Genomic DNA, 56,589 nt, shown 5'->3' with positions numbered 1-56,589 from the left:
CAGGATTTCGACGACGCGCGGGGCCGGCGGCGCGGGCGCCGCGGGTGGTGCGGGCGCGGGCACTTCGACCGGAGGAGGCGCGGGTGCCTGGGGTTCGGGTTCGTATTCGGGTTCGGGTTCGGGGTCGGGAGCGTACGGTTCGGAGGCCGGCGGGATGATGATGAAGGGTTGCTGCTGTGTCGGCTGCTGCTGCGTCGGCTCCGGCTGTTGCGGGGGTGGCGGGTTGAGGATGTCGTAGGGGTTGCGGGAGGGCTGCTGCGGCGCGGCCGGTACGACCGGCGAAGGGTTCGGCGCGGCTGTCCCGATCTGCTCGGGCGGGGTGTCGGCCAGGGCTCCGTCCATGGTCTGTTTCCAGATATCGGAGGGCAGCCCGGAACCGTAGATGCGGCCGCCGCCGGCGGTGACGATCGGGAGGTTCGCGTCGGTGCCGACCCAGACCGCGGTGGACAGCGACGGTGTGAAACCGACCATCCAGGCGTCCTTGTTCTGACCGGTATCGCCCAGCTGGGTGGTCCCCGTCTTCGCGGCGGAGGGACGGCCGTTGAGCGCGTGGCCGTTGGAATACGAGGCGATGGGCAGCATGGCCGTGGCGGTCTGCGCGGCGATGGTCTGCGGTATCCGTTGCTCCGACGGCGGCGGCTGGGCGCCGGTGCGCTGCCCCGGATCGCCACTGCGGTCCAGCAGGACGCGGCCGTCCCCGCGCACCACGCGTTGCACGAAGTACGGCTGGTGGTATCGGCCCGCACCGGCGATGGTGGCGTAGGCCGAGGCCATATCGATGGGCCGCACCAGATAGGTGCCGAGCACGATGGAGGGCATGGGCGGGGCACCCAGTTCGGTGAGCGACTGTCCCGGGACGCCGGGGATGTCCTGCGGGATCCCGGCCTGGTGAGCGGCGTCGGCGATCGCCTGGGGACCGTTGTTCATGGCGAGGGTGAGCCGGTAGAAGCTGGTGTTGAGCGAGCGTTTGAAGGCCTCGCTCACACTGCACACACCACAGGACTCGTTCTCCACATTGCGCACCAGCACCCCGTTGACGTCCACCGGGGCGCTGTCGAATGCCCGCGACAGCGGGATGCCCTGCTGTAGCGCCGCGAGCACCGCGAAGGTCTTGAACGCCGATCCGGTCTGCAAGGGGGCCTGGGCGAAGTCGTATCCGATACCGTCGGCGCCGCCGTAGTACGCCCGGACCGCGCCGGACCGCGGATCGATGGAGGTCACCGCGGTCCGCAGCTCCGGCGGCTGGCCGTCGAGAGCCCCGGCCGCCGCGGCTGTCGCGGCCTGCTGGGCTTTCGCGTCGATGGTCGTGGTGATCTGCAGGGCGCCGGTGTTCAGCTCCTGATCGGAGATGCCGGCGTCGGCCAGTTCACGCAGCACCTGGGCCTTGATATGCCCTTCCGGGCCGCGGGTGGTGTTGGCGTCCTCGGGGGCGGGCGGCGGGATCGTCGGCGGGAAGACGATCGCGTCGCGCTCTCCCGGGGCGAGCGCGTCCATCTCGACCATTCCGTTGAGGACGTAATTCCAGCGTTGCAACAGCTGGGGCAGCCGGGTCTGCGGGTCCAGCCCGGAGGGTGAGCGGATGAGCGCGGCCAGGACCGCGCCCTCGGCGACGGTCAGCTCGGGCACCGGTTTGCCGAAGTAGGCCTGGGCGGCGGCGGCGATCCCGTAGGCGCCGCGACCGAAGTAGATGGTGTTGAGGTAGGCGCCGAGGATATCGTCCTTGCTCCACTCCTTGGCCATCTTCGAGGAGATGATCAGCTCGTGCATCTTACGGCTGACCGTTCGCTCGGAGCCCAGGAAAGCGTTTTTCACGTACTGCTGGGTGATGGTGGAACCGCCGCCCGCGTTCGCCCGGCCCAGCACATTGTCGCGGACGGCGCGCAGCAGACCGGACGCCGAGAAACCCGGGTTGTCGTAGAAGTTGCGGTCCTCCGCGGAGAGGACCGCCTCACGGACGTGCCGGGGCACATCCGACAGCGGTACAGGGGTGCGGTTGCCTTCGGGTGGCACGACCTTGGCCAGCACGGTGGAACCGTCGGAGGCCGTGATGGTGGCCGTCTGGTCGATCGGTACCGTCCCGGCGGCCGGGATCTCCGCACTCCAATACACCAGGCCGACCAGCAGCGTCGGGATGGCGACCAGGATGGTGAACAGCCACAGCGCCAGGTGCCGGATCCGCTGGCCGCGGGTCCGGTGTGGGCGGATACGGCCGGGTGGCCGGGGCGGACGGGGACGCGGCCCGGAATCGTGATCGTCGAGCTCTTTCCAACCGGCTATCGAGGGGTACTGCGGTGGCTGGGGAGTGTTGCGGCCACGTCGAGAACGGAACGAGCTCACGATCATCTCCTCTCGGAGCGTCGGAAAAACTCAGGCGCACCACCGCCAGATCTCAGGATACCCAGAGATCAGCTTTTCACCCCGCCCGCCGTGAGTCCGGAAATGATCCGCCGCTGGAACACCAGTACCAGGATCACCAGCGGCACGGTCACCAGCGTGCCCGCCGCCATGATCGCGCCGTAGGGCGGGACCAGGGGGTTGTTCCCGGAGAACCGGGCGATGGCCACCGTCACCGGCTCGGTCTCGCTGCCGGAGAGCACCCGGGCGAGCAGGTATTCGTTGACCGCCGCGATGAAGGCCAGGATCGCGGTGGTGAACACGGCCGGCGCGGCCAGCGGCAGCATCACCAACCGGAACGCCTGCACCTTGGTGGCGCCGTCGATCCGGGCCGCCTCCTCGAGTTCCCACGGCAGTTCGGCGAAGAAGGAAGCCAGGATGTACACGGTCAGCGGCAGCACGAAGGAGATATTCGGCAGGATGAGCGCCTGGTACTCGCCGATCCAGCCGATTTCGGTGAACAGCTGGAACAGCGGGGTCACCAGCACGACCACCGGGAACATCGACGCGCTCAGGATCACTCCGGACACCAGGTAGCGGCCCTTGAAGGTGAGCCGGGCCAGCGCGTAGGCGGCCATGACCCCGATGACCAGGGCGATCGCGGTGCTGGCCGCGCCGATGATCACGCTGTTGAGCAGCGCGTGGGCGAAATTGTTACCCCGGCTGGTGTCGAAGGCGTCCCGGAAGTTGTCCAGGGTGACGTGCGTGGGCCACGGCGTGGGATCGAAGGTGTGGTCGGGATCGCGGAAGGCGGTCACCGCCATCCAGTAGAACGGGCCCAGTCCCCACAGGAGCACGATCAGGGCACCTACGTAGATCCGGGCCGAGCCGAGCCGGCGCGGCCACGACGCCGCGGGTCGGGCGGTACCGATTTGCTGAGTTGTCACCGCGGCCATCACGCCTTCCGCTGTTCTTCCTGCGTCCGCACCGCGTTCGCACCCAATACCTTCACCAGGACGAACGCCGCCGCGAAGATCAACAGGAAGGTGATCGTCGACAATGCGGCCGCGCTGTTGGGTCCCTGTCGTGTCTGTTCGACGACCAGGATCGACAGCGTCCGGGTGGCCGGGAGATTGTTGGTCATGATGGCGGGCAGGTCGTACATGCGCAGCGCGTCCATGGTGCGGAAGAGCACCGCGACCAGCAGCGCCGGTTTGAGCAGCGGCATGGTGATCTGGGTGAAGCGCTGCCAGGCCGAGGCGCCGTCCACCCGGGCCGCCTCGTAGACGTCGTCGGGGATGATCTGCAGGCCGGCCAGCAGCAGCAGCGCCACGAACGGCGCCGTCTTCCACACATCGGCGGCGATCACCGCGAAACGGGCCGGCCACGCGTCGGAGGTCCACAGGATCTCGGTGCCGAACACGGTGTTGACCACGCCGTCGTACTGGAACATGAACTCCCAGAGCCGGGCCGTCACCGCGGTGGGGATCGCCCACGGGATCAGCACCGCCGCGCGCAGCAGCGCCCGGCCCTTGAAGGTTTTGCCCATGACGATGGCCATACCGAGCCCGATCGCCACCTCCAGCGTCACCGTGACGACCGCGAAGAACAGCGTGACGCCGACGGCTCCCCAGAACTCGGCACCCAGATTGCCGGTGGGGCATTCGGTGACGCCGCCGGTGGTGACCTGGCATTGGCCGAGGATCCAGTGGAGGTAGTTGTAGAAGGTGCTCTCGCCGCTCGCGACGAAACGACCGGTCGTCTCGTCGAGCCGGTCGTCGTAGGTGAACGACATCCACAGCGCCCGCAGCACCGGATAACCGATCACCACGGTGAGCGCTATCAGCACCGGCGCGACGAACAGCCACGCCCGGCCCGACATACGGACTTCGTCGCGAAGCCTGGTGGCCGTCCCGCGATCATTGTTCGCGTTCGCGGGCTTTACTGTACGGACCGACGCCTGCGCGTCCGTTCCGGAAGGATCCGACACCGTTACTCTCTCCTACGGGCTCGCCGGGTCCGGTTGAACCTCTACGATCCGGCCGTCTCGATGCCCTTCTGCATGCCGATGATCGCGTCGTTCACGGACTTTGTTCCGGTCAGGGCAGCATATGCGTTGTCCTGAATGGCTTTGGACACCGCCGGATAGAACGGTGTGACCGGTCGGGGCACCGCGCTGGCGATGGAATCCTTCAAGGCGGGCAGGTACGGCATCTTGGCGATGAGCGCCGGATCGTCGTAGATCGAGGCCCGCACCGACGGCAGTGCGCCGGAGGCGATGATGTGCTGGGCTTCCTCGCTGATCAGGAACTTCAGGAAATCCAGTGCCGTGGCCTTGTTCTCGGAGTAGGCGCTGATCGCGGCGTTGTAGCCACCGAGGGTGGAGGCGCCGATGCCGGTGTCGCCGGGCAGCGGCGCGACCCCGAACTTGTCCTTGACCGCCGAGGCCTCCGAGGAGGCGTCACCGTAGGTGGAGGGCCAGCTGCGCAGGAACATGAGCTTGCCCTGGGTGAACGCGGCACCGCTGGTCGGTTCCTGGAAGGTGATGGCTTCGCGGGGGATATCGCCGACCCGGAAGGCGTCGACCAGCTGCTCGAGCCCGGCCCGCGACTCCGGGCTGTTGACCGTCGGGGTGCGGCCGTCGGTGCCGACGAAGGTCCCGCCGAACGCGTTGATGACCTCGGCGGTATTCACCGTCAGGCCCTCGTAGGGCGCGAACTGGCCCGCGTAGCAGCCGATCTGATTATCCCGCGCCAGCGGACAGCTGGCACGCATCTCGGCCCAGGTGACCGGGGCGTTGGGGACCAGGTCCTTACGGTAGAACAGCAGGCCGCCGTTGGTGTTGCGGGGTGCGGCGTACAGGGTGCCGTTGTAGGTGGCACTGGCCACCGGCGGCGAGAGCAGCGGCGAGGTGTCGATGGCGAACTGGCCCTCCAGGGGCTGGATCCAGCCCTTGGCCGCGAACTCCGCGGTCCACGGCACGTCCAGGGCGACCACGTCGTAGTCGGCCGATTTCGCGCGCATGTGCTCGACCAGGTCGTCGTACTGGGCCGTGGCGTCGTTGGACTGTTCCTTGAAGGTGACCTGCTCGTCGGGGTGGGTGGCGTTCCAGCGGTCGATGACCTGCTTGACCGCACCGGTCTCGGTGGTGTCCTTACCCTCGACGTAGGTGATCGGGCCGCGTCCGTCCTGGTTCATGCCGAGCTGTTCATCGGTGTCGCTGGTGTTGCAGGCGGTGGCAAAGGTCACGGTCAGCAGCGCGATCGGCCATAGGACGAGCGCGGCACGTAGAGACGGCACCTTCGTGAAAGCCATCGCGGAACTCCAGGGTCGACACAGTGAGCGGCAGCACAACGCAACATACATGGTGTGCACGCTCGGTGTCGGATACTCCCGTATCGAAGTGAGCCGAAGCTCGCGGGCCCGCGCTCGTCCGCGACTCCGCCGGGACGGGCGCGAAGGCCGGCCGGTCGGCGGCGTCGCGGATATAACGACTGGTAGGCGTACCTCCGCATCGGCTCCGGCCGTCCGACCGGCTCGGTCCGGCCGTGCCGGGGCGGGCGTAGCTCCGTCCTCGCTCCGGCCGCGGGCGGACGATGGTGACGCCCCGGCCGCGCGGGGGCGGATGTACCTCCGTCTTCCTCCGGCCGAGAGCTCGGCATGGACGGGTTCGGCCCGGCTGCGCCGATTGCGGCGTACCTCCGCCGTTGTTCGGCCGTACGCCGGGTTCTGCCCGCCCTGGATCGGCCGTACCTCCGCCTTCGCTGTGATCGGTTGCGGGCGGGGGACCGCCGCTGCCCGGCCGCGCCGATTAAGCTGATGCCCGATGTCCTCCGCCAGCGCAGTCTCCGATCGCCTGCTCACCAGGATCGGCGGCCTGCTGCGCAAAGCCGAGTCCACCGACAACGAGCACGAGGCGGAGGCGTTCCTGGCGGCGGCGCAGCGGCTGGCGACCCGGTCCTCGATCGACCTGGCGGTGGCGCGCGCGCACACCCGGGATCGGGAACAGCCCACCGCGCTGATCCAGCGGATGATCCCGATCGGTGAGCCGGGCCGCAAAGGTCTGCGCACCTACGTGCAGCTGTTCGTGGCCATCGCGGCAGCCAATGACGTGCGCTGTGATGTGGCCCGCACCTCGACCCAGGTCTACGCCTATGGGTTCGCGGCCGATATCGCCGTCTGTGAAGCGCTCTACTCGAGTCTGCTGGTGCAGATGGTGCGGGCGTCGGGCCGGTACCTCGAGTCCGGCGACCATCGGACCGCGACCATGGAGAAGGTCGTCAACGAACGCCGGGCCGGGCGCCGCGTGCGCCGGGTGGTCCGGGTCCCGGTGGCGGGGGTGACGGCCCGGCTGAATTTCCAGCTGGCCTTCGCCGAGCGCATCGGGATCCGGCTGGCCGAGGCCAGGGCGGAGGTCGAACGGTCGGCGACCGCCCGCGATACCCGGGCCGTGGAGCCGGGCGCGGCGGACCGGGCGGCGCAGACGGCGCTGGCCCTGCGCGGCAAGGAGCTCGAACTCTCCGATTTCTACGCCCGTAACTCCGAGGCCCGCGGCACCTGGCGCGGACCACGCGCCTCCACCGGTTACGCTCCGGACGCCCGGCGGGCGGGGGACCGGGCCGGGCGGGCGGCCAGGCTCGGGCCGGCGCGGGAACTGGACGGGGCCCGCGGGCAGCTCCCGGAGTAGCCGGCCGTGCGGGATACACAGCGGGGCAGGGTGTACGACGCCGAGCAGCTGGTGCGATCGATCTTCGACCGGGCGGCGGAATTCGGGCAGCGCACCGTCGAAGTGCACGGCTCGCAGGTGACCTTGCCGGTGGAGCGGAAATTCGCTTCGGTGGATTCGGTGCAGCAGTACTGCGACCGGGTACTCGCCCTCGGCTGGGTCGCGGCCACCTGGGAGCGGGCCGGTGTGCCGATCCGGGTGCGCGCTCGCGCCGGAAATGTGGCTGCCCATTACGAATCCGGGAATGCGGTGCTGGCGGTACCTCTGCGCGCGGAGTCCTCGGCGCGCGGGCGGACCGCGTGGGCGCTGCGGGAGCTGGTGGTGCTGCACGAATTGGCGCACCATCTCGAATCCCGGCCCGCGGGGGTGGCCGCCCACGGGCCCGAATTCTGCACGAGATACGTGGAATTGGCCGACGGGGTGATCGGCCCGGAAGCGGGGCTGTTGTTGCGCCTGACCTTCCACGACGCGGGTGTGCGGTTGGGTTGAGCCGCGGTCGCGGCCGGGTCAGGCCCCGGCCCGGAGCACCGTGCGGAAGAAGGTCCGGATGTCCTCGGCGAGCAGTTCGGGGACCTCCATGGCGGCGAAGTGACCGCCCCGGTCGAACTCCGACCAGTGCCTGATGTCGTAGAGCCGTTCGGCCAGCGGCCGCACCGACTGGGTGATGTCGTGGGCGAAGACCGCCACCCCGAGCGGAACCGGGCACGGTGTCGTCCCCCGGGTCGTTTCGCGGGTCAGGCGGGCCGACGACGCCGCGGTGGCGGTCAGCCAGTACAGCGAGACATCGGTGAGCATCCGTTCATCGGCGACCGGGGTGCGTGGGTCGGTCCACTGCGCGAAGCGCTCCGCGATCCAGGCCAGCTGGCCGACCGGTGAATCGGTCAGCGCGTAGCCGATGGTCTGCGGGGTGGTGGCCTGCAATGCCTGATACGGGGGCCGGTTCGCCATCAGGTGCTGCACCTTGGCCAGCCGCGCCCGATCGGTTTCGGACAGTTCCAGGCCGGCGGCGGGGTCCGGCCGGGTCGGCAGATAGTTGACGTGCACTCCGACCACGTGTTCGGGTGCGAGCGCGCCGAGCGCCTGGGAGATACCGGAACCGAAATCGCCGCCCTGCGCGCCGTAGCGTTCGTATCCGAGGCGACGCATCAGTTCGGCCCAGGCTCCCGCGACCCGGGTGGCGTCCCAGCCGCGTTCGTGGGTGGGACCGGAGAAACCGAAGCCCGGAATGGACGGGATCACGAGATGGAAATCTCGCGAGAGCGGTTCGATCACGTCGAGGAATTCCAGGAACGAACCGGGCCAGCCGTGGGTGAGGATCAGCGGCAGGGCATCCGGCTCCGCCGACCGGATATGGACGAAGTGAATGTTCTGTCCGTCGATTTCGGTGGTGAAGTGCGGGAGTTCGTTGAGTTCGGCCTCGTGGGCGCGCCAGTCGTAGCCGGTGCGCCAATATTCGGCCAGTTCCCGCAGCCGGCCCAGTGGGAAGCCGTAATCGGTCCCGGCATCGGTGATCTCGTTGGGCCAGCGGGTGCGGGCGAGCCGGTCGGCCAGGTCGTCGAGGTCGGCTCGCGGGATGTCGATGGTGAACGGGGTGATGGCAGTCGTGGGCACGGCGGTCTCCTGAGCGGTGGCGGATCGGGTGGGGAGGCGCACCCGACCGCGGTGAGGTCGGTCGCGGCCGGACCGGCGCATTGCGTGAGAACGCCCGGACGGCTGCTTTTGTTGGTAGAGCCAACGGTAGCAAACGTTGGTGAGTCCAACAAGTTCTTCGACGAGAACCGGCGCGGAGGCAGCGCCGAAGCCGCGAAATCGCAGGGAGAAATGACCAACCACCATGGAACCGGCCGCGGCAACGACGAGTGTGCGAATGTGTCGGGTCGCGGTGACGGGCAACTCGGACGTCGACGATCGCGCCGACCACAGCGCCGACGGGGTCGCCGGATCACGGCCGGGTGGGGTCGCGACCCGACTGCCGCCGACGCCGGTTCGATCAGTCTCGGTAGATCGCGACGTAAGCGTTCGTGGCGGCTCCGATACTCATAGGGCCCAGGCACGAGGCTGTGCCCTGACCGGACGGGCCGAACGATCCGCTCCACGACCCCTGGTAGGGGCCGATGGCCATGAGCGGGAAGGCATTCGGCACGCCGTGCAGGCCGAAACACTCGACGATGAGCGCGTACTCCCGCCCGGCGGGGGCGTCGCCGTCGTGGCACCGGGCCGTCGCGCCGACCAGGTCCCGCGTGACGGTGCAGTCCTGCGGCGCGGCGTGGGCCGTACCGGCGCCGAGTACCGCGGCGAAGCCGGCGGCCGAGGCGGCGGCAACGGCGATCCGTGCGGTGACGCTTATCGTCCTTCTCATTTCGCCAATCCCCTCGTCCAGCAAGTTTTACTGTTGCTTGACCATCGATCGCCCACCGGATGCCGTTACGGGAAGCTCACTCCTCGGTGTGCCGCGCTTCCAGCAACCGGCGCAGGCGGGCGATCCACCATTCGGTACGTGCCGGATCCGGGTGGCGGTATTTCTCCAGCAGGCCGGGATCCGGTTCGGGGGCGGCGCGGGGGACGGGGAGGAAACCGTCCACCGGACGCAAGGATCGGGCGACGACATCGCCTTCGAACAGATCGACCGTGCCGAGACCGCAGGCATGGTCGAGTTCCGGGAGAGCGCCGGCCAGGGCCAGCTGCGCGGCCAGCCCGACGCTGGTCTCCAGGGCCGAGGAGATGACGCACGGTAGCCCCGCGGCCTCCGCGACGCGCAGGGCCCGCCGTACACCACCGAGCGGGGTGCATTTGAGGACCGCGATATCGGCCGCACCGGCCACCGCGACCCGCAGCGGGTCCTCGGCGCGGCGGATGGATTCGTCGGCGGCGACGGGGACCTCGACCCGGCGGCGTACGGCGGCGAGCTCCTCGACCGTGCGGCACGGTTGCTCGACGTATTCCAGACCGCCTGCGGCCCGGTCCATCTCGCGGATGTGCCGGACGGCGGTGGCGACATCCCAGACGGCGTTGGCATCGACGCGGATCGCGCCGCCCGGACCGAGTGCCGACCGCACGGCTTCCACCCGGGCCAGATCCTCCCGCAGCGATTCGGGATGGTCGGCGACCTTCACCTTGGCCGTGCGGCAACCGGAGCCGGCGACCAGCTCGAATGCCCGCTCCGCGCTCACGGCGGGAACCGTGCAGTTGACCGGGATCCGGTCCCGTACGGGTTCCGGCCAGCCCGCGGTCACCTGCTCGAGAGCGGTGTCCAGCCAGTGCGCGGCTTCGTGGTCGGCGTATTCGGTGAACGGGCAGAATTCACCCCAGCCACGAGGGCCGCGCAGCAGCACCCCTTCGCGCACGGTGATCCCGCGGAACTTCGACCGCAGCGGGATCGCGTAGACGTGCACCTCGTCGATCCGGGGCAGTTCACTCACCGGAACCACACTAGGCCAGGTCACACGGTGGGCAACCACAGCCGGGGTGGTACCGGGCGGGTCGGGGCACTCAGGTGAACGGGAGGCGGCGATCCGGCGCGTGTGCCCGGATGCGGAGTGCGCCGGCGAATCCGGTGTGGTTCGGCCGCCCGCCGCAACTGCCGGTGCGCAGGATCGTCGCGAGGCATGGCCCTCGCGCGGCATCGGAACCGCGCGACCGGCGTATCGCAACGGGTGGGGCGCGGTTCCGATGCCCGCCTGTCCGGCACGGTCCGTGGAACGCCGAGCCGCAAGGGCGGGAGCCGACCTGTGTCCCCGGGGACTCAGAGCCGTTCGAGGATCGTGGCGTTGGCCAGGCCGCCCGCCTCGCACATGGTCTGCAGGCCGTAGCGGGCGCCGCGGTCCAGCATGGCGTGGACGAGGGTGGTCATCAACCGGGCGCCGGAGGCGCCCAGCGGGTGGCCGAGCGCGATCGCGCCGCCGTTCACATTGACGCGATCCGGGTCGGCGCCGGTGTCGTGTGCCCAGGCCGCCACCACGGACGCGAACGCTTCGTTGATCTCGACGAGGTCGATATCGGCGAGGGTGAGCCCGGCCCGGTCCAGGACCTTGCGGGTGGCCGGGATGACCGCGGTCAGCATGAGCAGCGGATCGTCTCCGGCCACCGCGAAACTGTGTAGCCGCGCCAGTGGGCGCAGGCCGAGGGCGCGGGCCCGTTCGCTGGTGGTGATGAGCACGGCGGCGCTGCCGTCGCTGATCTGACTCGCCGTCGCCGCGGTGATGTTCCAGCCGATCTGCGGGAACCGTTCCGCCATGGCCGGGTCGTAGTAGGCGGGTTTCAGCCCGGCCAGGGTGTCGAGGGTGGAGCCGGTGCGGATCCCCTCGTCGGTGTCGAGGCCTGCCAGCGGGGCGAGTTCGGCGGCGAACTGCCCGTTCTTGGTGGCCCGTGCCGCCTTTTCGTGGCTGTTCAGCGCGAATTCGTCGAGCTGGGTCCGGGACAGGCCCCATTTCGCGGCGATGAGTTCGGCGCTGATGCCCTGGGGGACCAGCCCGTCCGGGTACCGCCTGGTGAAACCCACGCCCGAGATATCGTCGGCGCCCCGGGCGCTGGCGCCCATCGGGACACGGCTCATGGATTCGACTCCGGTGGCCACCACCATGTCGTAGGCGCCGGCGAGTACGCCCTGCGCGGCGAAGTGGACGGCCTGCTGGCTGCTGCCGCACTGGCGGTCGACCGTGGTGGCCGGGACCGATTCCGGGAAACCGGCCGCCAGTGCCGCCCGCCGGGTCATGTTCACGCCCTGTTCGCCGACCTGGCTCACCACCCCGCCGATCACATCGTCGATGAGGGCCGGGTCCACTCCGGTCCGGGTGATCAGCGCGCTCAGGCTGTGGGCCATGAGGTCCACGGGGTGGATGCCGTGCAGGGCGCCGGTGGGCTTGCCGCGTCCGATGGGGGTCCGTACCGCATCGACGATGACCGCGTCTCGCATATCGATTCCTTCCGCCGCCGGGGCGAACCCTGGCTAAAGTTATCTAAAGCCAGATTAGGCGCTGGCATCAGTGGAGGCAAGTCAGGGTCGATATGATGGGCGGATGGCAGCGGTGATGGAAGGCCCCCTGGCCGATCTCGACTCGTGGAAACCCGACCACTGCTCGATCGCGATGGCGCTCGAGGTGGTCGGCACCCGCTCGGCGATCCTGATCCTGCGGGAGGCCTACTACGGCACCACCCGGTTCGACGGTTTCGCGTCCCGGGTGGGGATCACCGATGCCGCCGTCGCCGGGCAACTGCGCAAACTCACCGCGGCGGGACTGTTCACCAGGCAGCCGTATCGGAAAGAAGGTGAGCGCACCCGTCACGAATACGTGCTGACCCCTAAAGGCCGCGATCTACTACCCGTGGTGCTGGCGCTCATGCAGTGGGGCAATGCGCACCTGCAACCAGGACCACCACCGCTGGACCTGGTCGAGGCGGCGACCGGGGACCCGGTGCGGGTACAGGTGCGCAGCGAATCCGGCCGCGAGATCGGCGTGGACGAACTCGGCGTCCGGCTCAACGAGCAGTGGCGCGCGGCCCGGCGGCGGTGATCCCGGTACCTTTCGCCGTCGCCGCGGTAACGGATACCGAATCCGGGTGGCTCAGTTCAGGCGACGGCCGTCGTCGGGCGCGAAGAAGTAGACATGTTCGGGGTCCGCGCCCAGGCGCACCCGGGTGCCCTTCGCCGGCGGATTGCGCCAATCGGTACGTGCCACGATCGTGTCCGCGCCCTGGGTCGCCTCGGTCGGGCGGCCGTAGATGAAGGCGTCGGAGCCGAGCTCCTCGACCACGTCCACCTCGATCTCGATCCCGGAATCACCGGCTTCCAGATGCTCGGGGCGGATACCCACCGTCACTGTCGCGCCCGTGGCGTCGGCTACCGAGCGCGGCAATGACAGCGAGAATCCGCCGATCCGCACCGCACCGTCGGTGACCGGAAGGGTGAACAAGTTCATCGCCGGTGACCCCATGAACCCGGCGACGAACACATTCGCCGGATCGCGGTACAGATCGCGGGGGGCGGCGCACTGCTGCAGCAGCCCATCACGCATCACCGCGACCCGGTCGCCCATGGTCATGGCCTCGACCTGGTCGTGGGTGACATAGACGGTCGTCGTCGCGAGCCGGCGCTGCAGCTGCGCGATCTGGGTGCGGGTCTGCACTCGCAGTTTCGCGTCCAGATTGGACAGCGGTTCGTCCATCAGGAAGACCTGCGGGTTGCGCACGATGGCCCGGCCCATGGCCACCCGCTGGCGCTGACCGCCCGACAGCGCCTTGGGCAGCCGGTCCAGCAGTGGTTCCAGATCGAGCAGGCGGGCCGCGTCGAGTACGCGGCGCTGCTTCTCCTCTTTGCCGACCTTGGCCAGTTTGAGTGCGAACCCCATGTTCTCGGCCACCGTCATATGCGGGTACAGCGCATAGTTCTGGAAGACCATCGCGATATCGCGATCCTTGGGGTCGCTGTGGGTGACATCGCGGTCGCCGATCAGGATGCGGCCGCCCGACACTTCCTCGAGCCCGGCCAGCATGCGCAGCGAAGTCGATTTCCCGCACCCCGAAGGGCCGACCAGCACCAGGAACTCACCATCGGCGATCTCGAGTTGCAACTGATCGACAGCGGGCGTCTTGGCCCCCGGATACTGCCGGGTGGCGCGATCGAAGGTCACCGTGGCCACGGCTTGTTCACTTCCCTTCACCGGTTGGAACACGCGAAGTGGAGCGAATTCGCAACATGTGCGTGGTCATGGCGTCAGAGGCTACCGCTGGTGTTCTCGAGCTCCGCATGGTCTGTACGTTTTCGGTGCGTATCGTGCCAGTGAACGCACCGACTGTCCACCCCCGCCGGTACCCTCGCGACCCGCCGGACCGGGTCGCGGCCGGTCGGGCGAACCGACGGCCACCGGTGGGTCCGGTCACGTAGAAGTCCGCGCCCGCGGCCGGCCTTTGTGCGCTCCCCCGCAGTGCGTACGCGGGTCGAGCGGCGCGCCCGGGCGCCTCGCGCCGGGTACCCACCGCTACCACTCCGGTGCCGTGCCGGGGTGCTGTACCGGAATCGGCGTGGCAGCTCCGTTCGGAAGCGGCACGATCGCTGCCGTGGTGGGTGCGGCCGGCCCGGGCCGGCGGAAGAAGGGATCGCGAGAGCGCTTGACTGTGCCGCTACGGCACAGTTGAGGCTGGGTGTCGCGCCGGCGCGTGCGCGGCGGCGGAACCGGAGCGGAGGAGTCGGATATGACGTGGAGTACCCGTCAGCTCGCGGAACTCGCCGGCACGAGCGTGCGGGCGGTACGCCATTACCACGACGTCGGCCTGCTCGACGAACCCGAACGCGCCTCCAATGGTTACAAGCGTTACGGCGTGGCGCATCTGCTGCGGGTGCTGCGCATCAAACGACTCGCCGACCTCGGCATACCGCTGTCGCAGATCGCCGAAATGGGCGACGGGGACGATTTCCCCCGTGACGCGCTCCAGACCCTGGACGCCGAATTGGCCACGACCATCGAACGGCTGCAGCGCATCCGGGTTGAGCTGGCCCTGATCCTGCGGCAGGGCAAGCACGCCGACCTGCCACCCGAGATCGGTTCGGGCGCCCATACACTCACCGACGCCGACCGTGCCTTCACCGTCATCCTCACCCGGGTCCTGGGGCCGTCCGGTATGGGTGCGCTACGGAACCTGCTGAACGACTGGCGCGAGGTTCCCGCGATGACGGAGTTCGACAACCTTCCCGCCGACGCGGACGAATCCACCCGGGCCGAGCTGGCGCGACGTGTTGCGCCGTACGCGGGCACGGTGGCCGCCGAATATCCGGAGATCGCGGCTCCGGCCGCCGATTCGCCGGTGGGGCCGAAGCGGGCGGCGGAAACGGTCGGCAAGGCGCTGCGGGATCTGTACAACCCGGCGCAGCTCGACGTCCTGGTCAAGGTGAACCGGCTGCTCTACGGACCGGACGTCCGGCTGCCGGAGAACGGACCGCGGGAGTCCGACCCGGGGTGAGCCGCCGCGGCGGCAACGGGAGGTGCGCTACCGAAAACCGCGCTGCAGGGCGGGGAGGAGGTCAAAGCCAGCCGTTGCGGCGGAACAGGACGACCAATCCACCGCAGGTCGCGAACATCACCGCCAGCACGACGGGGTAGCCCCAGGTCTGTTTCAATTCGGGCATGTGCTCGAAGTTCATCCCGTAGATTCCTGCGATCATCGTGGGGACCGCGGCGAGGGCGACCAGAGCCGAGATCTTGCGCATATCGGTGTTCTGCCGGACCGCGATCCGGGCCAGGGTCGCGCCGATCAGCGCGGAGAGTACGTCGTCGAAGTCGTGGACTCGTTCGGCGGCGGTGGTGTGATGGTCGGTGACATCGCGCAGGTACCGGCGGATCTCCTTGTTCAGGCCGGAATCGGGCCCGGTGAGTATCTGTAGGGGGAGGGCCAGCGGTATCACCGCACGGCGCAGTTCCACGATCTCGCGCTTGAGCTGATAGATCGATTCGATGGTGAGCCGGGAGCGGGGAGTGAACACTTCCTGCTCCATCTCCTCGACATCGGTTTCGATCTCCTGCACAACATCGAGATAGGCGTCGACGACATGGTCGGCGATCGCGTGGAGCACCGCGCCCGGTCCCAGCCGCAGGCGTTCGGGGTCGGCTTCCAGTTCCGCCCGGACCTGCCGTAACCCGGAATGTTCGCCGTGGCGGACCGCGACGACGAAATCGACGCCGAGGAAGACGAGTATCTCGCCCGTCAGCACGATTTCGCTGACGCTGTGCATATCGTGCTCGACATAGGCCACGGTCCGCATACCGAAAACCATCGTGTCGTCGTAGCGCTCCAGCTTCGGGCGTTGTTTCCCGGCCACCGCGTCCTCGACGGCCAGCCGGTGCAACCCGAATACCTCGGCGACCGTGCTCATCTGGTCGAGGTCGGGCTCGTGCAGGCCCAGCCATACGAACCCGCCACCGTCGCGTACCTCCGCCAGTGCCTCGGCGAACCCGTACCGCCCCGCCAATCGCCGCCCGTCACGATAGATGCCGCAGTCCACGACCGCCGGTGCCACCGGGACCGGTACCCGCGGAGACGACACTTCCGATCCGCCCTCGCGGTGATCCGTTCCACTCGACACCCCGCGAGCCTAGAACCACCTGCGGCCGGCCACCACCGCCGGCGTACTCGCGGTCGCCCGGCTCTCCGCGGGTGTAGCCGACGCGACCGCGGATCGGAGCACGGCGGGACGCGGGAGCTCTCGGCAGTCGCATGGTCCGGTTCCGGGTCGTGCCTGCCGCGGGCGGCAGGCCAGGGTCGCGCTCGATGTCAGCGGGCGTATCAGCTCGCCATCAGGCCGGTGTCAGCCGGGCCGGAGAAAGTGTCGTTGTCGCCGGTTCGAACGACCGGCCGCCACCGAACTCGAAGGAGAGAACGCCATGTCCATCACCCTGACCGACCAGGACAAAGCCACCGTCCGGACGGCCGCCTACGGCGCCGTATCGCTCATGTCGGCCGCCGATGTGTCCGGCTCACCGCACAAGGCCGCCACCGAGGGATCCCTCGCCCTGTGGTCGGCGACCGGGCCCATCGGGCATGTGCTGGCCGCGAAGTCCAAGGACATCGAGTTGAAGGGCAGGTCCGTCGCCCAGCTCGCCGACCGGGTACTGCCGGCGCTGACCGCGGCCATGAGCCTGTTGAAGGAGCAGGATGTGGCGGAGGCCGAGAACTTCCGCCGCACAGTGCTGGTCGCCGTCGAGGCGTCCACCCGGCCCGGCAAAGGGGCGCCGAGCCCGATCCTGGCCGATATGACCCGCAAGATCACCGCGGCTCTCGACGCCGCGTGAGCGGAGCAGCATCGCCGGGAAGAGCGAACGCACCGCGTAACCCCCTCATCGGGTTACGCGGTGCGTCGTGGCGGCGTCGGAGGACTCCGGCGCGGGTCAGCTCGCGGTGGTGAGTTCGCCTTCGGGTTCTCCCGGACGTACCCGCGGGTGCGCCGGGCGCTGCGGTTCCTTGGTGAAGAACAGCATCGCCGCCGCGCCGATCAGGCACAGGACCGTCATGACGATGAAACCGCCGTCGTAGGTTCCGGTCTCGGAGACGATGAAACCCATCACCGACGGGGCCACGATTCCGGAGAGGGCGAAGCACGCGTCGGCGAAACCGGCCGCGGTACCGGGCTGGGTCGGGGCCGCGTCGATCGAGGCCACCCACCAGATTCCCCCGGTGATGAAACCGAAGCCGACACCCGCGGAGATGCAGATCAGGGCGACGGTGAGATTGCCGGGGAAGAACAGGATCGGGGCGATCGAGGCACCGGCGAGCAGCAGTGCCACGCCGATGATGAGGAAGCGCGACCGGATGCTCTCGGTGCGTTTGTACACGCGGTCCACCAGGATGCCGCCGGCGAGCGCGCCGACCACACCGGCCGCCCACGGCGCCACCGAGAAGCCGCCGACCTCCTTGATGGAGAGCCCGAATTCGTGTTCCAGATACTGGGGGAGCCAGTACATGAAGGCCCAGAACATGAAACCCCAGGCGAAGTAGCCGAGTCCGACCAGCCACAGGTTGCGGTTACGCAGGATCTCGCCCCAGTCGACCTTCTCCTCGTGGCCGCTGTCCTCACCGTCGGCCTGGCCCGCCTTGATATAGGCCAGTTCCTCTTTCGAGACGAAGGACGCTTCGCCCGGGGAGTTCTTCAGGAACGGGTACGCCACGACCACCCAGACGATTCCGGCGACCGCCAGCACGAAGAACATGCCCTTCCAGCTGACCAGCTCGATCAACTGGGTGAGGATCGGGCCGCCGACCAGCAGGCTGCCGGAGACCGCGACGCCGCCGATGAGGGCCAGCGCCTTACCGCGTTCCTGTACCGGCAACCACCGGCTGGCGATCCGGGTCGCGGCCGGGAAGCAGGGCGCTTCGCCGGCCCCGAGGATGATCCGCAACAGGATCAGGCCGATGAACCCGCCCGCGAACGGGGTCAGCGCGGTGGCCGCGGCCCAGATGAACATCCCCGCGATGAGGACGCGGCGCGAACCGAACCGGTCGACCAGCGGCCCCGAGAGCAGGGCGAAAAGCATATAGCCGATCGAGAATGCGGAACTGATGACGCCGTACTGGCCGGTCGTGATTCCGAACTCGTCCCGCAGATGGCTTGCTGCGAACGAGATGGCGCTGCGATCGACATAATTCACCACCACCAGGCCCAAGATGATGGTGATTGTCCACCAACGCGATTTCATAGCGAACTCCTGAGATAAAGCTGCCGCGAGGTCAGATGACCCCGCGTGCCCGCAGGTCGTCGATGTCCTCGGGACTGCGCCCGAGGCGGGTGAGGACCTTGTCGGTGTCGGCACCGGCGGGTCGTCCGGTGTGCCGGATCGCCCCGGGCGATCGAGTCATGCGCCACATCACGTTCTGCATGCGCATGGGGCCGAGCTCGCTGTCCTCCACGGTGGTGACCATGTCGGTGGCGACGACCTGCGGATCGGTGAGCAGGTCGCTCGGACGGTAGACCGGTGCGACGGCCGCGCCGGCTTCTTCGAAAACACTCGTGACCTCGTCACGGGTTCGTTCGGCGATCCAGCCGCCGACGTATGTGTCGAGCAGGTCGGCGTGCCGGGCGCGGGTGCGCCCGGTCGCGAACCATTCCTCGTCGATCACCTCGGGATGTCCCACCAGTCGCATCACGCGTTCGGCGATGGCCTGGGCGCTGGTCGAGATCGCGACCCAGTGATCGTCCTTGGTGCGGTACAGGTTGCGGGGCGCGTTGTTCTGCGACCGGTTACCGGTCCGCTCCTGGTCGATTCCGAGCTGATCGGCGTAGATCACCCCGGGGCCGACCGCGGTCATGATCGGGGTGAGCAGGTCGAGGTCGACCTCCTGGCCGGTGCCGCCGTTGCGTTCGCGTTCGAACAGCGCCATCGAGACGGCCGAGGAACCGGCGACTCCGGCGATGGAATCGGCGAGCCCGAAGGCCGGCAGGGTGGGCGGCCCGTCGGGCTGCCCGGTCAGGTGGGCGAATCCGCTCATCGATTCGACCAGCGTGCCGAACGCCGGACGTTTGGCGTAGGGGCCGTGCTGCCCGAAACCGGTGACGCGCAACATGATCAGCCCCGGGTTGCGGGAGGACAGTTCCGGGTAGGACAGGCCCCAGCGTTCGAAGGTGCCCGGCCGGAAGTTCTCGATCACCACATCCGCTTCGGCGGCCAGATCCCGGAAGATCTGCTGGCCGTCGGGAGTGCCGAGGTTCAGTGTGATCGTCTGCTTGTTGCGGGCGACCATCTTCCACCACAGCGGGATCCCGTCCTTGTCGAGGCCGTGGCCGCGCATCCCGTCCGGTTTCTGCGGGTGCTCGATCTTGATGACCTCGGCGCCGAAATCACCCAGGATCTGCGCGGTCAGTGGTCCGGCCAGGATGGTGGAGGCATCCAGGACCTTGATGCCGCGCAGAGGGCCGGTCGGCTGCTTCTCGTCGCTCAACACCGGGCTCCTCAGTACGGCCGCGAGATGTAGCGGCCCGCGGGCTCGCCGGTGACCACGCCGTCGGCCAGCACCCGGTGACCGCGCACGAAGGTGTCGGTGACCGCCGCGGTCAGCTCGAAGCCCTCGAACGGCGTGTACTCCTGGGTGGATTCGGAATCCGCGGCGCGTACGGTCCAGGTGCGGTTCGGGTCGACGATCGCGATATCGGCGTCGACGCCCTCGGTCAGGCGGCCCTTGCCGGGCAGGCCGTAGCGGTCGGCCGGGTTGGACGCGGTGAGCTGGGCGATCCGGCGCAGCGACAGACCCCGCTTGCGGCCCTCGGTGAGCAGCCCGGGCAGCAGGTATTCGGTGCCGCCGAAACCGGACTTGGCGGCGAATACATCGTCGCGGTCCTCGCCGAACTTCACCTCGTCCTTGCAGCAGGCGTGGTCGGAGACGACCCAGTCGATATTGCCGGCGAGCAGGTGCTCCCACAGCGCCTCGACATCCTCGCGCGGGCGGATCGGCGGATTCACCTTGGCGCCCAGGCCGTTCGCGTTGTCGATATCGGTGAGCAGGTGACCGATGGTGACCTCGCGGCGGAAGTTCACATGCGGGAACGCCTCGGCCATCTTCATGGCGGCCTTCAGCGCCTTGGCCGAACTCAGGTGCAGCAGGTTGATATTCGGCAATCCGGTCTCGTCGGCCAGGAAGGACGCGATGGTCACGGCCAGACCCTCGGAGTGCTGCGGGCGCGAGGCGCTGTAGGCGGCGAGACCGCTGAGCGTGCCCTCCTGCTCCACGATCTTGGTGTAGGCGCTCATGATCTCGGCGGTCTCACAGTGCAGCGACAGCGAGATGTGCTCGGCGAGTTCGGGGAACTGCTCCCGCGCCTTCTGCACCCCGCGCATCACGAACTCGAAATGCGCGATGTCGTAGCGCTCGTCCTCGGGGATCATGAGGAAATCGCTCTGCGAGGTGGATCGCCCGTGCAGGCCGTGGCTGCCGTAGAACATGAAGATCTTGAACGAGGTCACGCCCTGATCGGCGGCCAGGTCCGGGATCTCGCCGATGTGCTCCTTGGACATGGGCGCCAGGTGGAAGGCGTAGTCGATGTAGCTGCGTCCGGCCGAGGCGTCCAGCACCTCCGGGAAGAAGTCGGCGTAGGCGCCGCCCTTGTTCAGGTAGTACTGCCCGGTCCGCATATAGGTCAGCGCGGTGGTGACACCGCCCTGGGCACTCGCGCGGGATTCGGTCTGCGTGTCCTCGGCCAGGGGGTTGTAGATGCCCCAGTGCTGATGCGCGTCCACCACGCCGGGGAAGATCAGCTTGCCGGACGCGTCGACGATCTCGGCGTCCGCGGACTCCAGGTTCGCGCCGATGGCGGCGATCTTGCCGTCGACGATCAGGATGTCCGCGGCCTCGCCCTCCTTGGGGGCCGAGTTGTCGGTGCGCACCACGGTGCCGTTCTTGATCAGGTACGAGGTCATTTCTTCTCCTGGCGAATATCCGAAAGGTGAAATCTGGGGTCAGGCGGCGACCGGACTGCTCACGTGCTCGGCGGCGAGGAAGGCCAGGCCGAGTGCGGTGATGAGGCCGTTGCCCGCGAGGTAGCCACCGGCGCCGTGGCCGGAGATACCGATGGCCGCACCGCCCGAGGCGTACAGGCCGGGGACACGCGTGCCGCCGGCCAGTACCCGCGCGTGTTCGTCGACCACCAGACCGCCCTGGGTGTGGAACAGGGCGGGGGTGACGGCGATGGCGACATAGGGCGCGGTGAGGGGGTGGCGGTCGTCGGTGCGACCCTGCCGGTCCGGTTCCGTGCCCGCCGCGGCCCGGCGCGCGGCACCGAGTTCGTCGTCCAGCGCGGCGGCCGGTACGCCGATCCGTTCGGCCAGCTCGGCCGCCGTCGCGGCGCGGACCAGCGAACCGCTCTCGGCGACCGCGCGAAAATCGTCGAACACCGAGCACAGCGCTTCGATGTGCTCGTCGATGACGATCCATCCGGCGCCGCCGGGCTGGGCCGCGAGGATGGCCGCGAATTCCGAATAACCCGTGGTCTCGGGTGCGAACCGGCGGCCCTCGCTGTTCACGATGACGCCGCCGTGGACGACGGTGGCCCAGCCGATGAGGGTCTGGCTGCGCGCGGAGAGCGCCGCGTGCCCCTGGTAGGCGTCGAGGAAACCGGTGTCGGCGCCCAAGCCCTGCCCGATCCGCAGCGCGTCGCCCCGGCTGAACTGTCCGCCGTGGTAGTGGGCGTCGGCGATCTCCGGGATCCAGCGGCGTACCAGCTCGCTGTCGGCGCCGAAGCCGTTGGTCGCGAGCAGCACGGCGGGGGCGGTCAGCTGTTCGGCGTTCCCGTCCGGGGTGGCGATTTCTACGCCGGTGACCCGGCCGTCGGTGGTGTGCACCTCGCGCAGGCTCATCGGCGCGATCAACTCGATCCGCGGATGGGCGCGGGCGCGCTCGACCAGGTGGCGCAGCAGCTTGGAGCCATGGCGGCCGGGAATGGTGTGGCAGCGGTCGGCGCTGTGCCCGGGGTAGCGGAAGTCGGTGACCAGTTCGAGGTCGAGTTCCTGGGCGTCGGCCAGCCAGGTGACCAGCCGCGCGCTCGACTCGGCCAAGGCCCGGGCCAGGCGGTGATCGGCCGTACCGCCGGTTTTGCGGTCGATATCGGCGAGGAACCGGTCCGGGCTGTCCGCGACGCCCGCGGCCCGCTGCCAGCGGGTGCCGGCGGCCGGGATCATCGCGGTGCACATCGAGGTGTTGTTCCCGCGCTGGAAGTACTCGTCGGCGTCGACCACGAGCACATTCGCGCCGAGTTCGGCCGCGCGCAGCGCAGCGACCAGGCCGCCGCCCGCACCGGCGACGACGAGATCGAAATCCGGACCGTCCACGCTTCCTCCTAGTCTGTTCCGCTTAGCGGAACGCAAGAATGTGGTCCCCTGCACTATGCACGTTCGACAATCCGGACACAAGTGCCTGTAGAAACGATTAACGCGGACGAAACTCATGCATGAGCCGGTCGGGCGGCCTGGACAATCGTTTCGCTAAGCGGTACAACTTTGTTCAGATGTACGTCGGTCGCGCGGTAGCGTCGCCGTCGGAACAACGAAAACCCCGCAGAAACGGAGCCACGATGGAGTCCTCCAGTGGAGGCACCACGTCTGCCGCCCGGGCCGCCGATGTGCTGCTCGAGTTCGGCCGCCGGTCGAGCGCGCTCGGCGTCTCGGAGATCGCCCGCTCGACCGGTATGTCGAAGGCGGTCGCCCACCGCATCCTCACGACCTTCGTCGAATGCGGTCTGCTGCTCTACGAGCCCGCGACCCGCCGGTACCTGCTCGGTCCGGCGGCGGCGACGCTCGGCGCGCGCGCACTGGACGTATCCCCGCTGCGGCGGATGGCCCGCGAGGCCCTGGTGGACCTACAGCGCGCCACGGGCGAGACGGCGACCGTCACCGGCCGGTTACCGGGAGGTCGCGTCTACCTCGATCAGGTCGAGAGTACTCAGGAAATCAAGATGACCGTCGAGCTGGGTCGTCGGTTCGACCTGCACAGCGGCTCGTCGGGCCGGATAATCCTGGCCTACCTCTCCGAGGAGGAACAGGACGATCTGCTGTCGCGACCGCTGCCCCGGCTGACCGCCACCACCATCGTCGACCCCGCGTCGCTGCGCGCGGCGCTGCGGGAGGCGCGGGAACGGGGAGTGTGCCGGTCCACCGGGGAGCGCCAGGAGGGCGCCGGGTCGATCGCCGCCCCGGTGTTCGGGGCCGACGGCGCGGTGATCGGATCGGTATCGGTCTGCGGGCCGAGCTACCGGATGACCGCGCAAGCGTGCGACCGCTACGAGAGCGCGCTGGTCGAGGCGGCGCAGCGGGTTTCGCGGGCACTGGGGTACCGGACGCCGAATCCCGTAGCGGCGGAGGCGAAATGACCCCGCGCAGCTGGCTCTACGTGCCCGGTCACCGCGACGACCGGATCGGCAAGGCGATCGACAGCGCCGCCGACGCCGTGGTGATCGACCTGGAGGACGCCGTACCGGTCCACGCGAAGGAGCGCGCGCTGGCAAATGCCCTCGCCGCTCTGCGCACGGCAGCACCGGAGCGCCGGGTCTGGTTGCGGCTCAATGCCATCGGGTCGTCCTGGTTGGACAATGAGCTCGCCGAACTGGCCGCCGCGCCGACCCCGCCCGCCGGGGTGCGCCTCCCCAAGGCCGAAACCCCCGAATCGGTGGCGGCCACGACCGACCGGCTCACCTGTCAGGTGCACGCCATCATCGAATCCGCCGCGGGCCTGCTCGCCGCGCCCGCTATCGCGAAATGTCATCCGCGGGTCACCGGTATCGCGCTGGGCGAAGCCGATCTGGCCGCCGATCTGCGTACCGAGGCCGAGGGCCTGGCGTGGGCGCGCGGCTGGATCGTCACCGCGGCGCGCGCCGCCGGACTGTCCTCACCGGTCCAGAGCGTCTGGACCGCGGTCGAGGATGCGGCCGGACTGGCGGAGACCTCGCGCACCGGCCGCGCCCAGGGTTTTTTCGGCCGTTCGGTCATCCATCCCGACCAGATCGGCATCGTCAACCAGGCCTTTACACCGTCGCCGGAGGAACAGGGCCGAGCCCGGCGAATCGTGGAGTGCGCGGCCGCGTCCCAGGCGGCGGGGGAATCCGCGGTTCTCGACGAGAACGGCAGATTCATCGACCCCGCCGTCGTCGCGAACGCCCGCGTGGTGCTCGACCGGGCAGAGGCCACCGCAGAACGAGGAGTGAGAGCATGACCGAACACACCGTGTCCGCCGCGCCGGACGCGCTGTTGCACGCCGTGGTGAACAGCGATGTCGACGTCGTCGAGCTGGGACATCCGTATACGACGGGTATGCCCTGCTCGCCCAACCATCCCGGCTTCCGGATGACCCTGATCCGCCGGCACGGCGATATGGTCCGCCCGGACGGCGGATCGGCGTCCAACGAGATCATTGTGACCGGTGGGCACGTCGGCACCCATGTCGACGCCCTGTCCCATGTCAGCCACTGCGGCAAACTGCACGGCGATATCGACGCCGAGGAAGCCCAGCGCGGCGGGCGGTTCTCCCAGTTGGGCGCGGAGACGATCCCCTTCATGCTCCGGCGCGGACTGCTGCTGGACGTACCGCGGGTGCGCGGGGCGGACGCTCTGGAAGCCGGACAGGCCGTCACCGAGCAGGATCTGCGCGATGCCGCCGATGCGGCCGGAGTCACCCCGCGGCGTGGGGACGTCGTACTCATCCGTACCGGCTGGGCGCGGCATTTCGACGACGCCCAGCGCTATCTCGGTCAGCAGGACGGGGTCCCGGGCGCCGATGTGGGCGCGGCGCAGTGGCTGGCCGCCGCCGGGATCGTGGCCGCGGGCGCGGATACCACCGCCTTCGAACATATTCCGCCCGGTAAGGGGCACAGTGTGCTGCCGGTGCACCGGGTGCTGCTGGTGGAGAACGGAATCCACATCATCGAGCACCTGAACCTGGAGGACGCGAGCGCCCGCGGCCTGACCGAGTTCACCTTCGTGATGGCGCCGCTGCGCATCACCGGCGGTACCGGTTCGCCCGTGCGCCCGGTCGCGGTGGTGGCGGCATGAGCGAGTCAGGCCCGGAGGCGGTAGCGAAGCGTGACCACGCAGGGCCCTCGCTCATGCCCGGACGGCACAGCGTGCCCGCCGCCCGCCACGACCTCACCAGCACCGTGGTCGGCCGGCTCGCCGCGCTCGCCGCGGATACCCGCGCCGCCGGGCTCCCCGCCGAACTCCGTAAGGATGTGGCCCGCCGCGTCCTCGATGTACTCGGCAACTCCCTGGCCGCCCAGGGACAGCCGTCGGCCCGGGCCGTCACGGCCGTGGCGCGCGGCTGGGCCGGCGCCGCCGCGGCCACCGGTATCGGCACCGGACAGCGTTTCCCCGCCGCCACCGCCGCGCTGGTGAACGGCACCCTCGCGCATTCGATGGACTCCGACGACACCCATCTGCCGTCGGTACTGCATCCGTCGGCATCCGTGGTCCCGGCCGCTCTCGCGGTCGGGGAGACCACCGGTGCTTCCGGTGCCGCTGTCCTGGACGCGGCAGGTGTGGGTATCGAGATCGCGGTGCGCCTGGGCATGGGCGGCTACGACGAAGAACTGGGTAATTCCGAGTTCTTCGAACGCGGCCAGCACGCGACATCCATCTGCGGCGCCGTCGGCTCCGCCGCCGCGGCGGCCATGCTCTACGACCTCGACGCCGAAGGTATCGCGGACGCGATGGGTATCGCCGCCAGCTTCGGTGCCGGACTGCTGGAGGCCAACCGGACCGGCGGCACGGTGAAGCGCGCGCACTGCGGCTGGGCCGCGCATTCGGGGGTCACCGCGGCCGAATTCGCCCGGCACGGGCTCACCGGTCCGCCCACCGTGATCGAGGGCCGGTTCGGCTTCCTGCACGCCTTCTGCGGTGACCGGGCAGATACGGCCAAGGTCGTGGACCGCCTCGGTGAGCACTGGGAACTGCCCGGGATCTTCTTCAAGCCGTACCCGTGTAACCACTTCACCCACGCCGGTATCGATGCCGCCCGCGCGCTGCGAGCGGCCGGCCTCGATCCGGACGCGATCGTGGAGATCGACCTCGGCGTGCCGACACCGGTGCTCCGCACCATCGCCGAACCGCCGACCGCCAAGGCGGCCCCGGAGTCCGGTTATCACGCGGCCTTCTCCGGGCCGTTCACAGTGGCACGGGCGCTGCTCGGCGGTTCCGGGCTGGGCGTGGGTCATGCCGACTTCACCGACGAAGCCGCTCGCGACGCGCGCACGCTGGAGTTGGCCGCGCTCGTTGTCGCCCACGCCGACGCCCGGTGCGACGAGATCTACCCGCACCAGTTCCCGGCCGTGCTTCGGGTGCGCACCCGCGACGGGCAGTGGCACGAGGCACGCGTCGACCACAATCGCGGCGGCCCGGCGAACCCGCTCTCCGATGACGAACTCACGTTGAAGTTCGACCTGAATGTGGAAGGCCACCTGTCCGCGGTGCAGGCGGGGACGGTCGCCGAGCGCGCGCTCGCCCTGCCCGCGGCCGGATCGCTGGACAGTCTCATGTCGCTCGTCCGGGGCTGATCCCCGGCACCCGGTCCCGAGGCGGTGGCGAACCCGCCGTCCCCGGGCTCGACCGGCACCAGTGGAAGAGCCCCGCGGTCTCCCGGTACCCCGGGCGCCGCGGGGCTCTTTCGTGTTCGTGGTGGCCGATGCCACCGCCGGTCGGGGCGCGGCCCGGACAGTGCCGTGGACCGCGCCCCGTGCGTGCGTCCGGAACGCGGTCCGGGCCCCGTTCCGTCAGCGGTCGAGGAACTCCAGCAGGTCGGCGTTGAACTTCTCTTTGTCTCCCGGGACGAGGGCGATACCGTGCGAACCGCCCTCGTACACCTTCAGTGTCGCATCCGGGATGATCTCGGCGGATTTGCGTCCGGTGGCATCGATCGGCACCACCTGATCGTCGTCACCGTGCACGACCAGAGTGGGGACGTCGAACTTCTTCAGATCCTCGGTGAAATCGGTGTACGCGAACGCGTCGACGCATTTCACCGCGGCCTGGATGCTCTCCTGTATACCCATGAACCAGAACGCGTCACGATTTCCCTGCGTCACTTTGTTACCCGGGCGATTCGCGCTGAAGAACCCTTCCGACGTGTCCTTCCAGAATTGCGAACGCTCGGCGAGAATTCCGGATTTGATCTGGTCGAAAACCTCGTCCGGCACACCTTCGGGGTTGCTCTCGGTCTTGCTCATCAGCGGCGGGATGGCCGAGAGCAGTACCGCGGAGTGCACCCGCGCGGTCCCGTGCCGGCCGATATAGCGGGCGAGCTCACCGCCACCCATACTGTGTGCCACCAGCGTCGCGTCCTGGACATCCAGACTCGTCAGCAGATCGTTCAGGTCATCGGCGAAGGTATCGAAATCGTAACCGTTCCACGGCTGATCCGAACGGCCGTGACCGCGCCGATCGTGGGCGATACCGCGATAACCGTTGTCCGCCACGAATTTCATCTGATCTTCCCAGGCATCGGCGTTCAACGGCCAGCCGTGTATGAAAACGACCGGGCGGCCACTGCCCCAATCCTTGTAATAGATGTTCACCTTGTCGCGTGTCGTGCACACAGGCATGGGCGGAGCCTCCTTCTGTGCGTGGTTCGCCGACCGGTAGCGGGTCGTGACAACGAGACGCCGCCCGAAATGCTACCGACGGAAAGGCCCGGAAAAGGGGCTGTATTCATCCGTTACGTAATCAATGCGCGACCGGAACGGTCGCCGGTATCGGGCGGGCGTCGATGGGCGGCCGAGCCCACCGTTTCCGCTCGGCCGGGAGCTCGCGCCCCCGGTAGCCTCGGATCCGGGAGATCACCCGACGACGAGGAGTCAAACAAGATGAGCCGACCGGTTCGGATCGGAGTCCAACTCCAGCCCCAGCACGCGCCCGATTACGGACTCATCCGCGACGCCGTATTGCGGGCCGAGGACGCGGGTGTGGACATCGTCTTCAACTGGGATCACTTCTTTCCGCTGTACGGGGACCCCGACGGCGCGCATTACGAATGCTGGACCATGCTCGGCGCGTTCGCCGAACAGACCGAACGGGTGGAGATCGGCGCGCTGGTCACCGGCGGCGGTTACCGCAATCCGGATCTGCTCGCCGATATGGCCCGCACCGTGGACCGGATCAGTAACGGCCGGCTCATCCTCGGTATCGGGTCGGGCTGGTTCGAGCGCGACTACGACGAGTACGGATACGACTTCGGTACCGCCGGCAGCCGCCTGAACCTGCTCAAGGAGTACCTGCCCCGCATCACCGGCCGGTTGGCGAAGCTCAACCCGCAGCCGGTGCGTGAGATCCCGGTACTCATCGGTGGCGGCGGGGAGAAGAAGACACTGCGACTGGTGGCCGAGTACGCCGATATCTGGCACAGCTTCGGCGAGCTGGACGTGTTCACCCACAAGAGCCAGGTGCTCGACGAGCACTGCGCGCGGGTGGGCACCGAAACCGACAAGATCGAGCGGTCGGTGGCCTGGCCGGGCGCGGAGAAGGCACCGGACTATCTGAAGGCGGGGGCCACCCTGTTCACAGTCGGCATCACCGGTCCGGACTACGACCTCACCCAGGTCCGCGAGGCCATCGCGTGGCGCGACGAGATCAATCCGGAACCGGTCAGCGGTATCGCCTGACCACCGGCACAGCATTCGGGCCCGGTCTGCCATCGCAGACCGGGCCCGAGAGGTTTCGTATGCCGGGCGGACCGGGTCACCGACCCGTGTTCACCGATCCCCCCGGGTGGGCTCAGTTAGCCGACTGAACCTGCTGCCGCGGCGCCCACTGCGTCGTGCCGGGAGCGGCTACCAGGGTGTTGATCAGATCGATGCCCGCGATGATCAGCGTCGGCCCGCCGACGACGATGGTGCCGATGATGCCACCGATAGCGGCTGCGGTGACGATTCCGGGTATGCCGGTCACCGGCCCGCCCGCCCACGTGGCCAGTCCGACCACTGCGCCCAGCGCCGTACCGATGAAGCCGCCGATGGCGGTGGCCAGACCGAACTGGGAGGCGAAGTTGTTCTGAGCCGCGTAGTTCTCCTGCGGCGAGGCCACCGGCTTCGCCGCGGGCCGAGCCGCCGCCACATCCTTGACCGCGGTCAGTTCGAGCACCCGGCCCTCGTCGCGCACCGCGTGCGGAAGCGGGTACTCCGTGGCGCCCTCGCGTACCGCGAGGGGCAACGTCACCACGGTGGTGCCGGAGTTGTCCAGGATCTCGACTGCTTCGCCGTCGATCTCGAATGTGCCGTTGGTGAGAGTGGTGACCACTCTGTTACCGATGAGCTCGGCGCGGTAGCCGATCTCGGGAGTCGCGGGTTCTGCGTGCACGACTGCCGCGCCCACAGTTGTGGTGGCGAGCAGCGGCACTACGGCCGCAACGATCTTGCGGATCATCATGAGGTCTCGTGTCCGATCTTCATCACGGTGTTGCCAGTGGATTAACCAGCCAGAACTTCGCGCAGCTATCGGCCGCCGGGCATAAACGCTGCCGCCCGGCGGTTTCGAACTCCATCGACGTTACGCGGTTGGTACCCGAAAGACATAAAAACCGTGCGAGAAATTCCCCGAACCGGTTTGAAGACCGAGTGATTCGGGTAAATATTCGGGTTGGCTATAGCTGGGGAGGTTGGGGGGTGCTCCCGCGAACCGCCGCCTCGTCGGGGCTCGGCGCATTGGTGGCTACCTGCATTGATGCGCACTTGGTAATGTATTTCAGTGCGAAGTTCCAGGTGACCGTTTCGAGCAGAGCAACCCCTTCGAGGAAAGAGGGAACACCGATGACAACGGCACACGATCAGCATACCGACCACACGCATGTACACGGGCCGGACTGCGGTCATGTCGCGGTCCCGCACGGTGATCACGTCGACTACGTCCACGACGGACATCTGCACCGGGCCCACGAAGGGCACTTCGACGAGTGTGAAACCCACGGGCACACCGAGGTCTCGGCGCACGACCACGTCCACGGCGAGGGTTGCGGTCATGTCGCGGTACCGCACGGTGACCATGTGGACTACATCCACGACGGGCACCGGCACGCCGCCCACGACGGACACTACGACGAGCACTGAGCGACCGCTACCGAAAGTTGCGTCGGCGGGCGCCACTGCGCGCCCGCCGATCTCGCGCGTCGGTGTGCCCGGACCCCGGCGGGATCACCGTCCCAGCCGAGTCCTGCCCGGCCCGCGCGAGAGTTTGTTCAAGCGCGCCTACAAGCGATGACTGGTGGCTACGGCCGGCGAACCGGCTCAGGCTGGTGCCGAGGCCGACCCGATTCGCGATGCGCGGCCTCGTGGTGATGTACCTGGAATTTCGAAAGGCTCGACGAACGCTCGGTCGAGACCAGTTCACCACGGCTCCTTCGGAACTGTTGCCGAAGCATTGGCCTGCAATGGGTTTCGCACGAGAAAACCCGGAGCGACGCATCCGTTCGACAGTCGCCTCGTCATACCGCTCGATCAGGCGGGCGGTAGCAGCACCACCACGTACTCGACCGAGCGTTCACCTTGCACGCAGATATGACGACCCGACTCCAGGAATCCCAGGGTCCGCAGCAGTCGCCGGCTGCGGGTGTTCCAGTGTTGGACGACCGCGCGCATCCGGGCGGTGCTGTGGTCGCGGCGGACATCGGCGAGCACAGCCCTGCCGAAGCTCGCGCCGTGTCCCCGGCCGACCCAGGTCGGATCCATCCCCGCCCCGAGGTCGATCACCCCGGGTGCAGCGGTCAGGCCGGGCACCCGCGCCTGTGCTCCGGTGCAGTAGAAGCCGACCAGCAGATCGTCAGCGGCGCCGACCACGGCCCGATAACCGTCGGCGGCATCGAGCGGTTCGTCGCCCGCCGGGTCGTAAACAGCCCACGGGCCGTCGTAACGCCACGCCGCTACCCGCCGCGCGTCGTCCGGGGTCCAGGGGCGTACGACCAGGCGGTCCGGCCAGCGTACGGCTGCGTTCACCAGGGCCGCAGCACGATCTCGGTGGGATGTGCGTCGCGCGGGGTGTCGATCGCGTTCCGGATGGCGCGAGCGACCGTCTCCGGGCGCAGGAACTGATCGGGCTCGTAGGCGCGGCCCTCTCCGGCCACGATCGCGCGCTGCATATCGGTATCGATACGGCCGGGATGAACAGAGGTCACCCGCAGCGCCGGCTCCTCCAGCCGTAGTGCGTCACCGAATGCCCGCAGCCCGAACTTGCTGGCCGCGTAGGAGGCCCAGCCGGCATTGGCACGCAGACCCGCACCCGAATTGACGAGCACCACATGGCCGCCGGCCGCCCGCAGGGCCGGCAACAGCAGGCGGGTCAGCTCCGCGACGGCGATGAGATTGGCCTCGAGCGTGTCACGCCACTGGCGCACCGAGGATTCCGCGATCGTGCCCAGATCGGCGATCCCCGCATTGTGGACCAGTACGTCCAGCCGTTCGATCGGCGTCGTCGCGTCCGCCACTGCCGCGTAATCGGTGAGTTCCACCGGCCACCCGGTGGCCTCGGGCAGTTCGGCCAGGATCGCTTCCAGCCCGGCCGGGGTGCGCGCGCCCAGGAGCAGCCGGTGGTCCACAGCCAGCTCCCGGGCGACCGCCGCGCCCAGTCCGCGTCCGGCGCCGGTGATCAGCGCTACCGGCCGCTCGCCGGGCGCGCGGTCGGCTTCCTGCTGCATATCGCCACTCCTCGAATCGTCACCCGCCGGTCCGCTGCGTGCGGTCCGCCGGACAGCGTGCCATATCGCGCCGGGCCGCGGCGGCGGCGCGAGGGCCGGCAGGTTCGTGTAGCGCGGATGAAATATGCCGCACACCGGACCGAAACCGTAACTCGGTAGATATTGCGACCGCACGTACCGATGGAGCGCGTGACCGGTCCGAACCAGCAAGATATAGAGATGGCACACCCAGGTTTCACTCCCACGCAGCTCGCCGCCCGCGCGGCCTATCTGCTGCGCGGCAACGATTTGGGAACCATGACCAGCGCCGCCCCCCGGCTGTATCCGCACATGTGGAGCTGGGACGCGGCCTTCGTGGCGGTGGGACTGGCGCCGTTGAGCGTGGAACGCGCGGTGATCGAACTCGACACCCTGCTCTCGGCGCAGTGGAAGAACGGCATGATCCCCCATATCGTTTTCGCCAACGGGGTGGACGGCTACTTCCCCGGCCCGGCCCGCTGGGAATGCCGGCTGCTGGCCGCCAACGCACCCGCCGGCCCGGACACCTCGGGAATCACCCAGCCGCCGGTCCATGCCATCGCTGTCCAGCGCATCCTGGACCATTCGCGCCGGCACGGCCGCACTACGCGTGCGGTGGCCGAAGAATTCCTCAACCGGCGCTGGGCCGATCTGGTGCGCTGGCATCGCTGGCTGGCCCATGCCCGCGACCCGCTGGGCAGCGGGCGCATCACGCTCTATCACGGCTGGGAATCGGGGATGGACAACTCCCCGCGCTGGGACCGGGCCTACGAGCACGTGGTGCCCGGCGATCTGCCGCCCTACCGGCGCGAGGACGTCCTCGTTGTCGCCGACCCCACCCAGCGGCCCACCGATCGGGAATACGACCGCTACCTATGGCTGGTGGAGCAGATGCGCCGCGCCCGCTACGACGACGACGCCCTCAGTTCGATGATGGACTTCGCGGTCGAGGACGTGTTCGTGACCGCGATCTTCGCCCTGGCCTGCGAGGTCCTCGGGCAGATCGGTGAGGAGTACCACCAGGCCAGATCGGATGTCCGGGAACTCTTCGGCTGGGCCGACCGGTTCCGCGCCGGAGTGATCGCGACCACCGACGCCCGCACCGGGGCGGCGCGCGACTACGACACCCGCCTGCAACGCTGGATCGCCACCGAGACGCTGGCCATGTTCGCGCCCCTGATCAGCGGCGGGCTGCCCCGGGCCACCGAACGCAACCTGCTGCGCCTGTTCGAGGGCCCGCGCTTCTGCGGCCACCCCGACCTGCGCTACGCGCTACCGCCCTCCACCTCACCGGTCTCGAAGGATTTCCGGCCGCGTGAATACTGGCGCGGCCCGGTGTGGCCGGTGATGAGCTGGCTGTTCTCCTGGGTGTTCGCCCACCGCGGCTGGGCGGAGCGCTCCTTCATGCTGCGGGCCGAAGCACTGCGCCAGGCCAGCGACGGTAGCTTCGCCGAGTACTACGAACCGTTCACCGGGGAACCGCTGGGCAGTATGCAGCAGTCGTGGACGGCCGCGTCGGTACTGGACTGGCTGGGCTGACCCGGTCAGACCGGCCGGGAGCCGGCCGCCGGTTCGCACATCTCCTTGAGCGAGCAGCCGCCGCAGGACCCACCGCAACCCCCGGCGGGCTCCGGCGGCGGGGCGACGGCCTCGGCCGCCCGGGCCCCCGCGGTCGCCCCCGCGCCCAGGGTGAACAACGCGATGACCAGCACCCCCGCCGCCACCAGTACCCCGGTGAATCCGCCGGCGGCCATGACGACCAGGCCACCCGCGGACAGCAGCGCGGCCGAGATGAGCAGTGTGGGCGCGGCGACCCGGTTGGCGGCCCGGAACGCGGTCTCGTCACGCAGCGCGGCCTCGGTGTGGACACCGATATAGCGGTTGCCGGGCAGACGGCCGATGAGGCCGAGCACACCCGTCGCCAGGGCCACCACGGCCAGGACGAACAGGAGAATCGCGACAACGAACACCCCGTGAGCCTAGCTCTGTTAATTGGCCCCGCCTGCGGCGGGGCGGGGTTGCGGCCCCCTTGGTCTCGCCGTTTCGGCCTCGAGACTTGCGCCTTCGGCGCGGGCGCTTTCGAGGCCGAAACCGCGAGACGGGCCGCAACCCTTTGAGGTGTCTCGCAGAACTCGACTCATACGGGTGCCGTCGGCATTCGATGTCGGGTCCACAGCGGGTCCGGACCTCCGGCGGGCCCGCGTGTGGTTCTGCTCACGGGGCGGCCGTACCCGCCCTCGGACGCGCGGGTCCGCACCCGACCTTTTTGGGCTTGTCAGGGCCCAAGTCTTAGGCTGTCGAGACGGAATTCTCCCCACCAGCAGCTAGAGAAGGCAGGACCGTGCAGGACTCCCGCGCAACCGAGACGGCCGGGCCGAGCTCGGTAGACCACGGCGCACCCCAGGGCCGCGCCGGTGATATGCCCGCCCATCGGTACACCGCCGAGCTCGCCGGGGAGATCGAGCGCCGCTGGCAGCAGCGGTGGAACGAGCGCGGCACCTTCTTCGCCCCGAACCCGGTCGGCCCGCTGGCCGGCGAGGTCCCGGCCGACAAGCTGTTCGTCCAGGACATGTTCCCGTATCCGTCCGGGGCCGGGCTGCACGTGGGCCATCCGCTGGGCTATATCGCCACCGACGTGTTCGCCCGGTACCACCGGATGCGGGGCCGCAATGTGCTGCACGCGCTGGGCTACGACGCCTTCGGCCTGCCCGCCGAGCAGTACGCGGTACAGACGGGGGCGCATCCGCGCGACACCACCGAATCCAATATCGCCACCATGCAGCGGCAGCTGGACCGGCTGGGCCTGGGGCACGACCGGCGGCGTTCGTTCGCGACCACCGACCCCGAGTACTACAAGTGGACGCAATGGATCTTCCTGCGCATCTACAACGCCTGGTACGACCAGGAAATCGGCCGTGCCCGGCCGATCGCGGAGCTGGAGCAGCAGTTCGCCACCGGCGCCCGGCCGGCGCCGGACGGTAAGGACTGGGCGAGTATGCCCGCCGCCGAACGCAATGCCGTGCTCGACTCCTACCGCCTGGTCTATCAGACCGATTCGGTGGTGAACTGGTGTCCGGGGCTGGGCACAGTGCTGTCCAACGAGGAGGTCACCGCCGAGGGTCGCAGTGAACGCGGTAACTTCCCGGTGTTCCGCAAGCGCCTGTGGCAGTGGATGATGCGGATCACCGCCTACTCCGACCGGCTGATCGACGATCTGGACCGGGTGGACTGGCCGGAGAACGTGAAGGCCATGCAGCGCAACTGGATCGGCCGCTCGCGCGGCGCACGGGTCGAGTTCGCCACCGCCGCGGGCGATGTGGAGGTATTCACCACGCGCCCCGACACCCTGTTCGGCGCGACCTATATGGTGCTGGCCCCCGAGCACGAGACGGTGGACCGGTTGATCGCCGCCGCCTGGCCGGAGGGCACCGATCCGCGCTGGACCGCCGATAGTGCCACACCGGCCGAAGCCGTGGCGGCCTATCGCAAGTCCATTGCCGCGAAATCGGATCTGGAGCGGCAGGAGAACAAGGAGAAGACCGGCGTCTTCCTGGGGGCGTACGCCACCAATCCGGTGAACGGCGCACAGATCCCGATCTTCATCGCCGACTACGTGCTGAGCGGTTACGGCACCGGCGCGATCATGGCGGTGCCGGGCCAGGATCAGCGCGACTGGGATTTCGCGACCGCCTTCGGCCTGCCGATCATCCGGACCGTGCAGCCGCCCGCGGATTTCGACGGCGAGGCCTACGCGGGTGACGGGCCGGCGATCAACTCCGACTACCTGGACGGCTTGAACATCGCCGACGCCAAAGCGACCGTCATCGCCCGGTTGGAGGCCGACGGCCACGGCGCCGGCACCGTCCAGTACAAACTGCGCGACTGGCTGTTCGCGCGGCAGCGGTACTGGGGCGAACCCTTCCCGATCGTCTACGACGAGACCGGCGCCCCGCACGCGCTGCCGGAATCGATGCTGCCGGTGCGGCTGCCGGAACTGGACGATTTCGCGCCGGTCACCTTCGACCCCGACGACGCGGACTCCGAACCGTCCCCGCCGCTGGCCAAGGCCACCGACTGGGTGGAGGTCGAACTGGACCTGGGCGACGGCCCGCGCAGGTACCGCCGGGACACCAATGTGATGCCCAACTGGGCGGGTAGCTCCTGGTACCAGCTGCGCTACGCCGACCCGACCAACTCCGCGGAATTCTGCGCGAAGGAGAACGAGACCTACTGGCTGGGCCCGCGGCCCGCCGAGCACGGCGCCGACGATCCGGGTGGGGTCGACCTGTACGTGGGCGGGGTGGAACACGCGGTGCTGCATCTGCTGTACGCGCGGTTCTGGCAGAAGGTCCTGTTCGATCTGGGTGAGGTGAGCAGCAGCGAACCGTATCGCCGGCTGTTCAACCAGGGCTATATCCAGGCCTTCGCCTACACCGACGCGCGCGGCGCCTACGTGCCCGCCGCCGAGGTGACCGAACGCGACGGCCGGTTCTACTGGACCGACGCCTCGGGCACCGAGATCGAGGTGAACCAGGAGTACGGCAAGATCGGCAAATCGCTGAAGAACGCGATCGCCCCGGACGAGATCTGCGATCTGTACGGTGCCGACACCTTCCGGTTCTACGAGATGTCGATGGGCCCGCTGGACACATCCCGGCCGTGGGCGACCAAGGACGTCATCGGCGCGCACCGCTTCCTGCAGCGGGTGTGGCGGCTGGTGGTGGACGAGGAGACCGGCGCGACCCGGGTCACCGAGGACAACCCGGCCGACGAGACGCTGCGGCTGCTGCACCGGACCATCGCCGGAGTCGACGAGGATCTGGCGGCCATGCGCGACAACACCGCGGGCGCCAAACTGATCGAGCTGACCAACCATCTGACCAAGGCATACCCGGGCGGCGCACCGCGTTCGGCGGTGGAACCGGTGGTGCTCATGCTGGCGCCGCTGGCCCCGCATATGACCGAGGAACTGTGGGAGCGGCTGGGACACACCCACTCGCTGGCACACGGACCGTTCCCGGTGGCCGACCCGGCGCTGCTGGCCGCGGAGACCGTGGAGTATCCGATCCAGGTCAACGGGAAGGTCCGCAGCCGGATCCAGGTCGATCCGGAGGCCGACCGGGCCGCGATCGAGGCGGCCGCCCTGGCCGACGAGAAGATCGCCGGCCTGCTCGGCGGTAAGGCCCCGCGCAAACTGATCGTGGTCCCGGGCCGGTTGGTCAATATCGTCGCGTGAGCGTTACGGTCGGCGCGGTGGCCCGGGCTTTCCCGGGTCGCCGTGTTGGCCGGTCGTTAATCCGGCGGACTCCTGGGACTTGCCTGGGTGGGCTAGCGTGCGTGCGTTCAGCCCGGAACAGGAGTCCATCTTGAAACCTCTCGAGCTCTTCGTCGTCCCCGGCCCGGCCGGGTCGCGGTCGCGCGTCACCTGCCAGTACAAATGCGGCAACGCCTGCTTCCACGAGGTGCCCAACACCTCCTCGAACACCTATTTCGGGGATATCGTCGCGGGCATCTCCCGGCGGCGCCTGCTGCAGGGCAGTGCGGCCGCGGTGGTCGCGATCGGCGCGGCGAGCGCGCTCGCCGCCTGCGGCGACGGGACCGAGGTCGGCCCGGCCGCGAACTCCGGGGGTACGGGGACCGGATTCGCGCCGGTCGCGCCGAACACCGAGGACGCGCTCGTCGTCCCGGAGGGTTACGAGCAGGGCGTCGTCATCCGGTGGGGTGATCCACTGTTCGAGGACGCGCCCGAATTCGACTTCTTCGCCCAGACCCCGGCCGCCCAGGTCAAGCAGTTCGGTTACAACAACGACTTCGCCGGCCTGCTGCCGATCGAGGGGCAGCCGGGCAGGTACCTGCTCGTGGTGAACCACGAGTACACGACCGAACAGTTCATGTTCCCCGGCTACCGGCCCGAGGCGATCACCCGGGAACAGGTCGAGATCGCGATGGCCGCGCACGGTCTGTCCGTGGTCGAGGTGCATGGCGAACCCGGGACCGGCCGCTTGAAACCGGTGTTCGGCAAGTACAACCGGCGGATCACCGCGACCAGCGAATTCCGGGTGACCGGTCCCGCGGCCGGCAGTCCGCTGCTGAAGACCTCCGCCGACCCCACCGGCACGAAAGTCCTCGGTACGATCAACAACTGCTCCGGCGGGGTGACCCCGTGGGGCACGGTGCTATCCGGCGAGGAGAACTTCAACGCCTATTTCGTGGGCAAATCCGCCGATCCGGTGACGGCGGCGCGGCTGAAGCGCTACGGCATCGGCGAATCCGACGCCCCGCACTACTGGGAGAAGTTCGACAAGCGGTTCGATATCGCCGCCGAACCCAATGAGCCGAACCGCTTCGGCTGGGTCGTCGAGGTGGACCCGTGGGACCCCGCGTCCACCCCGGTCAAGCACACCGCGCTGGGCCGGTTCAAACACGAGGCGGCGAATATCCACGTCGCCGCGGACGGCACCGTGGTTGCCTACACCGGTGACGACGAGCGGTTCGACTACATGTACAAGTTCGTCTCCTCGCGCAAGGTCGAGCCGGGCACCGGGGCCGCGAGCCGCCGCCACAATATGACGATCCTCGACGCCGGCACGCTCTACGTCGCGAAACTCACCGGTGATCATCCCGACCGGATCGACGGTTCGGGCACCGTCCCCTCCGACCAGGGTTTCACCGGCACCGGGCAGTGGATCCCGCTCCTGCGCACCGCCGCGGACGGCCGCGGCGAATCGCTGGTGGACGGCATGACCGCCGAAGAGGTCGCGGTGTTCACCCGCCTCGCCGGTGACAAGGTGGGTGCCACCAAGATGGACCGCCCCGAGGACTTCGAGGCCAACCCGAAGACCGGCAAGGTCTATGTCGCGCTGACCAACAACGACAAGCGCGGCACCGACGGCAAGCCCGGGGTCGACGAGGCCAACCCGCGCAACAAGAACAAGAACGGCCAGGTACTCGAGCTCACCGACGATCACGCCGGCACCTCGTTCACCTGGACCCTGCTGCTGGTCTGTGGTGACCCGGCCGCCGCCGACACCTACTTCGCGGGCTACGACAAGAGCAAGGTCAGCCCTATCTCCTGCCCCGACAACCTCGCTTTCGACCCGTACGGCAACCTCTGGATCAGCACCGACGGCAATGCGCTCGACGCCAACGACGGACTGTTCGCGGTGGTGCTCGACGGTGACCGGCGAGGCGAGACCAAACAGTTCCTGTCGGTTCCGGTCGGCGCCGAGACCTGCGGTCCGGTGATCAGCGAGGAGCGGGTCATGGTGTGTGTGCAGCATCCGGGCGAAACCGACGAGGCCTCGGTGGAGAAGCCGGCTTCGCATTGGCCGGACGGCGGAACGACCCAGCCGCGCCCGGCCGTGGTGGCGGTCTGGAAGTCCGGGGGCGGCCGGATCGGGGTGTAGGAGGTACGTGGCGTCCGGGGCTATCCGCTGCCGGTGAGCCCGCCCATCCGGGCGAAGCGGGCGAAATCGCCCTGTGCGCCGCTGTATACGTTGATATCGGTATTGCCGTGGATACCCGGGATCGAGCCGGAGTCGGTCTGCTGCCAGAAGGTCCACGCGGGCCAGCGCCCGGGTACCTCCGGTTCGGCGCGGTCACGATAGTCGGCGATCCACAGCGGGTAGCCGTGGAACTGGTCGCTGTCGGCCATCGCGGTCTGCCAGAACCGCGGGTAGGTGTAGACGATCGGAACGCGTCCGGTGAGGGTCTGCACGGTGTTCAGGTAGCGGTGGGTCCAGTCGATCAGCGCGCCCGGCGCCAGACCGCCGGAATGCTCGATATCCAGTACCGGCGGCAGGTCCAGTGGGCCGTTCTGACCGAGCACGATCGTCGCGTAGAGGGCGGCCTGCGGTTCGGGTGGGAGTTCCGGGCGGGCGTAGTGGTAGGTGCCGCGCGCCATCCCGGCCAGCCGCATCTGCAGACTGTCCTGAACGAAGTACGGGTTGATGTAGTCCAGGCCCTCGGTGGCCTTGACCATGGCGAACCGGTGGCCGGCCGCGCGGACGGCGAACCAGTCGATGGGCCGTCCGCCGCCGTGCTGCCAGGACGAGACGTCCGGGCCGGTGGGTTCGGCGTGCGCGGGCGCGGAAACGAGCGCGAGCCCTGCCACCAGCGCAAATGTCAGGAGTCCGAGGCCGGTGGGCCGGCGGCGGACTCGAACGAAGCTGCCCGGCCCCAAGCGCGAGCCGGACTTTCGTACGGTCGATCTCAATCGGGCAGTTTTCATGGACCCGACCCTAGGCACGCGGACCGGCACTGCCCGGTATTGCGCTGCCGTGTCCGGACCGACCGCGGTGCAGGACCCGGCGGCCGACGCCCTGCGTTTCGCCCGCGAGTGCGATATCCCGTGGCCCCTGCGCGTCCAGGGGTACCGGCTCCGGTCTCCCGGTTGCTACGGCGACTTCGTTCGCGCTGATCCGGGTTATCGCTCTCGCCGCGACCGTGGTCCGGTGCTGCGGGCCGATCCGGCCGGTACGTTCGCACGTGCCATGGCCGGTGTTCGTGACGGATGCGCTGGTAGCCGTTTTCCGCGCCGGGTCGACACGGCGCATCGGCCGCTCATACCCGTATTCGCCTCACTACCGCGCCGGTTCGGTGGAGGCCGAACGTGTTACCGCCGCCGGTCGTTTCCGGAGTCGGCGGCCTACGCCGCGCCTGCCCGGCCGGTAGTGATCGCGCGGCGCTCACCTCACCGGCAGGCGTAGTAGTACGGCTTGTAGGCGCAGATGTCGAGGTAGCCGCCCTGATCGCTGTCGTAGGTGAAGCTGCGCTCGGCCGGGATCGCGTGCACCGGCTCGCTGCGGTTGCTGGGATCGCTCGGCAGATCGTGGGTGTCACCGTAGCTGCCTTTGCCCGGGTGGGAGTCGTCGCGGCTGCTGTGGCCGGGGACGTCGGCGAGCGCCGTCTGGGGGGCGAGGGTGGCGGGGATCGCGGCGAGCGCGCCGGCCAGCACGGTGGCGGCGGCGATTCTCTTCACGAATCCGAAGGTGCGGGTGATGGTCATGGTGTGCTCCGTTCTGTTCCGGCCTCGCTGTAGCGATTCGCCAGATAATGAACCGTCATATAACGGCAACTTGATGACGTAGCCATCGGTACTGTCCGGCTCAGGGGAGACGCGGCAGGCCGGGCAGCGCGAACGGCAGTTGCGGCAGCGGCAGGTGGACCGCCGGCAGCAGGCTCGGCGCCGGCGCGGGGATGTAGGGGTTGGGTGTGTTCCAGACGGCCGGGCTCTGGGTGCCGCCGCCGTGGTCCGTCCGATCCCAATCGGCCGGCTGGTCGTAGCCGGCGTCGTTGTGGGAATCGCGGTCGGGGTACTGGTTGCCGCCGCTGTTGAGGTGGTCTTCGTACCCGTCGTAGTTCTGCTGGTTGTGATCGACGTAGCCGTACTGACCGTTGTCGTCCCAGCCGAAATCGCCGTTGCCGTTCCAGCTGTCGCTATCGCCGAAGCTGTCGCCGGAATCGTGGGAATCGCTGATCTGGGACGCCTGGCCGGGGTCGGCGAGGGCGGTGCCGGCGGTGCCGGCCAACGGTGCGAGGGCGATGACCGCGATCGCGGCGATTCGCGCGGCGAGGCGACGGGTGCGCTGTGCGGGGTTCGGGTTCATCGGCGGGTCCTCACTCGGTCGCGCCCCCGGCGTGGAATCCGGGGCGGTCGCACTGGCTGGAGTGCTTTATTGGAACATCGTCTACCGTACCGCTGTATAACGGCACGTTCAACAGATAACTGTTAAGTGGGGTGATCGACCCCACTCCATGGCATTGCGGAGTGCGGCGCGGCCCCCGGTCATTGTCTATGCGTATATGTCTACGTATAGTTAGCTCATGCCGAACAAGACCATCTACGTCGCCGACGACGACCTGCCACTGTTCCAGCGCGCGCAGGAACTGGTTGGCGGCAATCTGTCCGGCGCGGTGGTGACCGCGCTCAAACGCTTCATCGAATTGGAGGAGGGCAAGGTCGAGGGGTACGAGGAAATCGTGCTCAGGGTCGGCCACAACGGTGTGCGGCAGGTGCGGTTCCAAGGCGCCCTGCTCGGTGAGCACCGGGATGTGGGCGAGGAGCGGATGGAACACATCCGGGTGTTCCGCGGCCGCAAGGGGAAATACGCGCTGCACGAGCAGTATTCGAATTGGTCGGATTATCCCGAATCGGCGAACTGGCTGCGCGACCTGAAGAACTGGCGCCGCATGCTCGGTATCGAGCACGACTGGGGCGACTACGTCTTCACGGTCGTCGACACCCTCGAGGAATTGCGGGGCAGGATTCCGGACCAGCTCTACCAGCGGGTCGCCGGGATCGCCGAACGTCCGCCCGTGGAAGAACTCGATATCTGAACTGTCGCGGCCGCAAACGGCCGTGACCACGTACCGGAAAGCCGCGCCGTACCGGGGGACGATGCCGAGACCCGGATGCCGGTCGCGTTCGGGCCGATCGCGGCCGACCCGGAGACGCCGGCGATCTGCCGTTCCCGATCATGATGCTGCCGTTCCTCGGCTCCGGCCCGCTTCCCGGCGACACCGTGCCGATGGTGATGCGGATCGGCCGATCGCGGGGGTGCTCGCAGGCCGGTGGCCTTCCGGGGTGGAGCCGGGCAAGCGGAAGGACGCCTACCCGGCACTGCTCCCGATGGCCGAAAGCAAGGTCTCGGCGGCGTCGCGCGCGTGGCGTGCCGCCCGGGGGTCCTCGTGGATGGCGGCGGTGACCATGGCGCCATTGGCCAGAATCATGAGCTGATCGGCCACACCGCCGGGAAACGAGCCCGCGGCGACGAGTTCGGCCAGGTAGTCGCGTACGGCGAGTTTGTGGCGCCGCGCGATACGGGCGACGTCGTCGGAGGTGCCACCCAATTCCCCGATCGTATTGATGAACAGGCATCCCCGGAAACCCGGTTGAGTGAACCACTCGAGCAGGTAGTCGAATACGGCGAGGATCCGTTCTCGCGGCGTGTGGGCCCGCGCGTCCACGTATTCGGCGATCGCGCCCCGCACATCGCGGTCGCGCTGCTCCAGCACCGCGCACACCAGATCGGCTTTGGAAGGGAAAAGGCGGTAGAGCCGCTTCAGCGACACGTTCGCGGCATCGCGGATGTCGTCCATCCCGACCGCCTGCACACCTCGATCGTTGAACAGCCGATCGGCCGCGACGACCACCTGTAGCGCCTCGGGTCCATCCGGCACCGCGACCTCCTTGCGTTGAGAACCTTCGTTCTCCTAGACTACTCGTACCGCGGAGAACAATCGTTCTCGCGGATCGACCGGCACGACAATCGGCCTGAGCAGACCGGCCCAGTTCCAGAAGTCGCGCCCGGGCGACCCCGACCGCCGGCCGGGGTGGCCCCTCTCGAGGAGCAGAAAATGAGTGGAAACACCGCGAGCAAGACCGCCGTTCTCGTGCTGAGCGACCCCAACGGCGGCGACGAAGCACTCGGCCGCGTCTTCAACGCTCTCGCCGCCGCCTACGATTTCGATCAGGCCGGTGACGAGGTCCGGCTGCAATTCCAGGGGGCGGGAACCCGCTGGCCCGAACTCCTGAACTCGCCCGAACACCCCGCCTACGACGTCTACCAGGCAGTGCGGCACACGGTCGCCGGCATCTCGTGTGGATGCAGCGATCTGTTCGGCGGCAAGGAGGGCGCCCAGGCCTCCGGCCTGGAGTTGATCAAGGACAATCCGCTGCCGGGTACCTCGGGGGTGGCAAGCGTACGCACCCTCGTCGACAACGGATACTCCATCCTGTCCTTCTGACCATGGAACATTTCTTCGCGCTCACCTTCGGAGCGGATGAGCAGGCGCATCAGCGCCGGCGAGGCTCGTTCGACCGTTACGACGCGCTTTCCGCCGCGCCCGTGCCGACCGGCATGGGCGCGGCGGAAGCCGAGTTCCTCCAGCGCCGCGGCAGTTTCTATCTCGCCTCCACCGGCAGCAACGGCTGGCCCTACGTGCAACATCGCGGCGGGCCGGCGGGATTTGTGAAAGTGACCGGCCCGACGCAGTTGGTGTGGGCCGAGAGCACCGGCAACCGCCAGTACATCACCGCGGGTCACCTCGACCACGACGACCGGGTCGCGATCATCGCCGTGGACTACCCGAACCGGAAACGGCTCAAGCTCCTCGGTCACGCGCGGTTCGATCCGGAGCCCGCTCCCGAAACGCTCGAACAGCTCGGAATAAGCGGCCGCCTCGAAGGCCTGCTGACGGTCGAAGTCGTCGCGTTCGACTGGAACTGTCCCAAGTTCATCACGCCACGCTTCACCGCGGAAGAACTGCGGGCTGCCACCGAACCACTGAGGGAACGTATCCGCCAACTGGAAACTGCGCTGGCCGACAACGGAATTTCCGGCCCGCCCTCCCCGTGACCCATTCGACCGGACGAATATCCGCGCTCTGCTCTCATGACAACGATCGAGGGTCGTCGAGAAGCGTCCGCGGGAACGCCCCACCCCATGAGAGGTTGCCATGACCGACGCCCGACCACCGTATCCGCCCTTCACCGCGGACACCGCGCTCCGCAAGGTCCAGACCGCCGAGGACGCGTGGAACACCCGTGACCCACAGCGCGTGGCCCTCGCCTACACACCGGACTCGGAGTGGCGGAATCGCGATCAATTCGTCACCGGGCGCGACGAGATCGTCGCGTTCCTGACCGCCAAGTGGAAGCGCGAGCTGGACTACGCACTCCGCAAGAGCCTGTGGAGTTTCCACGACAACCGCATCGCGGTCCGTTTCCAGTACGAATGGCATGACACCAGCGGACAGTGGTGGCGCAGCTATGGCAACGAGCTGTGGGAGTTCGACGATCGCGGCCTCCGGCTCGGTCCGCGGCCCGCGGATCCTGCGTTCGGAGTCGCGGATCGCGACGTCGTTGATGTGGACATTCCGCTCCACTAGGCAGTGTCCCGTAGTGGTGCGGGCGAGCCACAAGCCTAGTTGCGCTCGACCTCGATCGGATGGGTGGCCAGCAGCGACAGCGGCAGCGGCTGCCGCCGCAGCACCTCCGCCCACATATCGGTGCGCCGCCCGGCGATCGGGTCGCTGGGCAGGGCGGACACCACGATCCAGTCGTCGTTGGCCAGTTCGCTGTCCAATTGGCCGAACGTCCAGCCCGCGTACCCGGCGAAGATCCGGACACCCTCGACCAGTGGGCCTATCCGCTCCGGCTCGGCGTCCAGATCGACCAGCACCACCCGGCCGTCCACCCGGCGCAGCCCCGGCGCCCCGTCGATGGACGCGCCCACCCGCAAGGTGCCCAGGCACAGCGCGGCATCCCGCTTGACGGGCCCGCCCACGAACAGGGTGTGCGGCCGGGCCGACAGTTCGGCCCACTGCGGTAGCACGTCGTGCACCGGGGTATCGCTGGGCCGGTTCAGCACCACCCCGAGCGTTCCGGCGTCGTTGTGTTCGATGATGTAGACCACGGTTCGGCGGAACGTGGGCTCGGCCAGATCGGTCGAGGAAACCAGTAGTGTCCCGGCCCGTACCGTCTGCTCACCCTGCCGGTTACCGCGACGACCAGGTTCGGGCTCGTGCCCGTCACCGCGGCCGCCCCGGGTCTTGCGATCATCGGGGTCATCTGCCTGCGCCACCTGGCCATCATCGCAGTTATTGCCCGACTGTGCCGCTCTGATCAACTGTTCACTTCGCGCGGAGTTCGCTCGACCGCCGTTTTCGCGCCATCTGGACATACCGCGACAGCCTCGTAGAGTCAGCCGTATGCGTCCCCCCGAGGTGCTCCTGGACAACAGCGACGATGTGTACGCCTTCTACCGCGACCACCGGCAGAACCGCCTGCAGGCGATGGGTGCCTACGCCCTGCTCGGGCGGCGCTACCGGCCGCGGGTCGGCTACGCGGCCGGGGCGCGGGAGGCCATCGAGGCCCTCGTCCGTTCCCGGACCCCGCTGCTGATCGCGGTGAACCACCTGTCCCGGCTGGACCCGTACACCCTCGCGGCCGCCGCCTGGCGCAGCGAACTCCGGCCCATCATCGGCCGCACCCGGGTACTGGCCAAGGACGAGCTGTTCGAGGACGCCAAATTGCGCCGCCGCATCGACATGATGGGCGGTATCCCGGTGTTCCGCGGGAGCGACCACGGACTGCGGGCGGTGAACGCCGCGGGGCAGCGGATGATGGATATCTGCGCCGAACGCCTGGCCGGAGGTGACAGCCTGGCCATCTTCCCGGAGGGCACCTGCAACGATGTCGACCCCGCGCAGGTGCAGGCGGTCGGTACGGGTATCGGGCACATCGCCTTCCGGACCGCCAAACTCGGCGCCCGGCCCGCACTTGTCGCGCTCGGCCTGAGCTACGGCCCGCGCGCCGACCCGGCGGTCGGGCCGACCAAGGAGCAGGCGAAAGCGGCGAGCTTCTACTTCGGGATGCCCCGAACCGAACTGCCGACCCGGCCCGCGGAGATCTCCCGGCTGGTACGCACCGATCTGCAGCAGGCACTGGACGGCGCCGTGGCCGCCTACTGAGAGCGCGTGCGCTTATTGGGGCAGTCCGAGGCGGTCGCGGGCCCAGTGCGGCACCAGCGACAGATACTGCGGGCTGGCCTCGATGAAGTGCTGGACCACCCGGCACATGGGCAGCACTCCCAGCCCTTCGGCGCGGGTGGCATCCAGCGCGCCCGCGACCAGGGCCCGGGCGCAGCCCTGGCCGTCGAATCGTGGATCGACCTCGGTGTGCACGAATGCGCGCTCGCCGACGGTGTCCTGATATTCGGTATATCCCGCGACCTCGCCCTCGACCGTGATCTCGAAGCGTTCCAGTGCGGTGTTGTTGCGGACCTCCGTCGGCATGGCTCGACGCTACTCGGTCGGCGGTGAATTTTCGCCTCGATACACGCGGTGGGTCAGTCCATTTCGATGATCGCCCGGCCGACGATCTCACCGCGGGCCAACGCGCCGTAGGCCTCGTCGGCCCGGTCCAGCGAGTAGCGGCGGGTGATCACCTCCTGCGGCCGGACCGTGTTCGCCGCGACCATCCGCAGCAGCGCGGGCATATCGGTGCGCGCCTTCGCGCCGTAGGAACCGCGGATCTGTAGTTTGCGGCGTACCAGCCGGGCCAGATCCACCGTGCCGGTGGCGCCGGCGGGTGCGATCCCCACCACCACCGCCCGGCCGCCGTCGTCCAGTATGTCCAGGGCCGTCGCGAACGTCGCGGCGCTGCCCAGCGCCTCGAAGGCCACCTCCACCCCGTGCCCGCCGGTCAATTCCCGGACCCGGGCCACCACGTCCTCGGTGGCGGAGTTGACCGTATGGGTGGCACCGAGTTTCGCGACCGCGGCGAGTTTGTCGTCGCTGATATCGATCGCGATGATCCGGGCGACCCCGGCCGCCGCCGCGAACTGCACGATCGACGATCCCACGCCACCGGCCGCGACCACCGCGATCCGGTCGCCGAGCCCGAGTTCGGCGGTGTGCACGGCGCCGAGCGCGGTGAACGAACTGCATCCCAGGATCGATACGGCCTCGAGTCCGACATCCGCGGGTACGCCGAATACGTCGGAGGCCGGCACCACGCAGTATTCGGCGAGACCGCCCATCGAGTACATGGCCAGCGGGGTTCCGTCGGCCCGGGCGAGGCGGGTCGTGCCGTCGTAGAGAGTGCCGTTCAGCCGGTTGTACGCGAAGAACTTCTCGCACAGGTCCTCGGCGCCGCGGACGCAGTGGCGGCAGTCGCCGCAGGGCATGATGAAGCTGCAGACCACGTTGTCGCCGACCGCGACCGTGTCCACGCCTTCGCCGAGTTGTTCGACCACACCGGATACCTCGTGGCCGAGCACCGCGGGCGCGGGAAATTTCACCTCGGAGCGCAGGACGTGCAGGTCGGTATGGCACACCCCGCAGGCGGTGACCCGCACCAGGACCTCACCGCGCCGGGGGACCGGCACCGGGATGTCCTCGATCACCAATCGGGGTTCGGTTCCGTGGAAAACTGCCGCCCGCACGCCACTCTCCTCCGCCATTCGTTCCGGCACATCCGCCCGCTCGTCCGCGTGGGGACAGCCGGGCCACGACCACCGTCCCAGAAAAGGGTGCGGCCGGGAGCAGGTTCGGTAATTGCCGCCCGAACCCGTGTCCTTCAATGGGCTCGACCTGCGGTTACGACTAAAGGAGAGCACTGCTCTTGACAGGTGGGCCGAGAGGTGCGATTGTTGTTCACAACAGAGAGCACCGCTCACTAAGGAGAAGACGATGACCACCGCCACCCGCTACCTCGCCCCCACCGGTTTCGACCCGATCTTCAACCGGCTCGCCAACCTGCTGCCCAAGCTCGGGATCAGCGTCGCCGGTTCCCGGTTGCTGGCGGTGCGCGGCCGCAAGTCCGGCGAGTGGCGGACCACCATGGTCAACCTCATGACCGCCGCCGACGGGCAGCGCTATCTCGTGGCGCCGCGCGGCCATACACAGTGGGTGCGCAATCTCCGGGTCGCCGGCACCGGCGAGTTGCGGCTGGGCCGGCGGACCGAGGTCTTCACGGCGGTCGAGGTCGCCGACGCGGACAAGGTGCCGCTGCTGCGGCTCTATCTCGAGCGCTGGGGCTGGGAGGTCGGTCGCTTCTTCGAAGGCATCACCAAGGACGCCACGGATGCCGAACTGGCCGGAATCGCTCCCGGCTTCCCGGTTTTCCGGATCGACAGCGCGAAGTAGGACGCGGCTCGGGGACCGGCGTCAGGACCGGCGGGTCAGCAGGTATTCGATCGCGGCGGCGTAGCCCTGGATGCCCATTCCGGCGACCACCGCGTCGGCGATGGGAGAGACATAGGAATGCCGGCGGAACTCCTCGCGTGCGTGCACATTGCTGATGTGCACCTCCACGATCGGCACCTCCGGGATGACCAGTGCGTCGCGCAGCGCCACCGACGTGTGGGTCAGGCCGCCGGGGTTTATCACGATCGCCGAGGCCGCGCCGCGCGCCTCGTGGATACGGTCGATCAGCGCGCCCTCGGAATTCGACTGGAAATGGGCGATCTCCCGCCCGTGTGCCGCCGCCGTCCGACGACACAATTCGATTACATCGTCGAGGGTTTCCGGGCCGTAGATCTCGGGTTGCCGAGTGCCGAGCATATTCAGGTTCGGCCCGTTGAGGACCAGAATCGGGCTGCTCGAGGTTTGCGGGACGGCGGCATCGGACATGGCAGCAACCCTACCGACACCTCACCCGCGGGCGAAGGATTCTGAGCTACGGTAACGGGGTATCTCTTCGATGAATGCGGACTCGCGGGGTAACGGCGCACCGCTTCTGGTCGATCGGTAGCGTAGCGTCGCCGGGTGTTCTCGGGCGCCCCGATAATTGATCATGGTCCGCTGTAGGACGAGTTGGGCTCGGCCGCAACCGCACACGGTGGGACAGGGTATGGTTTCGGGTTTGCGATCACTCGCAAGCAGGCATTTTTCAGGTACGGTGGTCTTGTTACTGGAGTGACAAGAGTGAAGAGTGGGCGACATGGACGTGAGGGGATCCCGCCGCTTTCGCTTCCGGGGCGCAATGGCCCTTATGGGGGTGGCGGCTCTGGCAATTGCGATGGGATCGTGCGGGTCCGGGACCGAGGCGGCCGGGCCCGAAGCGGTCGTCGATCAATTCACCGAACGGCTCGACGAGCACGACTACGCCGCGGCGGCGGAGTTGACCTCCTACCCCTCGGCGGCTTCGGCAACCCTTCAGCAAATGTTCGAAGGGCTCGAATCGGGCACCGTCGACTACGAGAAGGCGCAATTCATCGGACTCGATGCCGAATCCGGCATCTTCAGCCTCGATGTCCAGTGGAGCTTCGGCGAGCAGAAGAACTGGTCCTACGGGCTGGAGGGCACCGTCCGCAAACTCGCGAACGGTTGGCGGATCTCCTGGGACCCGGCCGTGGTCATGCCCGAGCTCAGCCAGAACCGCACCGTGCAGCTGGTGCGCACCACCCCGGACCCGCCGCCGAAGGTCGTCGACAATATCGGTAAACCGTTGATGACCCAGCAGATCATCAATGTCGTCGAACTCGACCCGACACGGATGCCGGACCCGGTGGCCTCCACCGACGCGCTGGCCCGTGCCATCGAACCGGTGGCGCCCCTGATCACCGGTGCGTCGCTGCGCGACGATCTCGCCGCCGCCGGCGGTAAGCCGATCACCGCGGTCAGCCTGCGCGAGGGCGATTTCGCGATCCTGGAACCGCGGATGGCGCCGATCCCGGGCGTGGTGATGAAACAGGAGCCGCGGCTCATCGTCTCCGATCGCCGGATCTTCTCGCCGATGCTCGACGCCATGAAGAAGGTCTGGGAGCAGAGCCAGGACCAGCATTCCGGTTGGGGCGTGCAACTGTTCGAGAACGGTCGCTTCGTCAAACAGCTGGCGGGCAACCAGGGTCCGGCCGGTCCCGATATCGCGGGCACCATGGACCAGCGGTTGCAGCGCGCGGCCGAGGACGCCGTGGTCAGCGTGGGCTCGCCCGCCTCCATCGTGGTCACCCAGCCCTCCACCGGCGCTGTCGTGGCGGCCGCGCAGAACAACTACTCGAGCGCTCAGGGCCCCGTCGCGTTCACCGGCCTGTACCCCGCGGGCGGCACCATCGAACTGTTCAAGAAGGCGGCCGGGGCGGCCAAGGGCAAGGCGCCCGAGGACGTCAGCGATCAGGAGATCATCGAGGCGGCCGCCATGCTCGGTGTCGGCGTGGACTTCCGGGTCCCGGGCCTCGAGGAAGTGACCGGGCGCCCGGCCGGTGCGGGCGGCGCCGAACCGGTCCGCCAGGGCGGTGGCACGGATGCGCTGCTGGTCAGCCCGTTCGGAATGGCGATCGCGGCGGCGACCATCACCAACGGCACCGCCCGGCCGCCGATGCTCGAACGGGGCCGGCCCGGCGAAACCGACGCACCCATGGGCCCGCTGCCGGGCCCCGTCGACGCGGCCCTGCGTGCCGCGATGCGCGACGGGATGAACGCACCGCAGATGGCGCGGCTGCGGGGATTCCGTGATGTCACCGGATTCTCGGCGAAGGCCGGCGACGACGGCTGGCTGATCGCGAGCATGGGTGATCTGGCGTTCGCCATCCATATCGCCGATGTGGACAGCGGCGATATGGTCGTGCGGATGGGCGAGCGGATGCTGCAGGCGCTGGCCAAACCGGACGAATGAGCGGCGGCGCGGCGGTCACCTGATCGCCGCGACGGCTCCGCGCCAGCCCAGCAGGAAGAACGCCAGCACCAGCGCCGCCACCACGATGAAACTGAAGGCGGTGCCCTGACCGGCGACCACCCGCAGCAGCATGCCGACCACCAGCGTGCACAACCAGATCGCCACACCGGCTGGCCACAGGCGCGAGCCGTCGATCGGGTCGGTACCGGCCCGCCGGCGCTCCAGCAGTATTGCCGCGACCCAGCCCACGGCCAGCCCGGCCACGAACGGCCACGCCGTATGCAGCAGACCGGTGAGTACGGCCTCGTCGTGGCTACGACGGCCGATGGCGCAGAACACCACCACCAGGACGAAGTCGGCACCGATCGCAGCGAACCATTTCACTCCGAGCAGCCTAGTCGCGGCCGCGACGGCGTGGTCACGGTGTGCCCCGTGCCGGCTCAGGCGTTGCGCTGGGAGAATTCCTTCTCGTACTCGTCGTCCTCGGCATTGCGGGTGCGGAACAGGAACGCGAAGACGATCCAGCCGATGATCGCGATCAGCACGAAACTCACCAGCCGGTACACGAACGCGGCGGCGACCGCCTGCGCCGCGGGCAGCCCGGCGGCCGCGGTGAGACCGTAGATGAGGGTCGCGTCCACGTAGACGATTCCGCCCGGCGCGAAGGGGATCGAACCGACGGCCTTACCCGCCGCGAAGGCGATCAGCAGTCCGGCCCACCGGGGATCGCCACCGATGGCGTAGCAAGCGGCGCCGAGACAGACGATATCGGCGAATCGGTGGATGACCGCCCACCAGGTGACCCAGGCGCCGTCCCGGCTGCCCAGCTTCACCGATTCGACCTGATCGAGCATTTCCCGGATCTTGTCGGTACCGGTGCCGGAGGATTTCTTGCGCACCCGGTTAACCAGCAGCAGCGCCCGGTACAGCACCTTCTCGAGGGTGCCGGGATGCCGCGAGGCGTAGTTCCCCGCCCAGACGAGCGCCACCACCGCGGCCACCGAGACGATCAGGTTCACCGGGCCCACCCGGCCGCCCGCGAGCACGGTCCCGAGCACACCGATCAGGGCCAGGCCCGCCGCGGAGACCACCCCGGAGAAGACCAGCTGCCAGGACGCGACCACCGGGCTGGCGCCCCAACGCCGGGTCTGCCGGTAGGTGAACGCCGTGGAGAAAACCTGACCGGCGGGCAGGGTCACCGACATGGCGGTGGCACCGTAGACGACCGCCACCGAGCGATGCTGGCTCACCTCGACGCCGCCCGCGCGCAGCAGTTGTTTCTGAACATGACCGAACCCGGTCATGGACAACATTTGCGCCGCGATACACAGCGCGACCCAGCCCCAATGAATTTCGGTGAGTTTGCGCCACGACTCGTGTAATCGCGGCCACAGATAGAATGCTTCGCCTATCAACAGGAGAAGCACGATAGAAACGGTCAGCCATTTGAGCGCACGGAATCTGCGGCGGCGATTCTCGGTACGCTCCGATTCTCCGGCGCCGGGCACAGCAGCGGTACCCGCTGCATCACCGTCGGCCGTCACGGCCCCAGCCTAATGGACACCCCCCACCGGAGTCCGCTGCCTGGTCCGATACCGCCGCGGACGCTCTAGTCCACCGTTTCACTCGGCCAGGACAACCGCGTCTTACGGCGGCGGCCGCGCAGTTGCACCTCTTCACCCGCCGTCCAGTGCCGCTGCTCGCTGTCCTCGGCGAAATACAGCGCCGAACCCGAGGCCAGCACCCGGCCCGGATGATCCTTGGCGAGTTCGGTGAGCCGGGACGCCTCGTTCACCGGATCGCCGATAACGGTGTATTCGAAGCGGTTGGCGGCACCGATATTCCCGGCGACCGCCAATCCCGCGGAAACTCCGATACCGATATCCAGACCGGCGACCGCGCGCAAGGCCTCGCGCAGATCACGGGCGGCGGCCAGCGCGGCCGTCGGTGCGTCCGGGCGGTCCAGCGGCGCGCCGAAGATGGCGAGGGCGGCGTCGCCGACGAATTTGTTGACGAACCCGTGGTGACGGTCGATCACATCCACCACCACCCGGAAGAATTCGTTGAGCAGGCTCACCACCTCGGTGGGCGGGTGTTCGGCGGCGGTCGCGGTGGAGCCGACCATGTCCACGAACAGGACTGCCACGAAGCGGGTTTCCCCGCCGAGTTCGGTGCCGTAGTCCAGGGCACGCTGGGCCACCTCGGCGCCCACATGCTGACCGAACAGTTCCTGCAGCCGTTGCCGGGTGGCCGCCTCCTCCATCATCCGGTTGAAACCGACCTGGAGCAGACCGATCTCACTTCCGTCGAAGACCTCCACCTGCACATCGCGGGCACCGTTCTGCACCTGGTCGATGGCCTGACTGAGCTGACGCACCGGGTCGGAGATACTGGACGCGGTGAGCATGGACAGCGCCAGCGCCTGCATGATCACCACCCCGCACAGCAGCAGGATCGAGACCGCCAGCGACTGCGCGGAGAACTTCACATCCGACGAGATCTGGGTGACACACAGCAGCACGATGGCGATGGTCGGCGCGAACGTGCCCATACCCCAGGTCATCGCCATCCGGGTGCCGACGCCCGGGGTGAGGGTGTGGTCGAAACGTCCGGCGGTGAGCGCCTCGGCCGCGACCGGGCGCAGGATCCGTTCGCCGAGCATGTAGGTGAAACCGAAGACAATGGTCGCGGCCATGCATTCGGTGATGATCACGGCGCCGGCCAGAGCCGGGGTCTCGGAGATGATCGCCGCGCCGAGCACGCCGCCGCCGAGAACCCACAGTGCCAGATGCAGAATCGCCTGCCGCAGCGGCGCGTGCAGGGCGGCCATCTGCTCCTGCCGGCTGGGCGGGCCGCCGCGCATCTGCCAGCGCATCACCGGCCGCAGCATCAGCGCCGAGGCCGCCACGCTGAGGAAACCCCCGGTGAGAAAGACCACCCCGGGGACCAGCAGGCCGACCTGGCGGGTGCCCGGTTCCTCCCCTTCGGGGACCGGCAGGCCGTACTGGATGAACGCCCATACCAATACGGCGCCGAAGGCATTCGCGAGCAACATCGAGGTGAGGTACAGGGGCCAGCGCGTATGCATGGTCTGTTTGACCGCTTCCAATGGCGCTGACACGTGTACCAATCTAGCGCCCGGGGCCGACCGCTCTGTGTTCCCGGGTTGGGGGTGTAGCTCCACATTCACTCCGGCCGTGCGCATCGTGCGTACCCGGGCGATGGCCGCGCCGCCATCCGCTCCGGCAGTGCGCGGCCGGTACGACGGCTCCGCTCACTAGGCTCGGTCGGGTGACCGAGCCCAAACCATCTGCCGCAGACGCCGTTCACCCCATCGTCCGGCAGACCGCCGAATGGGCCTGGCGACTGCTGGTGATCTTCGCCCTGGTCGCGGTGCTGGCGGCCGCGGTGCGGCGACTCGACACGGTGGTGATCCCACTGGCCATCGCCATGTTGGCGGCCGCGCTGCTGGCGCCGCTGGTGGACTGGATGCAACGCCGCGGGGTGCCGCGGGGTATCGGGGTTTTCGTCGCGCTGGTCGGTTCGCTCGGACTGGTCGCGGGCGTGGTGACCTTTGTGGTCGAGCAGTTCGTGGTGGGCGTGCCGCAGCTGTCCGACGAGTTCACCAACAGCATCCACAAGGTGCAGGACTGGGCCATCAACGGTCCGATGCACCTGAGCGACGACCAGATCCGCAATGCCGGCGATGCCGCCATCCGGGCCATCCAATCGAATCAGGACACGCTCACCAGCGGCGCGCTGACCACCGCGACCATGATCGGTCACATCCTCACCGGCACCTTCCTCACCTTGTTCATCCTCATCTTCCTGCTCTACAGCGGTGACCAGATCTGGCGATTCGTCACCCGCGTGGTACCGACCCCGCATCGGGAACGGGTGCGTACCGCCGGGGAACTCGGATTCGGTTCGCTGGTGGGTTTCGTGCGGGCCACCGTCGTGGTCGCCGCAGTGGACGCGATCGGAATCGGCGCCGGGCTGGCCCTGCTCGGCGTGCCGCTCGCACTGCCGCTGGGCTCACTGGTGTTCATCAGCGCGTTCATCCCGATCATCGGCGCGTTCCTGGCCGGTTTCGTGGCCGTGTTCATCGCGCTGGTGACCAAGGGATTCGTCACCGCGCTCATCGTGCTCGGCATCATCGTCGCGGTGATGCAGCTGGAGGGGCATGTGCTGCAACCGTTGTTGCTCGGGCGTGCCGTACGGATCCATCCGCTGGCGGTGGTGCTCGCGATCGCCGCGGGCGTGGTGCTGGGCGGTATCGCGGGTGGCCTGCTGGCGGTGCCGCTGGTGGCGGTGCTGAACACCGCGATCCGCTCGCTGCTCGCCGCGGACCCCGAGGAATTGCTGGGCGAACCGACACCGGACCGTAAGGGGATCTATGTGGCCGAACCGGATTCACCGGAGGACGGCGAGCATTCCGTGAGCGGTCCCCAGATTTTGGGCCGCTTCGATATCGGGGCTCTGCTCGCCGAGGCGCAGCGCCGGCTACCGCTGTCCCGGCCCGCCGACACGCCGCCGCGCCGGGACGGCTCGGACTCCGGACCGGCCACCTCCGCCGCCCGGCGGGAAACCGGAGATGAGCAGGGCTGACGTGGGGCCTGCCACCCCCGCATCCGGGAATGCCCTGATGCGGGATCCGGGCTGTGCTGGGTAATCTCGGTCCTATGAACGGCCCCGATCCGGTATTCGACGGTGCGGGTTCCGGTGGCCAGGTGGGCAACCGGGACCTGCGTGTTTCCGACGCCGAACGGGAACATGTCGGGCAGCTCCTGCAGCGCGCCGTGGGTCTGGGCATGCTCTCCCTGGGTGAGTTCACCGAGCGGATGGACACCGCCCTGGCCGCCAAGACCCGCGGCGAGCTGAACTCGGTGCTCGTCGATCTGCCCGGGGTCCGGTTGATCGGCGAACCCGCCACCGTGCGGGCCGGTCACGGCAAACCGGTCCCGTTACCGCAACCCGGCGACGCCGCTCGTGCGGGACTGTCGGGGGTGGTGCAGGGCGGGGTCATCCGGCCGCGGATGTCGGGGGTGAACCGCCGGGGAAACTGGCAGGTCGCGCCGATGTTGCGGGTCAACAGCTGGTTGTCCGGAGTGACTCTGGACTTCACTCAGGCGATCATGACCACCCAGGTGGTGGAGATCCAGGTCGACGATTACGCCAGTTCGCTCACCCTGGTGGTGCCGCAGGAGGCCACGGTCGACCTGGACGGCCTCGAACTGGTTGGTTCCAGTGTGAACAACAAGGTACGCAGCGGTCCGCCGATCGGACCGCTGCATCTGCTGGTGCACGGCCGGGTCCGGTTCGGCTCGGTCACCGCCAAACAACCCTTCGCCGCCCATTGGCGCCGGCTGCTCGGACACTGAGCCGGAACTCCGGCGCGCTAGTCCTGTTCGCGGCGGCGCAGCAGTTCGTTCACGCTGACCGAACGGCCCTCGCTCTGCTGGTGGCGGCCCGAATCGTCGGCCGGCATCCCGGCCTGCTGCCGCCGGGCGGACCGCAGGCCCGCCATCCACGATTCGATGCTGTTGCGTTCGCGCGGGTCCGCGTTGTCCTGCGGGCCGGCCCCGCCGGCGGACTGCTGGGCCAGACTGTCGGGGCGCGATCCGATGGGACCCGGACGTTCGGCGGGCCGGGTCGGCGGCTCCGGCGCGGGATAGAGACCGGGTACGCCCGGAGGCTGGGCCCCCGGCACCCGGCGCGGGAGTTCGGGTAGACCCGAGGCGGGGCCGGCCGGGGCCGGGCC

The 56,589-nt window shown here is 68.6% G+C and carries 53 protein-coding genes and 1 pseudogene (1 of these 54 only partly in view); 23 read left to right on the top strand and 31 right to left on the bottom strand.

All coding sequences use genetic code 11. The features are described 5' to 3' along the window. The 4 genes from ON38_RS24755 to ON38_RS24740 all read right to left on the bottom strand — a co-directional run. On the bottom strand, positions 1-2,343 hold the 5' portion of the coding sequence (locus ON38_RS24755) for a transglycosylase domain-containing protein (RefSeq protein WP_039827375.1). It extends 27 nt beyond the left edge of the window; the window shows 2,343 of its 2,370 coding nt (coding positions 1-2,343); its start codon is at positions 2,341-2,343; its stop codon lies beyond the left edge, outside the window. 62 nt (positions 2,344-2,405) lie between these two features. Then, on the bottom strand, positions 2,406-3,290 hold the full coding sequence (locus ON38_RS24750; protein WP_083873065.1) for a carbohydrate ABC transporter permease: 885 nt from the start codon (positions 3,288-3,290) through the stop codon (positions 2,406-2,408). Then, entirely contained in the window at positions 3,290-4,324 is a 1,035-nt protein-coding gene (locus ON38_RS24745; RefSeq protein ID WP_373281247.1) for a carbohydrate ABC transporter permease, read from the bottom strand. The genes ON38_RS24750 and ON38_RS24745 overlap by 1 nt, the downstream gene beginning before the upstream one ends. A 41-nt stretch (positions 4,325-4,365) precedes the next feature. Next, complete coding sequence (locus ON38_RS24740) at positions 4,366-5,649, bottom strand: ABC transporter substrate-binding protein (RefSeq protein ID WP_039827372.1); 1,284 nt, start codon at positions 5,647-5,649, stop codon at positions 4,366-4,368. Positions 5,650-6,160: 511 nt separating this feature from the next. Here ON38_RS24740 and ON38_RS24735 point away from each other — a divergent pair. Together ON38_RS24735 and ON38_RS24730 are read left to right on the top strand one after the other, a co-directional pair. Next, positions 6,161-7,021 (top strand): DUF2786 domain-containing protein, encoded by an 861-nt coding sequence (locus ON38_RS24735; RefSeq protein WP_039827371.1) that lies wholly within the window; start codon positions 6,161-6,163, stop codon positions 7,019-7,021. 6 nt (positions 7,022-7,027) lie between these two features. Next, positions 7,028-7,549 carry a TIGR04338 family metallohydrolase gene (locus ON38_RS24730; RefSeq protein WP_039827370.1) on the top strand — a complete coding sequence of 174 codons (522 nt, stop codon included), beginning with the start codon at positions 7,028-7,030 and terminating at the stop codon, positions 7,547-7,549. 18 nt (positions 7,550-7,567) lie between these two features. Here the strand turns inward: ON38_RS24730 and ON38_RS24725 are convergent, their stop codons facing one another. From ON38_RS24725 to ON38_RS24710, 4 genes are all read right to left on the bottom strand, one after another. After that, on the bottom strand, positions 7,568-8,671 hold the full coding sequence (locus tag ON38_RS24725; protein ID WP_039827397.1) for an epoxide hydrolase family protein: 1,104 nt from the start codon (positions 8,669-8,671) through the stop codon (positions 7,568-7,570). 379 nt (positions 8,672-9,050) lie between these two features. Further along, positions 9,051-9,419, bottom strand: coding sequence for a hypothetical protein (locus ON38_RS24720; protein WP_039827396.1), 369 nt, complete (start codon positions 9,417-9,419; stop codon positions 9,051-9,053). A 76-nt stretch (positions 9,420-9,495) separates the two neighbouring features. Further along, complete coding sequence (locus ON38_RS24715; protein WP_373281246.1) at positions 9,496-10,479, bottom strand: o-succinylbenzoate synthase; 984 nt, start codon at positions 10,477-10,479, stop codon at positions 9,496-9,498. Between the two features lie 323 nt (positions 10,480-10,802). Next, positions 10,803-11,972 (bottom strand): thiolase family protein, encoded by a 1,170-nt coding sequence (locus ON38_RS24710; RefSeq protein WP_039827369.1) that lies wholly within the window; start codon positions 11,970-11,972, stop codon positions 10,803-10,805. A gap of 103 nt (positions 11,973-12,075) precedes the next feature. Between ON38_RS24710 and ON38_RS24705 the strand changes: the two genes are divergently transcribed. Further along, on the top strand, positions 12,076-12,570 hold the full coding sequence (locus ON38_RS24705; RefSeq protein WP_039827368.1) for a winged helix-turn-helix transcriptional regulator: 495 nt from the start codon (positions 12,076-12,078) through the stop codon (positions 12,568-12,570). Positions 12,571-12,621: 51 nt separating this feature from the next. Here ON38_RS24705 and ON38_RS24700 read toward each other — a convergent pair whose 3' ends face one another. Continuing rightward, positions 12,622-13,695: an ABC transporter ATP-binding protein gene (locus ON38_RS24700; RefSeq protein ID WP_039827367.1), complete on the bottom strand. Its 1,074-nt coding sequence runs from the start codon at positions 13,693-13,695 to the stop codon at positions 12,622-12,624. A 553-nt stretch (positions 13,696-14,248) separates the two neighbouring features. Here ON38_RS24700 and ON38_RS24695 point away from each other — a divergent pair. Beyond that, the gene (locus tag ON38_RS24695) at positions 14,249-15,013 is read left to right on the top strand and encodes a helix-turn-helix domain-containing protein (protein WP_039827394.1); all 765 of its coding nucleotides are present in this window, start codon (positions 14,249-14,251) and stop codon (positions 15,011-15,013) included. A gap of 61 nt (positions 15,014-15,074) precedes the next feature. On the opposite strand, the gene ON38_RS24690 is transcribed toward ON38_RS24695, so the two are convergent. Beyond that, on the bottom strand, positions 15,075-16,133 hold the full coding sequence (locus ON38_RS24690; protein ID WP_039827366.1) for a magnesium and cobalt transport protein CorA: 1,059 nt from the start codon (positions 16,131-16,133) through the stop codon (positions 15,075-15,077). A gap of 298 nt (positions 16,134-16,431) precedes the next feature. On the opposite strand from ON38_RS24690, the gene ON38_RS24685 reads away from it, so the two are divergent. Further along, positions 16,432-16,839 carry a hypothetical protein gene (locus tag ON38_RS24685; protein WP_039827365.1) on the top strand — a complete coding sequence of 136 codons (408 nt, stop codon included), beginning with the start codon at positions 16,432-16,434 and terminating at the stop codon, positions 16,837-16,839. Between the two features lie 96 nt (positions 16,840-16,935). Here the strand turns inward: ON38_RS24685 and ON38_RS24680 are convergent, their stop codons facing one another. The 4 genes from ON38_RS24680 to ON38_RS24665 are packed head-to-tail and all read right to left on the bottom strand — an operon-like array spanning position 16,936 to position 22,359. Continuing rightward, positions 16,936-18,240, bottom strand: coding sequence for an MFS transporter (locus tag ON38_RS24680; protein WP_051165136.1), 1,305 nt, complete (start codon positions 18,238-18,240; stop codon positions 16,936-16,938). 31 nt (positions 18,241-18,271) lie between these two features. Further along, positions 18,272-19,480 carry a CaiB/BaiF CoA transferase family protein gene (locus ON38_RS24675; RefSeq protein WP_039827392.1) on the bottom strand — a complete coding sequence of 403 codons (1,209 nt, stop codon included), beginning with the start codon at positions 19,478-19,480 and terminating at the stop codon, positions 18,272-18,274. An 11-nt stretch (positions 19,481-19,491) separates the two neighbouring features. Next, a complete protein-coding gene (locus tag ON38_RS24670; RefSeq protein WP_039827364.1) occupies positions 19,492-20,952 on the bottom strand; it encodes a dihydroorotase in 1,461 nt (486 codons plus the stop codon). Positions 20,953-20,991: 39 nt separating this feature from the next. Then, a complete protein-coding gene (locus ON38_RS24665) occupies positions 20,992-22,359 on the bottom strand; it encodes an FAD-dependent oxidoreductase (protein WP_039827363.1) in 1,368 nt (455 codons plus the stop codon). A 242-nt stretch (positions 22,360-22,601) separates the two neighbouring features. Here ON38_RS24665 and ON38_RS24660 point away from each other — a divergent pair, with 242 nt between their 5' ends. The 4 genes from ON38_RS24660 to ON38_RS24645 are packed head-to-tail and all read left to right on the top strand — an operon-like array spanning position 22,602 to position 26,567. Further along, positions 22,602-23,396, top strand: a complete 795-nt coding sequence (locus ON38_RS24660) for an IclR family transcriptional regulator (RefSeq protein ID WP_039827362.1) — start codon at positions 22,602-22,604, stop codon at positions 23,394-23,396. Then, positions 23,393-24,235: an HpcH/HpaI aldolase/citrate lyase family protein gene (locus ON38_RS24655; protein WP_039827361.1), complete on the top strand. Its 843-nt coding sequence runs from the start codon at positions 23,393-23,395 to the stop codon at positions 24,233-24,235. Before ON38_RS24660 ends, ON38_RS24655 begins: the two co-directional genes overlap by 4 nt. Continuing rightward, positions 24,232-25,071, top strand: a complete 840-nt coding sequence (locus tag ON38_RS24650; RefSeq protein ID WP_083873060.1) for a cyclase family protein — start codon at positions 24,232-24,234, stop codon at positions 25,069-25,071. The genes ON38_RS24655 and ON38_RS24650 overlap by 4 nt, the downstream gene beginning before the upstream one ends. After that, positions 25,068-26,567 carry an MmgE/PrpD family protein gene (locus ON38_RS24645; protein ID WP_245564182.1) on the top strand — a complete coding sequence of 500 codons (1,500 nt, stop codon included), beginning with the start codon at positions 25,068-25,070 and terminating at the stop codon, positions 26,565-26,567. Before ON38_RS24650 ends, ON38_RS24645 begins: the two co-directional genes overlap by 4 nt. Before the next feature lie 216 nt (positions 26,568-26,783). Here ON38_RS24645 and ON38_RS24640 read toward each other — a convergent pair whose 3' ends face one another. Next, complete coding sequence (locus ON38_RS24640) at positions 26,784-27,611, bottom strand: alpha/beta fold hydrolase (RefSeq protein WP_039827360.1); 828 nt, start codon at positions 27,609-27,611, stop codon at positions 26,784-26,786. Positions 27,612-27,872: 261 nt separating this feature from the next. Here ON38_RS24640 and ON38_RS24635 point away from each other — a divergent pair, with 261 nt between their 5' ends. Continuing rightward, the gene (locus ON38_RS24635; protein WP_039827359.1) at positions 27,873-28,667 is read left to right on the top strand and encodes an LLM class F420-dependent oxidoreductase; all 795 of its coding nucleotides are present in this window, start codon (positions 27,873-27,875) and stop codon (positions 28,665-28,667) included. Between the two features lie 112 nt (positions 28,668-28,779). On the opposite strand, the gene ON38_RS24630 is transcribed toward ON38_RS24635, so the two are convergent. Beyond that, on the bottom strand, positions 28,780-29,430 hold the full coding sequence (locus ON38_RS24630) for a DUF8020 domain-containing protein (protein WP_039827358.1): 651 nt from the start codon (positions 29,428-29,430) through the stop codon (positions 28,780-28,782). A gap of 380 nt (positions 29,431-29,810) precedes the next feature. Here ON38_RS24630 and ON38_RS24625 point away from each other — a divergent pair, with 380 nt between their 5' ends. Continuing rightward, complete coding sequence (locus tag ON38_RS24625; RefSeq protein WP_039827357.1) at positions 29,811-30,107, top strand: hypothetical protein; 297 nt, start codon at positions 29,811-29,813, stop codon at positions 30,105-30,107. A gap of 387 nt (positions 30,108-30,494) precedes the next feature. On the opposite strand, the gene ON38_RS24620 is transcribed toward ON38_RS24625, so the two are convergent. Together ON38_RS24620 and ON38_RS24615 are read right to left on the bottom strand one after the other, a co-directional pair. Beyond that, positions 30,495-30,989, bottom strand: coding sequence for a GNAT family N-acetyltransferase (locus ON38_RS24620; RefSeq protein ID WP_039827356.1), 495 nt, complete (start codon positions 30,987-30,989; stop codon positions 30,495-30,497). Next, on the bottom strand, positions 30,986-31,687 hold the full coding sequence (locus tag ON38_RS24615; protein ID WP_039827389.1) for an SDR family oxidoreductase: 702 nt from the start codon (positions 31,685-31,687) through the stop codon (positions 30,986-30,988). The genes ON38_RS24620 and ON38_RS24615 overlap by 4 nt, the downstream gene beginning before the upstream one ends. A 219-nt stretch (positions 31,688-31,906) precedes the next feature. Here ON38_RS24615 and ggh point away from each other — a divergent pair, with 219 nt between their 5' ends. Beyond that, the gene (ggh, locus tag ON38_RS24610) at positions 31,907-33,244 is read left to right on the top strand and encodes a glucosylglycerate hydrolase (protein ID WP_039827354.1); all 1,338 of its coding nucleotides are present in this window, start codon (positions 31,907-31,909) and stop codon (positions 33,242-33,244) included. A 5-nt stretch (positions 33,245-33,249) separates the two neighbouring features. Here the strand turns inward: ggh and ON38_RS24605 are convergent, their stop codons facing one another. After that, positions 33,250-33,675, bottom strand: coding sequence for an SdpI family protein (locus tag ON38_RS24605; protein ID WP_039827353.1), 426 nt, complete (start codon positions 33,673-33,675; stop codon positions 33,250-33,252). A gap of 449 nt (positions 33,676-34,124) precedes the next feature. Between ON38_RS24605 and leuS the strand changes: the two genes are divergently transcribed. Both leuS and ON38_RS24595 read left to right on the top strand, forming a co-directional pair. Further along, entirely contained in the window at positions 34,125-36,941 is a 2,817-nt protein-coding gene (gene leuS / locus ON38_RS24600; RefSeq protein ID WP_039827351.1) for a leucine--tRNA ligase, read from the top strand. A 130-nt stretch (positions 36,942-37,071) separates the two neighbouring features. Then, the gene (locus ON38_RS24595; RefSeq protein WP_051165137.1) at positions 37,072-39,111 is read left to right on the top strand and encodes a PhoX family protein; all 2,040 of its coding nucleotides are present in this window, start codon (positions 37,072-37,074) and stop codon (positions 39,109-39,111) included. A gap of 20 nt (positions 39,112-39,131) precedes the next feature. Here ON38_RS24595 and ON38_RS24590 read toward each other — a convergent pair whose 3' ends face one another. The 3 genes from ON38_RS24590 to ON38_RS24580 form a co-directional block, all read right to left on the bottom strand. Beyond that, positions 39,132-39,821: a glycoside hydrolase family 25 protein gene (locus ON38_RS24590; RefSeq protein ID WP_373281248.1), complete on the bottom strand. Its 690-nt coding sequence runs from the start codon at positions 39,819-39,821 to the stop codon at positions 39,132-39,134. Between the two features lie 576 nt (positions 39,822-40,397). Beyond that, on the bottom strand, positions 40,398-40,712 hold the full coding sequence (locus ON38_RS24585; protein ID WP_039823301.1) for a hypothetical protein: 315 nt from the start codon (positions 40,710-40,712) through the stop codon (positions 40,398-40,400). A 100-nt stretch (positions 40,713-40,812) separates the two neighbouring features. Further along, positions 40,813-41,313 carry a hypothetical protein gene (locus ON38_RS24580; RefSeq protein WP_039827348.1) on the bottom strand — a complete coding sequence of 167 codons (501 nt, stop codon included), beginning with the start codon at positions 41,311-41,313 and terminating at the stop codon, positions 40,813-40,815. 217 nt (positions 41,314-41,530) lie between these two features. On the opposite strand from ON38_RS24580, the gene ON38_RS24575 reads away from it, so the two are divergent. Next, the gene (locus tag ON38_RS24575; protein ID WP_039827347.1) at positions 41,531-42,043 is read left to right on the top strand and encodes an EXLDI protein; all 513 of its coding nucleotides are present in this window, start codon (positions 41,531-41,533) and stop codon (positions 42,041-42,043) included. A gap of 273 nt (positions 42,044-42,316) precedes the next feature. Here ON38_RS24575 and ON38_RS24570 read toward each other — a convergent pair whose 3' ends face one another. Further along, the gene (locus ON38_RS24570) at positions 42,317-42,886 is read right to left on the bottom strand and encodes a TetR/AcrR family transcriptional regulator (RefSeq protein WP_039827345.1); all 570 of its coding nucleotides are present in this window, start codon (positions 42,884-42,886) and stop codon (positions 42,317-42,319) included. A 177-nt stretch (positions 42,887-43,063) separates the two neighbouring features. Between ON38_RS24570 and ON38_RS24565 the strand changes: the two genes are divergently transcribed. The 3 genes from ON38_RS24565 (at position 43,064) to ON38_RS24555 (ending at position 44,596) form a co-directional block, all read left to right on the top strand. Then, a complete protein-coding gene (locus ON38_RS24565; protein ID WP_039827343.1) occupies positions 43,064-43,453 on the top strand; it encodes a hypothetical protein in 390 nt (129 codons plus the stop codon). A gap of 2 nt (positions 43,454-43,455) precedes the next feature. Continuing rightward, complete coding sequence (locus ON38_RS24560) at positions 43,456-44,064, top strand: pyridoxamine 5'-phosphate oxidase family protein (RefSeq protein ID WP_039827341.1); 609 nt, start codon at positions 43,456-43,458, stop codon at positions 44,062-44,064. A 100-nt stretch (positions 44,065-44,164) separates the two neighbouring features. Continuing rightward, positions 44,165-44,596: a nuclear transport factor 2 family protein gene (locus tag ON38_RS24555; RefSeq protein ID WP_051165134.1), complete on the top strand. Its 432-nt coding sequence runs from the start codon at positions 44,165-44,167 to the stop codon at positions 44,594-44,596. 35 nt (positions 44,597-44,631) lie between these two features. On the opposite strand, the gene ON38_RS24550 is transcribed toward ON38_RS24555, so the two are convergent. Next, positions 44,632-45,291 carry a YqgE/AlgH family protein gene (locus ON38_RS24550; RefSeq protein WP_039827340.1) on the bottom strand — a complete coding sequence of 220 codons (660 nt, stop codon included), beginning with the start codon at positions 45,289-45,291 and terminating at the stop codon, positions 44,632-44,634. 127 nt (positions 45,292-45,418) lie between these two features. On the opposite strand from ON38_RS24550, the gene ON38_RS24545 reads away from it, so the two are divergent. Next, a complete protein-coding gene (locus ON38_RS24545) occupies positions 45,419-46,180 on the top strand; it encodes a lysophospholipid acyltransferase family protein (protein ID WP_039827338.1) in 762 nt (253 codons plus the stop codon). Between the two features lie 12 nt (positions 46,181-46,192). Here ON38_RS24545 and ON38_RS24540 read toward each other — a convergent pair whose 3' ends face one another. Both ON38_RS24540 and ON38_RS24535 read right to left on the bottom strand, forming a co-directional pair. Beyond that, on the bottom strand, positions 46,193-46,504 hold the full coding sequence (locus ON38_RS24540; protein WP_039827336.1) for a GNAT family N-acetyltransferase: 312 nt from the start codon (positions 46,502-46,504) through the stop codon (positions 46,193-46,195). A 53-nt stretch (positions 46,505-46,557) separates the two neighbouring features. Then, positions 46,558-47,655: a zinc-binding dehydrogenase gene (locus ON38_RS24535; RefSeq protein WP_039827386.1), complete on the bottom strand. Its 1,098-nt coding sequence runs from the start codon at positions 47,653-47,655 to the stop codon at positions 46,558-46,560. A 247-nt stretch (positions 47,656-47,902) separates the two neighbouring features. Between ON38_RS24535 and ON38_RS24530 the strand changes: the two genes are divergently transcribed. Next, positions 47,903-48,358, top strand: coding sequence for a nitroreductase family deazaflavin-dependent oxidoreductase (locus tag ON38_RS24530; RefSeq protein WP_039827334.1), 456 nt, complete (start codon positions 47,903-47,905; stop codon positions 48,356-48,358). A gap of 21 nt (positions 48,359-48,379) precedes the next feature. On the opposite strand, the gene aroQ is transcribed toward ON38_RS24530, so the two are convergent. Beyond that, on the bottom strand, positions 48,380-48,844 hold the full coding sequence (gene aroQ, locus ON38_RS24525) for a type II 3-dehydroquinate dehydratase (RefSeq protein WP_039827333.1): 465 nt from the start codon (positions 48,842-48,844) through the stop codon (positions 48,380-48,382). A 361-nt stretch (positions 48,845-49,205) separates the two neighbouring features. Here aroQ and ON38_RS24520 point away from each other — a divergent pair, with 361 nt between their 5' ends. Then, positions 49,206-50,828: an NTF2-like N-terminal transpeptidase domain-containing protein gene (locus ON38_RS24520; protein WP_245564180.1), complete on the top strand. Its 1,623-nt coding sequence runs from the start codon at positions 49,206-49,208 to the stop codon at positions 50,826-50,828. A 15-nt stretch (positions 50,829-50,843) separates the two neighbouring features. On the opposite strand, the gene ON38_RS24515 is transcribed toward ON38_RS24520, so the two are convergent. The 3 genes from ON38_RS24515 to ON38_RS24505 all read right to left on the bottom strand — a co-directional run bounded on the left by ON38_RS24515 (position 50,844) and on the right by ON38_RS24505 (position 54,033). Further along, the gene (locus ON38_RS24515; RefSeq protein WP_039827330.1) at positions 50,844-51,212 is read right to left on the bottom strand and encodes a DUF3054 domain-containing protein; all 369 of its coding nucleotides are present in this window, start codon (positions 51,210-51,212) and stop codon (positions 50,844-50,846) included. 56 nt (positions 51,213-51,268) lie between these two features. Further along, positions 51,269-52,372 carry a lysylphosphatidylglycerol synthase transmembrane domain-containing protein gene (locus ON38_RS24510; RefSeq protein ID WP_039827328.1) on the bottom strand — a complete coding sequence of 368 codons (1,104 nt, stop codon included), beginning with the start codon at positions 52,370-52,372 and terminating at the stop codon, positions 51,269-51,271. Positions 52,373-52,437: 65 nt separating this feature from the next. After that, on the bottom strand, positions 52,438-54,033 hold the full coding sequence (locus tag ON38_RS24505; RefSeq protein WP_373281245.1) for an adenylate/guanylate cyclase domain-containing protein: 1,596 nt from the start codon (positions 54,031-54,033) through the stop codon (positions 52,438-52,440). Positions 54,034-54,119: 86 nt separating this feature from the next. Between ON38_RS24505 and ON38_RS24500 the strand changes: the two genes are divergently transcribed. Both ON38_RS24500 and ON38_RS24495 read left to right on the top strand, forming a co-directional pair. Next, positions 54,120-55,436 carry an AI-2E family transporter gene (locus ON38_RS24500; RefSeq protein WP_051165133.1) on the top strand — a complete coding sequence of 439 codons (1,317 nt, stop codon included), beginning with the start codon at positions 54,120-54,122 and terminating at the stop codon, positions 55,434-55,436. Between the two features lie 122 nt (positions 55,437-55,558). After that, positions 55,559-56,209 carry a DUF1707 SHOCT-like domain-containing protein gene (locus ON38_RS24495; protein WP_039827383.1) on the top strand — a complete coding sequence of 217 codons (651 nt, stop codon included), beginning with the start codon at positions 55,559-55,561 and terminating at the stop codon, positions 56,207-56,209. Between the two features lie 17 nt (positions 56,210-56,226). Here the strand turns inward: ON38_RS24495 and ON38_RS24490 are convergent. Continuing rightward, positions 56,227-56,589, bottom strand: a pseudogene (locus ON38_RS24490) (MMPL family transporter); the annotation flags it as partial.

Origin of the sequence: Nocardia testacea NBRC 100365 (assembly GCF_000308775.1) — a bacterium.
GTDB classification, from domain to species: domain Bacteria; phylum Actinomycetota; class Actinomycetes; order Mycobacteriales; family Mycobacteriaceae; genus Nocardia; species Nocardia testacea.
Note: the sequence above shows the minus strand (reverse complement) of the source record. Positions and strands in the feature narration are given on the sequence as shown.

What these genes read in the sequence shown, in the direction of transcription:
- ON38_RS24750 (WP_083873065.1), bottom strand. Translation starts at nt 3,290, where the DNA reads ATGGCCGCGGTGACAACTCAGCAAATCGGTACCGCCCGACCCGCGGCG.
- ON38_RS24740 (WP_039827372.1), bottom strand. Translation starts at nt 5,649, where the DNA reads ATGGCTTTCACGAAGGTGCCGTCTCTACGTGCCGCGCTCGTCCTATGG.
- ON38_RS24735 (WP_039827371.1), top strand. Translation starts at nt 6,161, where the DNA reads ATGTCCTCCGCCAGCGCAGTCTCCGATCGCCTGCTCACCAGGATCGGC.
- ON38_RS24720 (WP_039827396.1), bottom strand. Translation starts at nt 9,419, where the DNA reads ATGAGAAGGACGATAAGCGTCACCGCACGGATCGCCGTTGCCGCCGCC.
- ON38_RS24710 (WP_039827369.1), bottom strand. Translation starts at nt 11,972, where the DNA reads ATGCGAGACGCGGTCATCGTCGATGCGGTACGGACCCCCATCGGACGC.
- ON38_RS24705 (WP_039827368.1), top strand. Translation starts at nt 12,076, where the DNA reads ATGGCAGCGGTGATGGAAGGCCCCCTGGCCGATCTCGACTCGTGGAAA.
- ON38_RS24695 (WP_039827394.1), top strand. Translation starts at nt 14,249, where the DNA reads ATGACGTGGAGTACCCGTCAGCTCGCGGAACTCGCCGGCACGAGCGTG.
- ON38_RS24685 (WP_039827365.1), top strand. Translation starts at nt 16,432, where the DNA reads ATGTCCATCACCCTGACCGACCAGGACAAAGCCACCGTCCGGACGGCC.
- ON38_RS24680 (WP_051165136.1), bottom strand. Translation starts at nt 18,240, where the DNA reads ATGAAATCGCGTTGGTGGACAATCACCATCATCTTGGGCCTGGTGGTG.
- ON38_RS24670 (WP_039827364.1), bottom strand. Translation starts at nt 20,952, where the DNA reads ATGACCTCGTACCTGATCAAGAACGGCACCGTGGTGCGCACCGACAAC.
- ON38_RS24660 (WP_039827362.1), top strand. Translation starts at nt 22,602, where the DNA reads ATGGAGTCCTCCAGTGGAGGCACCACGTCTGCCGCCCGGGCCGCCGAT.
- ON38_RS24655 (WP_039827361.1), top strand. Translation starts at nt 23,393, where the DNA reads ATGACCCCGCGCAGCTGGCTCTACGTGCCCGGTCACCGCGACGACCGG.
- ON38_RS24650 (WP_083873060.1), top strand. Translation starts at nt 24,232, where the DNA reads ATGACCGAACACACCGTGTCCGCCGCGCCGGACGCGCTGTTGCACGCC.
- ON38_RS24645 (WP_245564182.1), top strand. Translation starts at nt 25,068, where the DNA reads ATGAGCGAGTCAGGCCCGGAGGCGGTAGCGAAGCGTGACCACGCAGGG.
- ON38_RS24640 (WP_039827360.1), bottom strand. Translation starts at nt 27,611, where the DNA reads ATGCCTGTGTGCACGACACGCGACAAGGTGAACATCTATTACAAGGAT.
- ON38_RS24635 (WP_039827359.1), top strand. Translation starts at nt 27,873, where the DNA reads ATGAGCCGACCGGTTCGGATCGGAGTCCAACTCCAGCCCCAGCACGCG.
- ON38_RS24630 (WP_039827358.1), bottom strand. Translation starts at nt 29,430, where the DNA reads ATGATGATCCGCAAGATCGTTGCGGCCGTAGTGCCGCTGCTCGCCACC.
- ON38_RS24625 (WP_039827357.1), top strand. Translation starts at nt 29,811, where the DNA reads ATGACAACGGCACACGATCAGCATACCGACCACACGCATGTACACGGG.
- ON38_RS24615 (WP_039827389.1), bottom strand. Translation starts at nt 31,687, where the DNA reads ATGCAGCAGGAAGCCGACCGCGCGCCCGGCGAGCGGCCGGTAGCGCTG.
- ggh (WP_039827354.1), top strand. Translation starts at nt 31,907, where the DNA reads ATGGCACACCCAGGTTTCACTCCCACGCAGCTCGCCGCCCGCGCGGCC.
- leuS (WP_039827351.1), top strand. Translation starts at nt 34,125, where the DNA reads ATGCCCGCCCATCGGTACACCGCCGAGCTCGCCGGGGAGATCGAGCGC.
- ON38_RS24585 (WP_039823301.1), bottom strand. Translation starts at nt 40,712, where the DNA reads ATGACCATCACCCGCACCTTCGGATTCGTGAAGAGAATCGCCGCCGCC.
- ON38_RS24580 (WP_039827348.1), bottom strand. Translation starts at nt 41,313, where the DNA reads ATGAACCCGAACCCCGCACAGCGCACCCGTCGCCTCGCCGCGCGAATC.
- ON38_RS24575 (WP_039827347.1), top strand. Translation starts at nt 41,531, where the DNA reads ATGCCGAACAAGACCATCTACGTCGCCGACGACGACCTGCCACTGTTC.
- ON38_RS24565 (WP_039827343.1), top strand. Translation starts at nt 43,064, where the DNA reads ATGAGTGGAAACACCGCGAGCAAGACCGCCGTTCTCGTGCTGAGCGAC.
- ON38_RS24560 (WP_039827341.1), top strand. Translation starts at nt 43,456, where the DNA reads ATGGAACATTTCTTCGCGCTCACCTTCGGAGCGGATGAGCAGGCGCAT.
- ON38_RS24555 (WP_051165134.1), top strand. Translation starts at nt 44,165, where the DNA reads ATGACCGACGCCCGACCACCGTATCCGCCCTTCACCGCGGACACCGCG.
- ON38_RS24545 (WP_039827338.1), top strand. Translation starts at nt 45,419, where the DNA reads ATGCGTCCCCCCGAGGTGCTCCTGGACAACAGCGACGATGTGTACGCC.
- ON38_RS24540 (WP_039827336.1), bottom strand. Translation starts at nt 46,504, where the DNA reads ATGCCGACGGAGGTCCGCAACAACACCGCACTGGAACGCTTCGAGATC.
- ON38_RS24530 (WP_039827334.1), top strand. Translation starts at nt 47,903, where the DNA reads ATGACCACCGCCACCCGCTACCTCGCCCCCACCGGTTTCGACCCGATC.
- aroQ (WP_039827333.1), bottom strand. Translation starts at nt 48,844, where the DNA reads ATGTCCGATGCCGCCGTCCCGCAAACCTCGAGCAGCCCGATTCTGGTC.
- ON38_RS24520 (WP_245564180.1), top strand. Translation starts at nt 49,206, where the DNA reads ATGGGGGTGGCGGCTCTGGCAATTGCGATGGGATCGTGCGGGTCCGGG.
- ON38_RS24505 (WP_373281245.1), bottom strand. Translation starts at nt 54,033, where the DNA reads ATGCGCACGGCCGGAGTGAATGTGGAGCTACACCCCCAACCCGGGAAC.